The 56,306-nt window shown below is 68.2% G+C and carries 56 protein-coding genes (1 of these 56 cut by a window edge); 26 read left to right on the top strand and 30 right to left on the bottom strand.

Annotated features, from left to right (window positions below; all coding sequences use genetic code 11):
• Positions 1–522, top strand: the 3' portion of a protein-coding gene (locus ACLIVD_RS15870) for an ABC transporter permease (protein ID WP_280783319.1). 318 nt of this gene lie to the left of the window's left edge; 522 of the gene's 840 nt are visible here — the last part of the coding sequence; its start codon lies off the left edge, out of view; it ends in the stop codon at positions 520–522.
• Entirely contained in the window at positions 519–1,178 is a 660-nt protein-coding gene (locus ACLIVD_RS15865) for an SIMPL domain-containing protein (RefSeq protein ID WP_317567526.1), read from the top strand. Before ACLIVD_RS15870 ends, ACLIVD_RS15865 begins: the two co-directional genes overlap by 4 nt.
• Here ACLIVD_RS15865 and ACLIVD_RS15860 read toward each other — a convergent pair.
• The 3 genes from ACLIVD_RS15860 to ACLIVD_RS15850 form a co-directional block, all read right to left on the bottom strand.
• A complete protein-coding gene (locus ACLIVD_RS15860) occupies positions 1,175–1,633 on the bottom strand; it encodes a MarR family winged helix-turn-helix transcriptional regulator (protein ID WP_005240874.1) in 459 nt (152 codons plus the stop codon). The two genes, ACLIVD_RS15865 and ACLIVD_RS15860, sit on opposite strands and share 4 nt — an antisense overlap.
• A 77-nt stretch (positions 1,634–1,710) precedes the next feature.
• Positions 1,711–2,979: a class I SAM-dependent RNA methyltransferase gene (locus ACLIVD_RS15855; RefSeq protein WP_283331903.1), complete on the bottom strand. Its 1,269-nt coding sequence runs from the start codon at positions 2,977–2,979 to the stop codon at positions 1,711–1,713.
• A gap of 13 nt (positions 2,980–2,992) precedes the next feature.
• Positions 2,993–4,987: an APC family permease gene (locus tag ACLIVD_RS15850; protein WP_025432406.1), complete on the bottom strand. Its 1,995-nt coding sequence runs from the start codon at positions 4,985–4,987 to the stop codon at positions 2,993–2,995.
• 162 nt (positions 4,988–5,149) lie between these two features.
• Between ACLIVD_RS15850 and ACLIVD_RS15845 the strand changes: the two genes are divergently transcribed.
• The 3 genes from ACLIVD_RS15845 to ACLIVD_RS15835 are packed head-to-tail and all read left to right on the top strand — an operon-like array spanning position 5,150 to position 6,858.
• Positions 5,150–5,815 (top strand): potassium channel family protein, encoded by a 666-nt coding sequence (locus ACLIVD_RS15845; protein WP_005240869.1) that lies wholly within the window; start codon positions 5,150–5,152, stop codon positions 5,813–5,815.
• A gap of 48 nt (positions 5,816–5,863) precedes the next feature.
• A complete protein-coding gene (locus tag ACLIVD_RS15840; RefSeq protein ID WP_283331904.1) occupies positions 5,864–6,523 on the top strand; it encodes a potassium channel family protein in 660 nt (219 codons plus the stop codon).
• A gap of 35 nt (positions 6,524–6,558) precedes the next feature.
• Positions 6,559–6,858, top strand: coding sequence for a GNAT family N-acetyltransferase (locus ACLIVD_RS15835; RefSeq protein WP_105414639.1), 300 nt, complete (start codon positions 6,559–6,561; stop codon positions 6,856–6,858).
• A gap of 68 nt (positions 6,859–6,926) precedes the next feature.
• Here ACLIVD_RS15835 and ACLIVD_RS15830 read toward each other — a convergent pair whose 3' ends face one another.
• Positions 6,927–7,607: a DUF3159 domain-containing protein gene (locus tag ACLIVD_RS15830; RefSeq protein ID WP_283331905.1), complete on the bottom strand. Its 681-nt coding sequence runs from the start codon at positions 7,605–7,607 to the stop codon at positions 6,927–6,929.
• A gap of 28 nt (positions 7,608–7,635) precedes the next feature.
• Positions 7,636–8,013 carry an OB-fold nucleic acid binding domain-containing protein gene (locus tag ACLIVD_RS15825; protein WP_005240856.1) on the bottom strand — a complete coding sequence of 126 codons (378 nt, stop codon included), beginning with the start codon at positions 8,011–8,013 and terminating at the stop codon, positions 7,636–7,638.
• Positions 8,014–8,149: 136 nt separating this feature from the next.
• Between ACLIVD_RS15825 and ACLIVD_RS15820 the strand changes: the two genes are divergently transcribed.
• Positions 8,150–8,863 (top strand): alpha/beta fold hydrolase, encoded by a 714-nt coding sequence (locus ACLIVD_RS15820; RefSeq protein WP_283331906.1) that lies wholly within the window; start codon positions 8,150–8,152, stop codon positions 8,861–8,863.
• A gap of 24 nt (positions 8,864–8,887) precedes the next feature.
• On the opposite strand, the gene ACLIVD_RS15815 is transcribed toward ACLIVD_RS15820, so the two are convergent.
• Together ACLIVD_RS15815 and dut are read right to left on the bottom strand one after the other, a co-directional pair.
• Positions 8,888–9,748: a DUF3710 domain-containing protein gene (locus ACLIVD_RS15815; protein ID WP_283331907.1), complete on the bottom strand. Its 861-nt coding sequence runs from the start codon at positions 9,746–9,748 to the stop codon at positions 8,888–8,890.
• 2 nt (positions 9,749–9,750) lie between these two features.
• Complete coding sequence (gene dut / locus ACLIVD_RS15810; protein ID WP_283331908.1) at positions 9,751–10,272, bottom strand: dUTP diphosphatase; 522 nt, start codon at positions 10,270–10,272, stop codon at positions 9,751–9,753.
• An 86-nt stretch (positions 10,273–10,358) separates the two neighbouring features.
• Here dut and ACLIVD_RS15805 point away from each other — a divergent pair, with 86 nt between their 5' ends.
• Positions 10,359–10,829 carry a DUF3093 domain-containing protein gene (locus ACLIVD_RS15805; RefSeq protein WP_283331969.1) on the top strand — a complete coding sequence of 157 codons (471 nt, stop codon included), beginning with the start codon at positions 10,359–10,361 and terminating at the stop codon, positions 10,827–10,829.
• 46 nt (positions 10,830–10,875) lie between these two features.
• Here ACLIVD_RS15805 and ACLIVD_RS15800 read toward each other — a convergent pair whose 3' ends face one another.
• Positions 10,876–11,178: a DUF4193 domain-containing protein gene (locus ACLIVD_RS15800; RefSeq protein WP_005240850.1), complete on the bottom strand. Its 303-nt coding sequence runs from the start codon at positions 11,176–11,178 to the stop codon at positions 10,876–10,878.
• 480 nt (positions 11,179–11,658) lie between these two features.
• Between ACLIVD_RS15800 and cei the strand changes: the two genes are divergently transcribed.
• Positions 11,659–12,348 carry an envelope integrity protein Cei gene (gene cei, locus ACLIVD_RS15795; protein ID WP_105414591.1) on the top strand — a complete coding sequence of 230 codons (690 nt, stop codon included), beginning with the start codon at positions 11,659–11,661 and terminating at the stop codon, positions 12,346–12,348.
• A 7-nt stretch (positions 12,349–12,355) separates the two neighbouring features.
• On the opposite strand, the gene ACLIVD_RS15790 is transcribed toward cei, so the two are convergent.
• Positions 12,356–13,258: an inositol monophosphatase family protein gene (locus ACLIVD_RS15790; protein ID WP_283331909.1), complete on the bottom strand. Its 903-nt coding sequence runs from the start codon at positions 13,256–13,258 to the stop codon at positions 12,356–12,358.
• Between the two features lie 156 nt (positions 13,259–13,414).
• On the opposite strand from ACLIVD_RS15790, the gene ppgK reads away from it, so the two are divergent.
• Positions 13,415–14,167: a polyphosphate--glucose phosphotransferase gene (gene ppgK / locus ACLIVD_RS15785; protein WP_283331910.1), complete on the top strand. Its 753-nt coding sequence runs from the start codon at positions 13,415–13,417 to the stop codon at positions 14,165–14,167.
• 121 nt (positions 14,168–14,288) lie between these two features.
• The gene (locus tag ACLIVD_RS15780) at positions 14,289–15,662 is read left to right on the top strand and encodes an RNA polymerase sigma factor (protein WP_105414588.1); all 1,374 of its coding nucleotides are present in this window, start codon (positions 14,289–14,291) and stop codon (positions 15,660–15,662) included.
• Positions 15,663–15,724: 62 nt separating this feature from the next.
• Here the strand turns inward: ACLIVD_RS15780 and ACLIVD_RS15775 are convergent, their stop codons facing one another.
• The 3 genes from ACLIVD_RS15775 to ACLIVD_RS15765 are packed head-to-tail and all read right to left on the bottom strand — an operon-like array spanning position 15,725 to position 17,788.
• Positions 15,725–16,897 (bottom strand): cation:proton antiporter, encoded by a 1,173-nt coding sequence (locus tag ACLIVD_RS15775; protein WP_005261095.1) that lies wholly within the window; start codon positions 16,895–16,897, stop codon positions 15,725–15,727.
• A 7-nt stretch (positions 16,898–16,904) separates the two neighbouring features.
• Entirely contained in the window at positions 16,905–17,387 is a 483-nt protein-coding gene (locus tag ACLIVD_RS15770; protein ID WP_005240833.1) for a cation:proton antiporter regulatory subunit, read from the bottom strand.
• 47 nt (positions 17,388–17,434) lie between these two features.
• On the bottom strand, positions 17,435–17,788 hold the full coding sequence (locus ACLIVD_RS15765; protein ID WP_283331911.1) for a DUF952 domain-containing protein: 354 nt from the start codon (positions 17,786–17,788) through the stop codon (positions 17,435–17,437).
• A 260-nt stretch (positions 17,789–18,048) separates the two neighbouring features.
• Between ACLIVD_RS15765 and ACLIVD_RS15760 the strand changes: the two genes are divergently transcribed.
• The gene (locus ACLIVD_RS15760; protein WP_005240831.1) at positions 18,049–18,243 is read left to right on the top strand and encodes a DUF7455 domain-containing protein; all 195 of its coding nucleotides are present in this window, start codon (positions 18,049–18,051) and stop codon (positions 18,241–18,243) included.
• A 107-nt stretch (positions 18,244–18,350) separates the two neighbouring features.
• Here ACLIVD_RS15760 and ACLIVD_RS15755 read toward each other — a convergent pair whose 3' ends face one another.
• Positions 18,351–20,111, bottom strand: coding sequence for a DEAD/DEAH box helicase (locus ACLIVD_RS15755; protein ID WP_009480072.1), 1,761 nt, complete (start codon positions 20,109–20,111; stop codon positions 18,351–18,353).
• Between the two features lie 255 nt (positions 20,112–20,366).
• On the opposite strand from ACLIVD_RS15755, the gene ACLIVD_RS15750 reads away from it, so the two are divergent.
• Positions 20,367–21,539, top strand: a complete 1,173-nt coding sequence (locus tag ACLIVD_RS15750; RefSeq protein ID WP_283331912.1) for a YihY/virulence factor BrkB family protein — start codon at positions 20,367–20,369, stop codon at positions 21,537–21,539.
• Here ACLIVD_RS15750 and ACLIVD_RS15745 read toward each other — a convergent pair.
• Positions 21,512–21,748, bottom strand: a complete 237-nt coding sequence (locus ACLIVD_RS15745; RefSeq protein ID WP_005240826.1) for a DUF3039 domain-containing protein — start codon at positions 21,746–21,748, stop codon at positions 21,512–21,514. The two genes, ACLIVD_RS15750 and ACLIVD_RS15745, sit on opposite strands and share 28 nt — an antisense overlap.
• Before the next feature lie 77 nt (positions 21,749–21,825).
• On the opposite strand from ACLIVD_RS15745, the gene ACLIVD_RS15740 reads away from it, so the two are divergent.
• The 3 genes from ACLIVD_RS15740 (at position 21,826) to ACLIVD_RS15730 (ending at position 24,832) form a co-directional block, all read left to right on the top strand.
• Positions 21,826–22,185: a DUF3099 domain-containing protein gene (locus ACLIVD_RS15740; RefSeq protein ID WP_009480070.1), complete on the top strand. Its 360-nt coding sequence runs from the start codon at positions 21,826–21,828 to the stop codon at positions 22,183–22,185.
• Positions 22,186–22,215: 30 nt separating this feature from the next.
• Positions 22,216–23,694 (top strand): DUF7782 domain-containing protein, encoded by a 1,479-nt coding sequence (locus ACLIVD_RS15735; protein WP_283331913.1) that lies wholly within the window; start codon positions 22,216–22,218, stop codon positions 23,692–23,694.
• A gap of 166 nt (positions 23,695–23,860) precedes the next feature.
• Positions 23,861–24,832, top strand: coding sequence for a sigma-70 family RNA polymerase sigma factor (locus ACLIVD_RS15730; RefSeq protein ID WP_005261102.1), 972 nt, complete (start codon positions 23,861–23,863; stop codon positions 24,830–24,832).
• 87 nt (positions 24,833–24,919) lie between these two features.
• On the opposite strand, the gene ACLIVD_RS15725 is transcribed toward ACLIVD_RS15730, so the two are convergent.
• Both ACLIVD_RS15725 and ACLIVD_RS15720 read right to left on the bottom strand, forming a co-directional pair.
• On the bottom strand, positions 24,920–27,682 hold the full coding sequence (locus ACLIVD_RS15725) for a bifunctional acetate--CoA ligase family protein/GNAT family N-acetyltransferase (protein ID WP_280783308.1): 2,763 nt from the start codon (positions 27,680–27,682) through the stop codon (positions 24,920–24,922).
• Positions 27,675–28,946, bottom strand: coding sequence for an acetoin utilization protein AcuC (locus ACLIVD_RS15720; protein ID WP_280783307.1), 1,272 nt, complete (start codon positions 28,944–28,946; stop codon positions 27,675–27,677). The genes ACLIVD_RS15725 and ACLIVD_RS15720 overlap by 8 nt, the downstream gene beginning before the upstream one ends.
• A 134-nt stretch (positions 28,947–29,080) precedes the next feature.
• Here ACLIVD_RS15720 and ACLIVD_RS15715 point away from each other — a divergent pair, with 134 nt between their 5' ends.
• Together ACLIVD_RS15715 and galE are read left to right on the top strand one after the other, a co-directional pair.
• Positions 29,081–29,773 carry an iron-dependent transcriptional repressor DtxR gene (locus tag ACLIVD_RS15715; protein WP_005240804.1) on the top strand — a complete coding sequence of 231 codons (693 nt, stop codon included), beginning with the start codon at positions 29,081–29,083 and terminating at the stop codon, positions 29,771–29,773.
• A gap of 3 nt (positions 29,774–29,776) precedes the next feature.
• Positions 29,777–30,769: a UDP-glucose 4-epimerase GalE gene (gene galE, locus ACLIVD_RS15710; RefSeq protein ID WP_005261105.1), complete on the top strand. Its 993-nt coding sequence runs from the start codon at positions 29,777–29,779 to the stop codon at positions 30,767–30,769.
• A gap of 19 nt (positions 30,770–30,788) precedes the next feature.
• Here the strand turns inward: galE and ACLIVD_RS15705 are convergent, their stop codons facing one another.
• The 3 genes from ACLIVD_RS15705 to ACLIVD_RS15695 form a co-directional block, all read right to left on the bottom strand.
• Positions 30,789–31,928, bottom strand: a complete 1,140-nt coding sequence (locus ACLIVD_RS15705; protein WP_283331914.1) for a DUF4192 domain-containing protein — start codon at positions 31,926–31,928, stop codon at positions 30,789–30,791.
• Positions 31,929–32,087: 159 nt separating this feature from the next.
• Complete coding sequence (locus tag ACLIVD_RS15700) at positions 32,088–32,753, bottom strand: DUF5642 family protein (RefSeq protein WP_283331970.1); 666 nt, start codon at positions 32,751–32,753, stop codon at positions 32,088–32,090.
• Positions 32,754–32,895: 142 nt separating this feature from the next.
• Positions 32,896–33,522 carry an MBL fold metallo-hydrolase gene (locus ACLIVD_RS15695; RefSeq protein WP_283331915.1) on the bottom strand — a complete coding sequence of 209 codons (627 nt, stop codon included), beginning with the start codon at positions 33,520–33,522 and terminating at the stop codon, positions 32,896–32,898.
• A 285-nt stretch (positions 33,523–33,807) separates the two neighbouring features.
• Here ACLIVD_RS15695 and ACLIVD_RS15690 point away from each other — a divergent pair, with 285 nt between their 5' ends.
• From ACLIVD_RS15690 to ACLIVD_RS15680, 3 genes are all read left to right on the top strand, one after another.
• The gene (locus tag ACLIVD_RS15690) at positions 33,808–34,776 is read left to right on the top strand and encodes a proteasome assembly chaperone family protein (protein WP_105414577.1); all 969 of its coding nucleotides are present in this window, start codon (positions 33,808–33,810) and stop codon (positions 34,774–34,776) included.
• 144 nt (positions 34,777–34,920) lie between these two features.
• Positions 34,921–35,958 carry an alpha/beta fold hydrolase gene (locus ACLIVD_RS15685; RefSeq protein WP_005240793.1) on the top strand — a complete coding sequence of 346 codons (1,038 nt, stop codon included), beginning with the start codon at positions 34,921–34,923 and terminating at the stop codon, positions 35,956–35,958.
• 40 nt (positions 35,959–35,998) lie between these two features.
• On the top strand, positions 35,999–38,503 hold the full coding sequence (locus ACLIVD_RS15680) for a DEAD/DEAH box helicase (protein ID WP_283331916.1): 2,505 nt from the start codon (positions 35,999–36,001) through the stop codon (positions 38,501–38,503).
• 3 nt (positions 38,504–38,506) lie between these two features.
• Here the strand turns inward: ACLIVD_RS15680 and ACLIVD_RS15675 are convergent, their stop codons facing one another.
• Entirely contained in the window at positions 38,507–38,911 is a 405-nt protein-coding gene (locus tag ACLIVD_RS15675) for a DUF5997 family protein (RefSeq protein ID WP_283331917.1), read from the bottom strand.
• Positions 38,912–38,969: 58 nt separating this feature from the next.
• Between ACLIVD_RS15675 and ACLIVD_RS15670 the strand changes: the two genes are divergently transcribed.
• Entirely contained in the window at positions 38,970–39,719 is a 750-nt protein-coding gene (locus ACLIVD_RS15670) for a LysR family substrate-binding domain-containing protein (protein WP_283331918.1), read from the top strand.
• A gap of 9 nt (positions 39,720–39,728) precedes the next feature.
• Here ACLIVD_RS15670 and ACLIVD_RS15665 read toward each other — a convergent pair whose 3' ends face one another.
• Positions 39,729–40,652, bottom strand: coding sequence for a hydrogen peroxide-inducible genes activator (locus ACLIVD_RS15665; RefSeq protein ID WP_283331919.1), 924 nt, complete (start codon positions 40,650–40,652; stop codon positions 39,729–39,731).
• Between the two features lie 111 nt (positions 40,653–40,763).
• Between ACLIVD_RS15665 and ACLIVD_RS15660 the strand changes: the two genes are divergently transcribed.
• Positions 40,764–41,444, top strand: coding sequence for a PhzF family phenazine biosynthesis protein (locus ACLIVD_RS15660; RefSeq protein ID WP_283331920.1), 681 nt, complete (start codon positions 40,764–40,766; stop codon positions 41,442–41,444).
• Here ACLIVD_RS15660 and ACLIVD_RS15655 read toward each other — a convergent pair.
• Positions 41,430–42,146: a hypothetical protein gene (locus ACLIVD_RS15655; protein ID WP_283331921.1), complete on the bottom strand. Its 717-nt coding sequence runs from the start codon at positions 42,144–42,146 to the stop codon at positions 41,430–41,432. The two genes, ACLIVD_RS15660 and ACLIVD_RS15655, sit on opposite strands and share 15 nt — an antisense overlap.
• An 18-nt stretch (positions 42,147–42,164) precedes the next feature.
• Here ACLIVD_RS15655 and ACLIVD_RS15650 point away from each other — a divergent pair, with 18 nt between their 5' ends.
• Complete coding sequence (locus tag ACLIVD_RS15650) at positions 42,165–42,467, top strand: hypothetical protein (RefSeq protein ID WP_283331922.1); 303 nt, start codon at positions 42,165–42,167, stop codon at positions 42,465–42,467.
• Here the strand turns inward: ACLIVD_RS15650 and ACLIVD_RS15645 are convergent.
• Together ACLIVD_RS15645 and ACLIVD_RS15640 are read right to left on the bottom strand one after the other, a co-directional pair.
• Positions 42,431–43,663, bottom strand: coding sequence for an aminotransferase family protein (locus tag ACLIVD_RS15645; protein ID WP_283331923.1), 1,233 nt, complete (start codon positions 43,661–43,663; stop codon positions 42,431–42,433). The two genes, ACLIVD_RS15650 and ACLIVD_RS15645, sit on opposite strands and share 37 nt — an antisense overlap.
• Positions 43,664–43,726: 63 nt before the next feature.
• Positions 43,727–45,091 carry an MFS transporter gene (locus ACLIVD_RS15640; RefSeq protein ID WP_283331924.1) on the bottom strand — a complete coding sequence of 455 codons (1,365 nt, stop codon included), beginning with the start codon at positions 45,089–45,091 and terminating at the stop codon, positions 43,727–43,729.
• A 156-nt stretch (positions 45,092–45,247) separates the two neighbouring features.
• Here ACLIVD_RS15640 and ACLIVD_RS15635 point away from each other — a divergent pair, with 156 nt between their 5' ends.
• Entirely contained in the window at positions 45,248–45,631 is a 384-nt protein-coding gene (locus tag ACLIVD_RS15635; RefSeq protein ID WP_283331925.1) for a VOC family protein, read from the top strand.
• Here ACLIVD_RS15635 and ACLIVD_RS15630 read toward each other — a convergent pair.
• Together ACLIVD_RS15630 and ACLIVD_RS15625 are read right to left on the bottom strand one after the other, a co-directional pair.
• Positions 45,593–46,672 (bottom strand): alpha/beta fold hydrolase, encoded by a 1,080-nt coding sequence (locus ACLIVD_RS15630; RefSeq protein ID WP_283331926.1) that lies wholly within the window; start codon positions 46,670–46,672, stop codon positions 45,593–45,595. The genes ACLIVD_RS15635 and ACLIVD_RS15630 overlap by 39 nt on opposite strands.
• A 97-nt stretch (positions 46,673–46,769) precedes the next feature.
• Entirely contained in the window at positions 46,770–47,414 is a 645-nt protein-coding gene (locus tag ACLIVD_RS15625) for a Pr6Pr family membrane protein (protein ID WP_283353137.1), read from the bottom strand.
• A gap of 70 nt (positions 47,415–47,484) precedes the next feature.
• Between ACLIVD_RS15625 and hrpA the strand changes: the two genes are divergently transcribed.
• Positions 47,485–51,375, top strand: coding sequence for an ATP-dependent RNA helicase HrpA (gene hrpA / locus ACLIVD_RS15620; RefSeq protein ID WP_491932665.1), 3,891 nt, complete (start codon positions 47,485–47,487; stop codon positions 51,373–51,375).
• A gap of 38 nt (positions 51,376–51,413) precedes the next feature.
• Here hrpA and nrdR read toward each other — a convergent pair whose 3' ends face one another.
• Together nrdR and ACLIVD_RS15610 are read right to left on the bottom strand one after the other, a co-directional pair.
• Positions 51,414–51,878 (bottom strand): transcriptional regulator NrdR, encoded by a 465-nt coding sequence (nrdR, locus tag ACLIVD_RS15615; protein ID WP_015890458.1) that lies wholly within the window; start codon positions 51,876–51,878, stop codon positions 51,414–51,416.
• 180 nt (positions 51,879–52,058) lie between these two features.
• The gene (locus ACLIVD_RS15610) at positions 52,059–52,556 is read right to left on the bottom strand and encodes a LysM peptidoglycan-binding domain-containing protein (RefSeq protein ID WP_283331929.1); all 498 of its coding nucleotides are present in this window, start codon (positions 52,554–52,556) and stop codon (positions 52,059–52,061) included.
• A 291-nt stretch (positions 52,557–52,847) separates the two neighbouring features.
• Between ACLIVD_RS15610 and lexA the strand changes: the two genes are divergently transcribed.
• Positions 52,848–53,579, top strand: coding sequence for a transcriptional repressor LexA (gene lexA / locus ACLIVD_RS15605; protein WP_009480043.1), 732 nt, complete (start codon positions 52,848–52,850; stop codon positions 53,577–53,579).
• Positions 53,580–53,667: 88 nt separating this feature from the next.
• Here the strand turns inward: lexA and ACLIVD_RS15600 are convergent, their stop codons facing one another.
• Both ACLIVD_RS15600 and ACLIVD_RS15595 read right to left on the bottom strand, forming a co-directional pair.
• Entirely contained in the window at positions 53,668–54,810 is a 1,143-nt protein-coding gene (locus ACLIVD_RS15600; protein ID WP_283353135.1) for an acyl-CoA dehydrogenase family protein, read from the bottom strand.
• 111 nt (positions 54,811–54,921) lie between these two features.
• Positions 54,922–56,250, bottom strand: coding sequence for a uracil-xanthine permease family protein (locus tag ACLIVD_RS15595; protein ID WP_065490622.1), 1,329 nt, complete (start codon positions 56,248–56,250; stop codon positions 54,922–54,924).
• Between the last annotated feature and the right edge of the window lie 56 nt (positions 56,251–56,306).

Here is a 56,306-nt window from a genome sequence, read left to right as displayed (position 1 = left end):
AACAAGGACATCGAGAAGGGGGTGTTCGACCGGTTTCGGTCGCTCCCGATCTGGCGTCCGTCTCCACTCGTGGGCGCGTTGCTCGGTGACGTCGTCCGCTACACGATAGCCTCGATCATCGTCCTGCTCCTGGGGCTCGTCCTGGGGTTCCGCCCGGACGGCGGGCTCGTCGGTGTGGTGGCGTCGATCGGCCTGCTGCTGCTGTTCTCGTTCAGCCTGTCCTGGATCTGGACGATGTTCGCGATGCTCATGCGTACCGAGCAGGCGGTCATGGGGGTGTCGATGTTCATCCTGTTCCCGCTGACATTTGCCAGCAACATCTTCGTCGACCCCGCAACGATGCCGGGCTGGCTGCAGGCCTTCGTCGGCGTCAACCCGATCAGCAAGCTGGTGACGTCCATTCGCGGGCTGATGGCCGGGACGGTGGAGATGGCGGATCTCGCCATCGTGTTCGGGTGGTGCGCCGGGTTCGTGGTGATCTTCGGACCCCTGACGATGCGCCTGTACAACCGTAAGTCCTGACGGTGGCGACGGATCACGCCGAGAGATCGGTGACGGTACGCGGATCCGGAATCGTGTCGGCGATTCCGGATCTCGTGCGCGCCACCGTCACCGTGACCGCGACACGTCCCGCGGTGGCCGATGCGTTCGAGGCCGTCGCCCGGTCCACCACGGCGGTCACGGACACCCTGCGCGGGTACGGCGTCTCGGGGCCCGACCTCGCGACCACCGGCCTTTCCGTGCACTCCGAGACCACGTGGACCGAGGGCCGGGGCAGCGAGGTGACCGGCTACACCGCCGCGACGACGCTGCAGATCACCGTCCGCGAGGCCGGGGCGTCCGCGTCGTCGTCGGCGCAGGTGGTGGCCGCCTGCGTCGGCGCGGGTGGCGACGACATCCGGCTCGGCGGACTCGAATTCGACTTCTCCGACCCTGCCGCGCTGACGGCGTCCGCTCGGGACCGGGCCTGGGCCGATGCCCTCGCCAAGGCGGAGCAGTATGCCTCGCTGTCACGTCGTGCACTGGGCGAGGTGCTCGACATCTCGGAAGTCGACACCGGGGACGTGCCGCCGCGGCCGGTCGCGAAGGCGTTCGCGGCGGCCGACTCCCCGATCGCCGTCGAACGCGGCGAGAAGCCGACGCGCGTCGACGTCCGGGTGCGGTGGCGTCTGGTCTAGACCCGCGGGCCCCGCTGCTGGACCGACGCGGCGAACGTGTCGTTGAGCTGAGTCAGCGACGTCACCGCCGCGAGTGCTTGTTCCTGGGACCAGCCTTCGAGCATGCCGCGCAGCCGTTCGGCCCGGCGCTCGGTGGTCTCGCGCAGAATGTCCATCCCGTTCGGCGACACCCGAATGCGGGAGGCACGCTTGTCGTGGGGGTCGGCGGCGCGCGACACGTATCCCGCGTCGACCAGTTCGGAAATCTGCCTGCTCAGCGAGGACTGACTGACGCACAGGTCGGCGGCCAGTTCGTTCTGGCGGCACTCCCCCCGGGCGGCGAGCACGAAGAGCACGCTCGTCAACGCGGGCGGGATCGGGGTCTCGCCGCTCGCGGAGACGACCGCCCGCAACGACCGCCCGAGTGCGAACACCGCATCGACGAGCGCTTGCGCAGTATCTGCCTGTACCGACATCCAGTCCCCGTCCCACACACCCACTACCTGCGGGCCGACTATAACGTTTTGTTGCGTTCGGTAACGATGCGCCGCTGTCAGCGCGTCAGCAACGCGATGCACTCCACGTGATGGGTGAGAGGGAACGCATCGAACGCGCGCAGCTCGTCGACATGATATCCCTGCGCGAGGTACAGACCGATGTCGCGGGCGAACGACGCCGGGTCGCATCCCACGTGCACGACCCGCTCGGCGCCCGCGGCGGCGACCGCGTCGATCACGTCACGCCCGGCACCCGCACGCGGCGGATCGAGCACCACGACCTGCGGCGGGGAGGCGAGCCCGGAGACGGCGCGCTCTACCCGGTCGGAGTGGAACCGCACCTGCGGGAGGTCGGAGAGCGCGGCCTTCCCGTCCGACACGGCCTGGCGTGAGGACTCGACGGAATCCACGTGTCCGGACGGCCCGGCATCGCCGGCGAGGGCGGCGGCGAACACACCCACTCCCCCGTACAGGTCCCATGCGGTCTCGCCCGCGGACATCCCGGCCCATTCGGCGACCACTGCCGAATACGTTTCCGCGGCCCCGCGATGCGCCTGCCAGAACCCGGTGGCGGCCAGCGCCCATTCCCGGTCGCGCACCCGCTCCACCGGGCGACCCGATCCGACGACCACCCGCTCGGAGCGTGGCGCACCGCTGGCGGCGCGGCGAGCCATGGCACCGCGGCGCCCGGGACTCGTGCGGCCGGTCCGCGACACCTTCGGCGGAGCGATCTCGACCACGTGCCGCTCCCCCGCGCCGTCGAGGACGATCTGCACCTCGCTGCCGGGCTTCCAATCGTGCTCGCTCACACCGTCGTAGGCGGCCGACTCGATCTGCGGGCACGCCAGGTCCGTGACGATCCCGGAACTGCGGTGCCGGTGATAGCCGGGGCGGCCGTCCGGGTCGACGGCGAGCCGTACCCGCGTGCGCCAGCCGGTGCCGTCTCCGGTGCCGGGCAGTTCCTCGACGTCCACGTCCCGCTGCACACGTGCGAGCCGCGCCAACTGCTCGGCCACGACCTGCGCCTTCATGTCCCGCTGCACGTGCAGGCTCGCGTGCGAGAAGTCGCAACACCCCGCGCCGCCCGGACCCGACACCGGGCACACCGGGGTGACCCGCTCCGGGGACGCGTCGAGGATCTCGATCGCGTCGGCCCGGCAGTAGGACCCGCCGCGATCCTCGGTGACGAGGGCGATCACCCGCTCGCCGGGCAGTCCGTGCCGCACGAAGACCACGCGGCCCTCATGGCGGGCGACGACGAAACCGCCGTGCCCGGGATTTCCCAGCCGCAGTTCGAAGCGGCGGTCCGACCAGTTCTCACTCAACGCTTCTCGCCCGTCACTTGTCGTCGGGTTCGTAGCCGCGGCGTGACGCCCCGGCCGTGTATTCGATGTTCAGTGTCTTCGCCTTCTCGGACGAGTTCAGTTGCCACGGAACGCTGGTGACCATCACACCTGGCTGGAACAGCAGGCGGCTCTTGAGCCGCAGCGCACTCTGGTTGTGCAGGATCTGCTCCCACCAGTGCCCCACCACGTACTCGGGGATGAACACGGTGACGACGTCCCGCGGCGAATCCTTCCGGACGCGCCGCACGTAGTCGAGCACGGGTTTGGTGATTTCGCGGTACGGCGACTCGATCACCTTGAGCGGCACCGCGATGTCGGTCTTCTCCCACTGGCGCACGAGCGCCCGGGTGTCGGGTTCGTCGACGTTCACCGTGATCGCCTCGAGTGTGTCCGGCCGTGTGGCCCGGGCATAGGCGAGCGCCCGCATCGTCGGCATGTGCAGCTTGGAGACGAGGACGATGGAGTGAGTCCGGCTGGGCAGCACCCCGTCCCATTCCTGTTCCTCGAGCTCCCGCGCGACGCTGTCGTAGTGCTTCCGGATCATCTTCATCACGACGAAGATGGCGACCATGGCCACGATCGCGATCCAGGCGCCTGCCGCGAACTTCGTGATGAGCACGATGATCAGGACGGCGCCGGTCATGGCGAGGCCGATGGAGTTGATCACCCGGGAGCGGTGCATCCGCCGGCGCTGAGCCGGGTCGTTCTCGGTCTTCAGGTGCCGGGTCCAGTGCCGGATCATGCCCGTCTGGCTCAGCACGAACGAGACGAACACGCCGACGATGTACAGCTGGATCAGCTTGGTCACCTCGGCGCCGAACAGGACGACGAACGCGATCGCCGCCCCGGACAGGAACAGGATGCCGTTGCTGAACGCCAGGCGGTCGCCGCGGGTGTGCAGCTGACGGGGCAGGTAGCGATCCTGCGCGAGGATCGAGCCGAGCACGGGGAACCCGTTGAAGGCCGTGTTGGCGGCCAGCACGAGGATCAGAGCCGTCACGATCGCGATGAAATAGAAGCCGATGGGGAAACCGCCGAACACCGTCTCCGCGATCTGCGCGATCAGAGTCTTCTGGTGATACCCGGCGGGGGCGCCGATCAGCTGTTCGGCCGGGCTGTGCGCGTACACGATCCCGATCTTCTGGGCCAGGATGATGATGCCCATCAGCAGCACGATGGCAATCGATCCCAGCAGCAGCAGCGTGGTGGCCGCGTTGCGGGACTTGGGCTTCTGGAAGGCGGGAACACCGTTGCTGATCGCCTCGACACCGGTCAGTGCCGCACAGCCGGAGGAGAAGGCCCGAGCGATCAGGAACGCGAACGCGATCCCGTACAGGTGGGAGTCCTCGGCTTCGAGTTCGAATCCGGACGATTCGGCGCGCAGGTCGTCGCCGAGGACGAAGATCTGGAAGAACCCCCACAGCAGCATCAGGGCCATGCCGGCGATGAACGCGTATGTCGGGATCGCGAAGGCTGCACCGGATTCACGGATGCCACGCAAGTTGATGGCAGTCAGCAGCACGATGGCCGCGACCGCGAACAGCACCTTGTGCTGGGCCACGAACGGCACCGCCGAACCGATGTTGGACGCGGCCGACGAGATGGAGACCGCGACCGTGAGGACGTAGTCCACCAGCAGGGCGCTGCCCACGGTCAGACCCGCGTTGGGACCGAGATTGACGGTCGCGACCTCGTAGTCGCCGCCGCCCGACGGGTAGGCGTGCACGTTCTGCCGGTAACTGGCGACCACCACCGCCATCACGGCGGCGACGGCAAGTCCGATCCAGGGGGTGTACGCGTAGGCGGAGATGCCCGCCACCGATAGTACGAGGAAGATTTCCTCGGGGGCGTAGGCCACCGACGACATCGCATCGGAGGCGAAGACCGGGAGGGCGATCCTCTTGGGAAGCAGCGTGTGCCCGAGCTTGTCGCTCCGGAAGGGTCTGCCTAGCAGTAGCCGCTTTGTGGCGGTCGAGAGCTTTGACACTGCCAAAGCGTAAGCCGTCCGCAGAAAACCTGGACCCTCACCCACCAATGTGTCCGGATTGCGATCTCTGTCTCGGTTGCTCTTCCGCCTGGGCACTGTACGGTTCGATTCGGTACGCACGTACTCGAGACGTGACGTAAGAGCCCATGAACGGAGTACAAGGTGTATGTGGTCATCATGGGATGCGGCCGGGTCGGCTCATCCCTCGCTGGCTCGCTGACCCGGATCGGCCATGAGGTCGCGGTCATCGATCGCGACCCTGCCGCATTCCTACGTCTCGAACCCGACTTCCCCGGACGCACCGTCGTCGGCATGGGATTCGACCGTGACGTGCTGGTCAAGTCCGGTATCGAGCGCGCAGAGGCATTCGCCGCAGTGTCGTCCGGAGACAACTCCAACATCATTTCCGCACGCGTGGCCCGGGAGACGTTCGGCGTGGAGCGCGTCGTCGCCCGGATCTACGACGCCAAGCGTGCCGCCGTGTACGAGCGGCTCGGGATCCCCACTGTCGCCACCGTCCCGTGGTCCACGGACCGCTTCCTGCACACCCTCACCCGCGACAGCCAGACCGCCAAGTGGCGCGATCCGTCCGGAACCGTCGCGGTCACCGAGTTGTCCCTGCACGAGGATTGGATCGGCAGGCCGGTCGCCGAACTCGAGGCGGCGACGAATTCGCGTGTCGCGTTCATCATCCGCTTCGGCACCGGCGTCCTTCCCGACCGCAAGACGGTCTTCCAGGCCGACGACCAGGTGTACATCGCGGCCGTGTCGGGAACGGTGGCCGAGGCCGTCGCGCTCGCGGGCAATCCCCCGCCTTCGGACAACTGAGACGGCAGTGAGAATGTTCACGATCGACCACCCGAACGGAAGCAATCGATGAGAGTCGCAATCGCAGGAGCCGGCGCAGTCGGACGCTCGATCGCGCGCGAACTGGTCCGCAGCGAACACGCCGTCATGCTGATCGAACGCAAGCTCGAGCACGTCGAACAGGAGTCGGTGCCCGAGGCGACCTGGGTCCACGCCGACGCGTGCGAGCTGAGCAGCCTCGAGGCCGCATCCCTCGAAACCTACGAGGTGGTGATCGCGGCCACCGGTGACGACAAGGCCAACCTGGTCCTCAGCCTCCTCGCGAAGACCGAGTTCGGGGTCAGTCGTGTGGTCGCCCGCGTCAACGATCCCCGCAACGAGTGGTTGTTCGACGAGTCCTGGGGAGTCGACGTCGCCGTCTCCACCCCCCGGATGCTCGCCTCGCTGGTGGAGGAGGCGGTGTCGGTCGGCGATCTCGTGCGGCTGATGACATTTCGCCAGGGGCAGGCCAACCTCGTCGAGGTCACGCTGCCCGACAACACCCCGCTCGCCGGGAAGCCCGTCCGCAAGCTGCAATTGCCCCGCGATGCCGCGCTGGTCACCATTCTCCGCGGCGGACGGGTCATCGTGCCGCAGCAGGACGATCCGCTCGAGGGCGGTGACGAACTGCTGTTCGTCGCGTCCGTGGACGTCGAGGACGACCTGCGAGCGGCCGTCGGGCTCTCCTGACCCGGCGGGGACCGATCGACACCCGGGAGGATCCGATGGGTACCACCGCAACACCCGAGAGCATCGTCGTCACCGACAGCCCGCAGCAGAGCCGGTACGAGATCCACGCCGACGATGAACTCGCGGGAATCGAGCAGTACGAAGTCGACGGGGACGTACACGTTTTCGTTCACACCGAGATCTATCCGCAGTACGAGGGACTCGGACTCGCCCGGACGCTCGTGGGTGCGGCCCTGGACGATCTCCGCCGCCGTGGGCTGCGGGTGCGCCCGGTGTGCCCGTATGTCGTGAGGTTCGTGTCGAAGCATCCCGAGTACCAGGACCTCGTGGCCTGATCGGGTCGGCGACTTCGTCTCCGGCACAACCGGTCAGGGCCGACACGGTCCTCGGCGTGGGGCTGCACTCAGGTGCGGCCGGGCTCGTCGCGGGGGCCGCCCGCTTCCGTGTCGTCCGTCGGTTCGCCGGCGTCGTCCGACGGTGCCGGTTCGACGATCCGGTCTGCCCGGCGCACAGCCCAGATCGTCACCAGGAGAGCCAATCCCGCCAACGGCCAGCCCATCGCGATGCGCGCGAACGCGAGCCAGCCCGTCTGGTCCGAATCGTAGAGTTGCGACTGCACGAGGTACCGGGCCGCGAACACCAGCGCCCAGGCTGCGGTGGCCACGTCATAGGCACGTACCGCACCGCGATGGCGCCGCCAGAGGTTGCCGTGGCCGTTGAGGAAACCCCAGATCAGGCCGACGATCGGCCAGCGCACCAGAATCGAGATCAGGAACACCGCCCCGTAGGCGAGGCTCGTGTAGATCCCGAAGAGAAAGTATCCCTTGGCATCGCCCGTGCGGTACGCGATGAACGCGGAGATGCCGACGCCGACGAACCCGGACACCGCGGGCTGGATGGGGCTGCGGCGGACGAGGCGCCAGAGGAGAATCGCGACGGCGACGCCGAGGGCCGCCCAGATAGCCGGACCCAGGCCCCACACACCGTTGACCGGAACGAAAACCAGGATGGGCAGGGTCGAATAGACCAGCCCGCTGAGCCCACCGAGCTGTTCGAGTATGGATTGTTGCTTCGTTTCGGTCACTCAACGAGAGTGCCACACGAGAGGGCCGCTACGATTCGCCGCGCAACTCGTAATACGGGTTGAAGATCACCTTCTGGCCGTCGCGTTCGCCGACACGTCCGCGAACCAGCAGGGTCTTGCCCGGCTCGATGCCCGGAATCCTCCGCCGGCCGATCCACACCAGCTTGATCTGTTCCGTGCCGTCGAAGAACTCGGCTTCGATGCTGGCGTTCCCGGACTTCGGACAGGCTTCGACACTACGGAGCCGCCCCAGCATGGTGACCTCTTCGCCGCGGCTGCAGTCGCAGGCACGTTGTGCGCCGGACGCCTGAGACGTCTCGGCCATTTCCTCGGCGTCCAGCTGCTCGAGGTCCTCGGTGAGCCTGCGAGTCAGCCGACGAAAATATCCTGCCGTGGCGGGTGCCATTGCGCGCTCCTGGAGCATGTGCGACGCGAGATCTTCGCGCCGCTCGTAGGGCTGTGTATTCGCCACTGTAGACCCATTGGTTCCCGGCAACCACACCACCGGAAGAGCGCTGCGACAGACGAGGCAGGATCATCACATGCCCTCTGATAGTCGGCCTTGCGTGGCCGTTGTGCTCCCGGGTACGGGATCCGACGCGGACTTCGTGGCCCGCGCCTTCACCGAGCCTCTGACCTGCCGTGGAGTGCGCACGGCCGCAGTCGAACCCGATCCCCGGCGAGTCGTCGGAAGCTACGTCGACGCGCTCGACGCCGCGGCCGCGCAGCACGGACGCATCCTCGTCGGAGGGGTGTCCATCGGGGCCGCCGTGGCGCTGCAGTGGGCAGGATCACACCCGGATCGCGTCGCCGGCGTCCTCGCGGCGCTGCCCGCGTGGACCGGGACCGCCGCGGACGCTCCCGCCGCCGCCAGCGCCCGGTACACCGCGGCCCGGCTGCGGGCCGACGGCCTCGAACAGGTCACCGCCGAGATGATCGCGTCCAGCCCGCCGTGGCTGGGCCGGGAACTGGCGAAATCGTGGCGATCGCAGTGGCCGCACCTTCCCGCCGCACTGGACGAGGCGTCCGAGTACCACGCCCCCGGCGCGGGCGACCTCGAGCGCATCACGGTGCCGGTGGGGATCGCCGCCGCCACCGACGACGCCGTGCATCCCCTCGAGGTCGCCCGGGAGTGGTCCGAACGACTACCGCACGCGGGCCTCGTCACGGTGACGCTGGACGAGATCGGCGCCGACCCGGCGATTCTCGGCTACGCCAGCCTCGATGCGCTCGATTCGGTCCTGCACACGATCTGAGCGCCACATCTCCGGGACCGGGATTCAGCGACCGAGTTGCTGCATCGCCGAACCCGATTCGCCGCGACGCTGCTGCGGCTGCGCCGGGGCCTCCGCGGGGGGCGCCTGCGGCTCGCCCTGCGGACCCGCCGGAGCCGGCTGCTGCGGCGCGGGCTGCTGCGGAGCAGCACCCTGCTGCTGCGCCAGCTGCTGCTGGTGAGCGGCAGCCAGCTGCTGCGCGAGGGCCTCGGGCAGGACCACCGGCAGCGGTGTCCGCACCGGGTTCGGTTCGTTGCCCCGCTTCACGACCGTGTCGCGCAGGATCGCCCTGGCGGTCGCGACGAGCTCCGAGTCGGCCGTGTTGCCACCGCTCGGTCCCGCGACCACGCAGCGCACCATCCACCGGTAGCCGTCGACGCCGATGAAGCGCAGGTCGGCGTTCGGGGTGACGGCGAAGACCTCGCGTCCCCACGGTCCGCTCTCGACGCTCACCGTCGCGTTGTCGTTGCGCAGCGATTCGGCGAGGTCGCCCGCGACTTCCCGCCACTGGCCCAGCGACTTCGGGGCGGCATACGCCGCCACGGTGATGCGCCCCTGCTGGGTGACGAGATGCACTGCCTGCGGCGAACCGTCGGGCGCCATCTCGACCTGCAACTGGGCGCCCTGCGGCATCGGGACGAGGACCGAACCGAGGTCGAGGCGGGTTCCCACCTCACCGACGGTGAGGTCGGCGCCCGACTCGAGGTCGTCGGCGTCGTACGGACCGCCGTCCACCTCGGTCACGGCGTCGTAGTCGTCCTCGTAGTCCGCCTCCTCGTAATCCGCGTCGGCGTCGCCGGCCTCGGCGTCCTCGAAGAAACCGGGCCGGTCGTCCTCGGCTTCCTTCTTCTTACGACGTCCGAACATGATCAGGCTCCTTCACTGGCATTGCCGACGAGGCTCGCGTGGCCTCCGCTCGACCCATGTCCGTCACTGCCGCGGGTGGTGCCGTCGAGCGACGGGACCTCGACGAACGACACCAGTTCGACCCGCTGGACGAGCAGTTGGGCGATCCGGTCGCCCCGGCGGATCTCGATCGGGGTCTCGAGGTCGTGATTGATCAGGCACACCTTGATCTCGCCGCGGTACCCGGCATCGATGGTGCCGGGGGTGTTGACCACCGACAGACCCGACTTCGCGGCCAGCCCGGATCGGGGGTGGATCAGCCCGACCGTGCCCAGGGGCAGCGCGATCGCGATGCCGGTTCCGACGAGGACACGGCGCCCCGGCTCGATGGTCACGTCGACGGTGCTGCACAGGTCGACACCGGCGTCGCCGTCGTGCGCACGCTGCGGTACCTGAATGTCGGGGTCCAGCCGCTGAAGGGCGACGGGCGGAAGGGCGGGGGTCGCGGCGGGAGAAAGGCCGGGAGATAGGTCGCTCACGTGCACCGAGCCTACTCTCAGACACCGACTATCCTGGTCGGGTGTCACAAACGTCCCGGCCCGAAGTCGCGCCCACCGATAACACCTCGCCCGTGCTGTACTCCGAGCGCCTGTGGGTGCCCGTCTGGTGGTGGGCAGTGGGCTTGTTCGTCGCCGGTCTGCTCGCCGCGGAGGTGCACATGGGTGCGCCGGGCCTGCGCGCGTGGCTGCCGTACGTCCTTCTACTGCCCCTGCCCGTGTGGGGACTCGTCTGGCTCAGCCGTCTCCGCGTCGAGGTCGTCGAGGAACCGGACGGTGTCCACCTGCGGGTCGGACAGGCGCACCTGCCGCTCGATGTCATCTCGCGGGTCGCCGAGGTACCCGGTTCGGCGAAGAGTGCGGCGCTCGGTCGTCAGCTCGACCCCGCCGCCTTCGTGCAACACCGGGTGTGGGTCAAGCCGATGGCACTGATCGTGCTCGACGACCCCGAGGACCCGACCCCCTACTGGTTGATCAGCACACGACGGCCGGCCGAATTGCTGTCCGCCGTCAACCGTGCCCGCCCGCATACGGACGGAGACTGATCGGACGGTGGGCCTCCCACCGTCCGCCTCTCGTACTCGCCGCCGCTCAGGCTGCGCAGTCCCTGCACACCAGTACTCCGCCCGCGTCGCTGGCGAGTCGGCTGCGGTGGTGCACCAGGAAACAGCTCGAACACGTGAACTCGTCGGCCTGCTTCGGCACGACCCGCACCGAGAGCTCTTCACCGGACAGATCCGCGCCGGGCAGTTCGAACGATTCCGCGGTGTCGGACTCGTCCACGTCGACAACAGCCGACTGAGCCTCGTTGCGTCGCGCCTTCAGTTCCTCCAGCGAATCCTCCGAAACCTCGTCGGACTCTGTTCGCCGCGGTGCGTCGTAGTCAGTTGCCATGTCGCCTTCCCCTCATCCTCTTCGGTGTATCCCGGCCCGTGCGGTACGTCGAACCGATTGCTGGTCGACCGTCCACACGAAAACCGCCTCGGCGCAGATCACACCCTGCGGCTGCACAACGCTGCAGCGGATGGGTTCGTGCCCGGAACCAGGCTCCGGAAACATGATCTACGCCTCATTTGTCATCTTCTGCCGACCCTCGTCCTGCACGCTTTGAACGACTGGGGCCGCCAGACAGTAGCCGAAGGAAGTACAAAAGTCGTAACCGAATCGACCGTTCGCGCAAATTGTCTGCTAATCGTCACCAACACCACAGCAAGCTGTGACATTCCACAACGGGGACGGGTTCGGGGTTATGACGTGCCCGGGATCTAAGGTAGGTGCCGAACCTGCGCCACGACGTGTGGCCGGGCCCTGTATCGGTGCGCTGTACGGGTGCAACGTACGAAGCGCAGTTCGTAGGAGAGGTCGAGGCACACTGTGGTTTCACTGATCACCGAAGGCAGCCCGCTCGACGACAAGGGTCGTCCGTTCCGGCGGCGGCGGGCGCTGCCGATCCTCGTGGTGTTCGCGGTCCTCGCCCTGCTCGGGGCCGTCGTGTGGGCCGGCGTCCTCGGCGACGACGAGGATCTGGCCACCACGGTCGACTGCAACCCTCCGCAGCCGGCCGCGCAACCCGTCGACCCCGCCGCCCCGCCGCAGCAGGCGCTGGGCGAAAAGGTCGACGGTTCGACCCTGCGGGACGTGGAGCCTGCCGCGCTGTCCGCCACGAAGGTGCGTGTGTTCAACGCCAACGGCGAGCACGGCCAGGCGGCGCAGGTGGCCGCACAGCTCAGTGACTACGGGTTCGCGAGCGCACCCGACGTCCAGGCGGGCAACGACCCGGTCTACGTCGACCAGAACATGCAGTGCCAGGGTCAGCTGCGGTTCGGTCCCAACGGTGCCGCGGCCGCCAGCGCGCTCTGGCTGGTGGCCCCGTGCGCCGAACTCATCCAGGACACCCGCACCGACGACACGGTCGACCTCGCGCTCGGCACCTACTTCCGCAAGATCTCGCCGAACACGGACGCCGAAGAGGTCCTGCGGTCCCTGAAGGATCCGCCGCCCGGCAGCCAGCCCGCCCCCCTCGACATCGACCTGCTGAAGGCGGCGCGCACCGCCCGCTGCTGACCGGCGGTCACCGTTCCGGGATCGGGGCGTCCACCCCGATCTCGGCGAACAGCGCGTCCAGCGCGTCGGCGATGCCGGGGGCCGCGGCCACCACCACGTCGCCGTCCGCACTCGACGTCTGCGGGGAAGGGATTCGCACGCGGGCCCCCGCCTCGGTCGCGATCAGCGACCCCGCGGCCCAGTCCCACGGGCTCAGCCCGTGTTCGAAATGCGCGTCGACACGGCCGGCCGCGACCATGCACAGATCGAGGGCCGCCGAGCCGATCCGGCGGATGTCCCGCACCCTCGGCAGGATGTCCGCGATGAGGGCGCCCTGCGCCTTGCGCCGCGCTGCGCCGTACCCGAATCCGGTGGCGAGCAACGCCATCGACACGTCGGTGACCGGGTTGCACCGGAGGTCGCTCACCCGCCCGTCCGCGTCGGTGAGGGTGGCCCCGCCGCCGCGTGCCGCCGCGTAGGTCGATCGGGCCGCCACGTCGACCACGGCCCCGGCGACGGACACCCCGTCGATCTGGGCCGCCACGGAGACCGCGTACGCGGGGACGCCGTACAGAAAGTTCACGGTGCCGTCGATCGGATCCACGATCCACCGCACCTCGGCGACGGAATCCTCCTCTCCCCCACCTTCTTCGCCGAGGATCGCGTCGTCGGGGCGAAGCTCCGCGAGCCGGTCGCGGATGACCTGCTCGCTCTCGGTGTCGACCACCGTGACCGGGTCGGTCGGGGTGCTCTTCGAGGCGACGGAATCTCCGGATCCCGCTCGCTTCCCGACGATTCCGAAGACCTCGGGCCGTCGCGCCCGGACGTGGGCGGCGGCTTCCTCGGCCACCGCCACGGCGACCTCGAGCAGTCGCCTGGGGTCGGTGCCGACATGGCCTGGCGCGGACTCTGAACTCTGGGGTGCATGCACCCACCCATCGGAACACACTTTCGCTGCCTCACACCACCGCTGACGGTTCGCGCGGCTGGTGTCATCGCCCACCGAACACGCGTCGACACACTAGTGTGACGAGCAGCAGAAGAGCGCCGGAGAACACGTCGTCGTCGACACGAAGGAGCACACGCCATGACCAAAACGGGGTTCGGTGTCGACGTCGGAGGCAGTGGCGTCAAGGGTGGCGTCGTGGATCTCGAGACGGGCCAGCTGGTCGGGGACCGCATCAAACTCCTCACTCCCCAGCCGTCCACGCCGGAGGCGGTCGCGGAGACCGTCGCCGAGATCATCCGCCAGGCAGAATGGGACGGACCGGTCGGTATCACCCTGCCGAGCGTCGTCACCGGCGGTGTGGCGCGATCCGCCGCCAACATCGACAAGAAGTGGATCGGGACGGACGCCCGCGCGCTGTTCTCCGAGGCACTCGGCGGCCGGCTCGTTACCGTCCTCAACGACGCGGATGCGGCGGGGATAGGGGAGGACGCGCTCGGCGCAGGCAAGGACGCGAAGGGGGTCGTCATCCTCCTCACGTTCGGCACCGGCATCGGCTCGGCGATCCTCCACGACGGCGTCCTGCTTCCCAACACCGAGTTCGGGCACATGGAGGTGGACGGCAAGGAAGCCGAGCACCGGGCGGCGTCCTCGGTCAAGGAGAAGAAGGACCTGTCGTACAAGGAATGGGCCGGCGAAGTGAGCCGCGTCCTCACCCGGTTCGAGAACCTCCTGTGGCCGGATCTGTTCATCGCCGGCGGCGGAATCAGCCGGAAGAACGAGAAGTGGATCCCGCATCTGACCAACAGGACACCCGTCGTACCTGCTGCGCTGCTGAATACGGCGGGCATCGTCGGTGCTGCGCTCGCAGTGGAAACGGGCATCGCTCCGTAACTAATTCGGATGGGTCGTTACAATGGAAGAGCCCGGCTGCGCGCCGGCGAAACCAGTAGACCTCTCCGCCGGATGACCACTCTGGCGTGACGCCGCACGACACCGTCACGAAAGGGCGTACGTGGCAGCCACCGATACACGTCAGACTGCTGATTCGACTTCGGAGTCAGGACCGGAAGCACCAGTCGGAGCGGCAGCCACCGGCACCGCTCCGGCAGCCGAGGAAGCTCCCGCGAAGAAGCCGGCGGCCAAGAAGGCTCCCGCCAAGAAGGCAGCAGCGAAGAAGGCCCCCGCCAAGAAGGCGGCGGCCAAGAAGGCGGGCGGCAAGAAGGCCACGGCCGGTAAGGGTGCGGACGGCGAAGACCTCGACGAAGACTCCGCCGACATGGAGGACATCGACATCACCGAGGGCGATCTCGCCGAGGTCGAGTCCGATGTCGTCGAGGTCGTCGCAGTCGGCGAGGACGAGGAGACCGAGGAGCCGTCCGAGAAGGACAAGGCCTCCGGCGACTTCGTGTGGGACGAGGAGGAGTCCGAAGCGCTCCGCCAGGCCCGCAAGGACGCCGAACTGACCGCGTCCGCCGACTCGGTCCGTGCCTACCTCAAGCAGATCGGCAAGGTCGCCCTCCTCAACGCCGAAGAGGAGGTCGAGCTCGCCAAGCGGATCGAGGCCGGGCTCTACGCGACCCAGATCATGCAGGAACTGTCCGATTCCGGCGAGAAGCTCCCCGCCGCCCAGCGCCGGGACATGAGCTGGATCTGCCGCGACGGAAACCGCGCCAAGAACCACCTCCTCGAGGCGAACCTCCGCCTCGTCGTGTCGCTCGCCAAGCGCTACACCGGCCGCGGCATGGCCTTCCTCGACCTGATCCAGGAAGGCAACCTGGGCCTCATCCGTGCCGTCGAGAAGTTCGACTACACCAAGGGCTACAAGTTCTCGACCTACGCCACGTGGTGGATCCGTCAGGCCATCACCCGCGCGATGGCCGACCAGGCCCGCACCATCCGCATCCCGGTGCACATGGTCGAGGTCATCAACAAGCTCGGCCGCATCCAGCGTGAACTCCTGCAGGACCTGGGCCGTGAGCCCACTCCCGAAGAGCTCGCCAAGGAAATGGACATCACGCCCGAGAAGGTGCTGGAGATCCAGCAGTACGCTCGTGAGCCCATCTCCCTCGACCAGACGATCGGCGACGAGGGCGACAGCCAGCTCGGCGACTTCATCGAGGACTCCGAGGCCGTCGTCGCCGTCGACGCCGTGTCGTTCACCCTTCTGCAGGATCAGCTGCAGTCGGTGCTCGAGACGCTCTCCGAGCGTGAAGCGGGCGTCGTGCGCCTGCGCTTCGGCCTGACCGACGGTCAGCCCCGCACCCTCGACGAGATCGGGCAGGTCTACGGGGTGACGCGTGAGCGCATCCGTCAGATCGAGTCCAAGACCATGTCGAAGCTGCGCCACCCGTCCCGGTCGCAGGTGCTGCGCGACTACCTGGACTGACGAACACACCTCGATGCCCCCGGACTCCGAGCGAGTCCGGGGGCATCGTCGTCTGTGTCTCGCTACGCGCTGGTGCGGACCCGGATCCAGGCCCCTGCCACCGGTTCGACCACCCGTGCCGCCACCGGGCCGATGACGGCCATCAGGAGCACGTACGCGGTGGCGAGTGCCACGAGTTCGCTCTCCACCGCTCCGGCCGACAATGCCAGGCCTGCGATGACGATGGAGAACTCGCCGCGCGCGATCAGCGCGACCCCCGCCCGGGCCCGGCCCAGCCGCCCGACGCCCTGCTGTTTCGCCGCCCAGGCGCCGGTGACCATCTTCGTCAGCGCGGTGACCACGGCGAGCAGGACGGCCCAGCCGAGAACCGGTGGAATCGCCCGGGGGTCGGTGTTGAGTCCGAACACCACGAAGAACATCGCGGCGAACAGATCGCGGAGCGGTTCGAGGACGCGGCTCGCGTTGTGGGCGGTCGTACCGGAGATCGCGATCCCCAGCAGGAACGCCCCCACGGCGGCCGACACCTGCATCGCCGAACTGATCCCCGCGACGAGGAGCGCGGCGCCGAGCAGTTTCAGGAGCAGCGTCTCGCTGTCCGGGCTGTCCAGCAGGGCGGACACGTAGCGGCCGTACCGCAGTGCGATCACGAGGACGACCGAGATAACGACGAGGGAGATGCCCACCGCCTCGAGTCCACCGGCGAAACTGACGCCGGCGAGCAGCGCCGTCAGAATGGGCAGATACACGGCCATCGCGAGGTCCTCGAACACGAGAATCGAGAGCACGACCGGCGTTTCACGGTTACCGAGCCGACCCAGGTCGCTCAGCACCTTCGCGATGATGCCCGACGACGAGATGTAGGTGACGCCGGCCATCACAACCGCGCCGGTGGGTCCCCACCCCAGCATCAGTGCGACGACCGCTCCGGGCGCGGCATTGAGAACGGCGTCCACGACCCCGGCCATCCACGACCGTCGCAGCCCGGTGACGAGTTCCGACGCGGTGTATTCCAGCCCCAGCAGCAGCAGGAGGAGGACCACCCCGATCTCGGCCGCCAAGTGACTGAACTCGCTGATGTCGCCGAGGTTGACGAATCCGCCGCTGCCGAAGCAGAGTCCGCCGAGGAGATAGAACGGGATCGGCGACATGCCGAACTGAGCTGCCAGGCGGCCCAGCAATCCGAGCGCGAAGAACACCGCGCCCAGTTCGATGAGCGCGAGCGTGGTGGTGTTCACGGGAATGTCAGCCGTTGGCCAGGAGCTTGGCCGACGCGTCCAGTCCGTCTGTGGTTCCGACAGCGACCAGGAGGTCGCCCGAGGTGAGCAGGAAGTCGGGCTTCGGTGACGGGTACACCTGACCGGCCCGCATGACCGCGACGATCGAGACCCCGGTGCGGGTGCGCATCGCCGTGTCGCCGAGCGGACGGCCGTCGAACCGGGAGTCCTCCTTGATGTACAGCTGCTTGGTGCGGATTCCGGGCAGGTCCCGGTGCTCCTCCTCCAGCTGCGCCACCAGTTGCGGCGCCCCCAGCAGGTTGCTGAGGACTGCCGCCTCCTCGGTGGTGAGCGGCACCGACGCAGCGCACGCATCGGGATCGTCGGCCTTCGAGACGATCAGATCGGTGCGACCGTCGCGATGGGTGATGACACCGATGCGGCGACCGGCGGCGAGTTCGAAGTCCTTACGCACCCCGATACCCGGTAGTGGCGTCACTTCAACGTTCATGCCTCCACGGTAGACCGATCGGTGTGACCAACCGCGCAAGGCTCGCGTCAGTGCCGGGCCGGGAACGTTCCGTCGGCGTCGGGGCGGTAATCCTCGACCGCGGTGACCGCCGTGACGGGCAGCGTCCCGTACAGGTGTGGGAACAGCATCGACGCCGGATCGGCCGGCACGCCCGGCTCCCACTTCACCGGCGCACCGAGCGCGGCGGGGTCGAGCCTCAGCAGGACGAGGTCCGTACGCCCGGCGAACAACCTGTTGGCGGGCAGATGCACCTGGGCCGGCGTCGAGAGGTGCACGAAACCGTCCGCGGCGAACGTCGCGGGCACTCGACTGCCTTCGCGTTCCGCGGTGCGCCATTCCCCGCGGCTGCAGATGTGGACCAGCTGGTCTTCGGATTTCACACGGTGAGACTAGCGTCACGCCCGAAAACGAATCAGCTGTCAGCGAACTCGGACCGCGCGGTCTGTTCACATCTGCGCTCGTCACGTCCCTGACTGGGCGTTTCCGGGGGGTTTCGTGTGTGATGCAACACTGAGAAACGCCGACGGGAACAACGCGTAAACCCCAAACGTCTGACAGAGTAGATCCACCGCGCCACCCCCGACGCGGCGGACCAAGGCCCCAGGCACTCGGCATCAGTCGAAGCCAGTACGGAGGAGTCATGCCCGGAACACTGACCAGCCCCCCGTTGACCGCAGCCGACCGGTGCGACCGGTGCGGTGCGGGAGCCCGCGTTCGCGCGGTTCTTCCGACCGGAGGAGAGTTGCTCTTCTGCGGTCACCACGCCAACGAGCACGCAGACCGCCTTCGCGAGATGAACGCCACGATCGTGTCCGAAGCCGAAGCTGCAATCTGATACGTCAGCCCGGGTGACCCGTCCCAGGCTCACCTCTTCAGCACAGAGACCGGCGAGTGCGATGCACTCGCCGGTCTCTTCACGTTCGCGTCACCGAGTGACGGCGGTCACCACTGTCGCAGGGTCGAGATCCGCTCGGTGAGCTGCTCGACGGTGGCGATCGCCGTGGGCGGTCCCCCGCAGACGCGGCGCAGTTCGCCGTGGATGGTGCCGTGCGGCTTGCCCGTCCTGTGGTGGTGCATCGCGACGAGACTGTTCAGTTCCCGGCGCAGCTGCGCGAGCTGTCCGGCGGCAGCCACCCGGTCCGCGACCTGGGGCACGGGCGTGTGCACGGGCGCGGGTGCCGGCTCCGCCTTGTCCAGCTGCTCCGACTGACGCTGACGCAGCAGCGCGCGCATCTGATCGGCGTCAAGCAGCCCGGGCAGACCCAGGTAGTCGGCCTCCTCGTCCGAACCCGAGAACGTGGCCGTCCCGAAGGACGAACCGTCGTAGATCACCTGATCGAGCTCAGCGTCCGCGCCGAGCGAGGTGAACGCCTTCTCCTCCTCGCCGAGCTCGTCCTTCTGCTTGTTCGCGTCGGCGAGAAGATCGTCATCGAAGCCGTCCTTCTCCCGGTGCGGCTTGCCGAGCACGTGGTCGCGCTGCGCCTCGAGCTGGCTGGCCAGATCGAGCAGCACCGGAACCGACGGGAGGAACACGCTCGCGGTCTCGCCCTTGCGGCGGGACCGCACGAAACGCCCGATCGCCTGCGCGAAATAGAGCGGGGTGGACGCACTGGTGGCGTACACACCGACGGCCAGGCGGGGAACGTCGACGCCTTCCGACACCATGCGGACGGCGACCATCCACTTCTGGGTGCTCGCCCCGAACTCGGCGATCCGCTTGGACGCCGTCGGGTCGTCGGAGAGCACCACGACCGGGTCTTCCCCGGTGACCGCCTTCAGGGTCTGCGCGTACGCGCGGGCCACGGTCTGGTCGGTGGCGATGACCAGACCTCCGGCGTCGGGCATGCCGCCCGTGCGCAGCTGGCCGAGCCGGGTGTCTGCGGCGTGCAGGACCGCGGGAATCCAGTCGCCCGACGGATCCAGGGCCGTTCGCCACGCCCGGGCCGTCTGTTCCGCGCTGAGCGGCTCACCGAGTCGCGCGGAGAACTCCTCGCCCGCGTTGTTCCTCCAGCGTGCCTCGCCGGAGTACGCGAGAAACACGACGGGCCGGACGACGCCGTCGGCGAGGGCGTCCGAGTACCCGTAGGAGTGATCCGCCTTCGAGCGCATCAGACCCTCGCGATCGGGCTCGTACGTCACGAACGGGATCGCACTGTCGTCGCTGCGGAACGGCGTACCGGTCAGGGCGAGGCGGCGGGTGGCGTCACCGAACGCCTCCCGGATGGCGTCACCCCAGCTCTTCGCGTCACCACCGTGGTGGATCTCGTCGAGGATGACCAGCGTGCGGCGGCTCTCGGTACGGACCCGGTGTTTGAACGGGTGCGAGGCGACCTGCGCGTACGTCACCACGACACCCTGGTAGTCGCTGGACGTCTGCCCGGTCGAGTTCGAGAAGTACGAGTCCAGCGCGATGCCGTTGCGCGCGGCGGACTCGGCCCACTGGTGCTTGAGGTGCTCGGTCGGCGCGACCACGGTCACCTGATCGACGGTGCGATCGCGCAGCAACTCCGACGCGACCCGCAGCGCGAACGTGGTCTTACCGGCGCCCGGCGTCGCGACCGCTAGGAAGTCCTGCGGTCCGGTGGACAGATACTTCGTCAGCGCACGACGCTGCCAGGCACGCAGGGATCCTGCGGGTCTGGCCGGTTCCGTCTGTGCGAGGTAGGCCTCGGTGCCCACGATCTGCGCGGCCTCGGTTTCCACTCTCGGCGCCGACTGGGAGCCCACTGTCTCAGCACTCACGGGCTGCCCTCCGCTGGCATGGCACTGTTTGCTCGCACTCCTCGGTATTCGATCGACATGTCCGGGTCCACACCCGAAGGCGCTGTCCGTCAAGGAGCCTAGCGTCCGGATCCGACGCGAACCGCATTCGCGACATCCGATAGTGACAGATTTGTCGCGACACGAGGACAGCAGCGGTGGGCAACCGGGCGTGTCGTCAGGGATGCTGGAAACATCATGACCGAAACACCCTCGACAACGCCGCAGAGTGGCGGTGACCCACCCCGGTCCGGGTGGCATCCGCTACGTCGCACACTGAGCGTGATCGGTCGCACAGCGAGCAAGGCCTGGGACGATTCCATCTTCGGAAAGGCGGCCACGGCGGCGTTCTGGCAGACGCTGTCGCTGCCCCCGCTCCTGCTGGGGCTCCTCGGAATGCTCGGCTACGTCGGCGGCTGGTTCGGGCCCGACACCGTCGACATCATCCAGTCGAAGATCATCAACTTCAGCGGGACGGTGTTCAGCGACAGCGTCGTCGAACAGATCATCCGCCCGACGGTCGGCGACGTACTCGAACGCGGACGTCCCGAGATCGTGTCACTGAGCTTCCTGCTGTCCCTGTGGGCCGGCTCGTCCGCCATTTCCACGTTCGTGGACTCGATCGTCGAGGCCCACGGCCAGCAGGAGGCGCGGCACCCGGTGTGGCAGCGCGTGTTCGCGTTGCTGCTCTACGTGATGTTCCTGATCCTCGCCGTCTTCACCCTGCCGCTGGTCGCGCTGGGTCCGACGCTCGTCGGCAGGGTGCTCCCGGAGGCGTGGCGCACGATCGGGACGGAGATCGTCGACACGTTCTACTACCCCGGCGTGGGTCTGTTGCTCATCGTCGGCCTGACGACGCTGTACAAGGTGGCGCTCCCCCGGTCGCTGCCCTGGCACCGGCTGCTCGGCGGCGCGCTCGTCGCGGGGGTGTTCTTCCTCGGAGCGAGCACCTGCCTGCGCCGCTACCTCTCCTGGGTGGCCGGAACCGGGTACACATACGGGGCGCTGGCCACGCCGATCGCGTTCCTGCTGTTCACGTTCTTCCTGGGGTTCGCGGTGGTGCTCGGTGCCGAGTTCAACGCCACCGTCCAGGAGTTCTGGCCCGCCCGCGCGACGCGCATCGACCAGATGCGGGATTGGATCGCCGCACAGGCCGAGAGTTCGCCGTCGACGGGTCCGGTGACCAGCCTCACACGTCGCATCGCCACCGGTCCGATCAAGGTCGTCGGCGACCGGGCCCGTCCGGATGAGGCCGAGCCGGAGCCCGGGAACGACGACGAGCCCGACGGCCCGGTACGAGAATCCCCCGAGCCACCGGGTGTGCGACGAGCGCCGGTGAAGCCTCAGTCGCCCTTGCGTAATCCTTCGTAGATCTTCTTGCAGTCGGGGCAGACCGGCGATCCCGGTTTCGCGGACTTCGTCACCGGAAACACTTCGCCGCACAACGCGACGACGTGAGTGCCCATGACGGCGCTCTCCGCGATCTTGTTCTTCTTGACGTAGTGGAAGAATTTGGGAGTGTCGTCATCGGTCGACTCGTCGGTGGTGACGTCGGGCCGTTCCTTGGTTTGAGTGCTCACCCCTCAATAATGCCGCAACCGGCCGACGAACCCACCCCCTGTGTGCATTTGCCGCCCGACAGTGGAACAGTGGAGTCATGGCACGAAGTGCAGGGTTCGGTGGGTCCCACGACGCCGGCTCCCCGAGCAATCCGGTTCTCATCACCGAGGCGGCGCGATCCATCGAGGATCAACATCGCGCCCGTGTCCGCAAGTACCTGCTCATCATGTCCTTCCGGTTCCCCGCGCTGATCTTCGCGGCGGTGGCGTACGGCATCTGGGAGAACCCGTGGATCTCGATGGCGATCATCGGTGTGTCGATCCCGCTGCCGTGGATCGCGGTTCTCATCGCCAACGACCGCCCGCCGCGCAGCAAGGACGAGCCCAGCCGGTACGACCACCGCGAGTCGCCGTCCACCGCCCTGCCCGCGCCGCCGCACCACACGATCGAGGGCTGACGCAGTCGGGCGTGCTGCAACAATGCACGGGTGAACCGTGACGAGCTGCTGTCGATCTGCCCCTCTCTGCGTGAGGCCCTCCGCCGCAACCGGTACGACACGGACACCCTGCTCGATGCGCTGGGCCCCGAGGTCCATGCGGCGTTGAGCCGCAACGAGCCGGTCCCGGTGCGCCGCGCCAGCGCCGGCTGCGGCGAACTCGGCAGCCTGATCCGCCTGTTCCTGCTCACCGACGACTGTCCCGTCGGCGAGGTGGCCGCGGCGCTCTCCCCGCTCCCGGTCGAGGATGCTGTGGCAGCAGGCCTGCTCGAATCCGACGGCGACGTCGTCCGCGCGGCCCTCGACCTCCGTCCGATGGACATCGGCGGGGGCAACCGCTGGGTGCTCTCCGACCTCGACGGCTCCCTCCGCCCCCGCGAGACTCCCGTCGACCATGTCATCGGCGTCGGACACGCGTCGCTGTCGCTGCTGCAGGCCACCCCGACCGCGCCGGTCGGGACACTGCTCGACGTCGGGACCGGCTGCGGCATCCAGGCCCTGCACGGCACGTCCTACGCCGACTCGGTCACGGCCACGGACCTGAATGTCCGTGCCGTCGAACTGGCGGCAGTCACCGCGGCGCTCAACGAGGAGCAGGTGGAACTGCTCGCCGGCTCGTGGTTCGAGCCGGTCGAGGGCCGCACGTTCGATCAGGTGGTGGCAAATCCGCCGTTCGTCGTCAGCCGCGCCCGGGTGGGTCACACCTACCGCGACTCCGGACTCGACCTCGACGGCGCGAGTGAACTGATGATCTCCCGCGTGGCGGACTACCTCGCGCCCGGCGGCACGGCGGCGCTGCTGGCGTCGTGGATCCACGTCGAGGGCGAGGACTGGCGGGCCCGGGTGGCCTCCTGGCTTCCCGCCCACGGGATCGACGCGTGGGTGGTTCAGCGGGATGTCGCGGACCCGGCCCTGTACGTCGGCACCTGGATGCGGGACGGCGGCCTCGACACCCGGGACCCGGCCACCGCGACTATTGCCGAGGACTGGCTGGATCACCTCGCGAGCGCGAACGTCGAGGGGGTCGGCTTCGGGTTCGTCTACCTGCGCCGGACCGACGCACCCACCGATCTGATGGCGGAGGATCTCACCCACGGCTTCAGCGACCCCTTGGGCGCGGAGGCGCTCGCGTACTTCGAGCGGGTGGCGTGGCTGCGCGAGCACGACGTGCTCACCGCACGTTTCCGCGTGGAGGAGAGCACCGCCCTGGAGCGGGTGTTCCTGCCCGGCGACGAGGGATGGACCCAGGTGGTCGCCCGGTTGCACCGCGGGAACGGCCCGGCGTGGCAGCACGAGATCGACGATCTCGTCGCGTCGCTCGTCGCGGGCATGCGCGGTGACGGCCTCGTGCTGGGCGAACTGATCGAGCTTCTCGCCGCCGCCCACGGCGTCGACGCCGAGGACCTCGCGCAGTCGGCCGTGCCACTCGTGCACGCCCTCGTCCGGCACGGACTCGTGCTTCCCGCGTAGCCGTCGGGTTCCCGATCCGTCCCCCTTATACGTGTTCTCAGCAACTTCTCAGGACCGAATCGAGGAACCCGCAGGTCACAGCCTCTTCGCAAATTACCGGCCGGGAACTTTCCCAGGCCTTCGGTGCGTTGATCCATATGAGACACCACCGATGAGGAGGCAAGTCATGACAAGCCCCAGCACCACTACTCGCATTCGCCCCAGCGCTGCCGATCTGGACGCCCAGAGCCCCGCTGCCGACCTGGTCCGCGTCTACCTGAACGGAATCGGCCGCACGGCTCTGCTGACGGCCGCAGACGAGGTAGAACTGTCCAAGCGAATCGAGGCTGGGCTGTACGCCGCGCACATCCTGGAGACCGGGAAGCGACTCTCCCCCGCCAAGAAGCGCGACCTCGCGACGGTCGTCCGTGAAGGACAGTCCGCCCGAGCGCACCTCCTCGAGGCCAACCTGCGGCTCGTCGTCTCGCTCGCGAAGCGGTACACCGGACGCGGAATGCCGCTGCTGGACCTCATCCAGGAGGGCAACCTGGGTCTGATCCGCGCGATGGAGAAGTTCGACTACGCGAAGGGGTTCAAGTTCTCGACGTATGCCACCTGGTGGATTCGTCAGGCGATCACCCGCGGCATGGCCGACCAGAGCCGGACGATCCGGCTCCCAGTGCACCTCGTCGAGCAGGTCAACAAGCTGGCCCGTATCAAGCGTGAGCTGCATCAGCAGCTCGGGCGTGAGGCGACGGACGACGAGCTGGCCGAGGAGTCGGGCATCCCGGCGCACAAGATCGCGGATCTCCTCGACCACAGCCGCGACCCGGTGAGCCTCGACATGCCGGTCGGTAACGACGAGGAAGCTCCCCTGGGCGACTTCATCGAGGATTCCGAGGCCACGTCGGCGGAGAACGCCGTGATCGCGGGTCTCCTGCACAGCGACGTGCGCAGCGTGCTGGCCACCCTCGACGAGCGTGAGCAGCAGGTCATCCGCCTCCGTTACGGTCTGGACGACGGTCAGCCGCGCACTCTCGACCAGATCGGCAAGCTCTTCGGGCTCTCCCGTGAGCGTGTCCGTCAGATCGAGCGCGAAGTGATGGGCAAGCTGCGTCAGGGCGACCGCGCCGAGCGGTTGCGCTCCTACGCCAGCTGACGAGAGTCTCCCACCCGGTATCAGCGCCGGTGCCGGTCGTACGCGACCGGCACCGGCGTTGCGCTGTCTGCGGGACCGGGTGACCGGTCAGCGCAGGCGGCGGGGGCCGAGGTCGGCGACGCTGGGTTCCGGGCCGATCCGCACGCGCGAATCGGTGATCTGCGCGCCTTCGGCCGACGCGAGCACGGGTTCGCAGGCCAGTTCCCGTACCTCCGGGAGGTCGTCGGCGAGGGCGGAGATCCGCTGCACGAGGTCGACGAGAGCCGATTTGTTCACCGGTACCGCACTCCGGTAGCCGGACAGCAGCGGCGCCGCTTTCGGTGCGTCGATCAGTTCCGTTGCGGCGTCTTCGGTGAGGGGCAGCACCCGGTAGGCGCGGTCGCCGAGGAGGTCGGAGATCACGCCGGCAAGTCCGAACGAGATGAGCGAACCGAACGACGGGTCGTCCTGCACGCCCACCACACAGCCGATTCCCTTGGTAGCCATCCGCTGCACGTGGAGTAGCGGTTCACCGGACGCGGCGGCGAGGTCGCGGTAGGCCCAGCGCACCGAATCGGGTCCGACCAGATCGAGGCGGACGCCACCGAGGTCCGGCCGGTGCCGCCACTGCTCCCCCGTCGCCTTCACCGCGACCGGGTATCCCAACTCCTCGGCGGCCTGCACGGCCTCGTCTTCGGTGGTGGCGGAACGGAATTCCACGACGTTCACGCCGTAGCACGCGAGGAGTTGCGATGCCTCGAAGTCCGACAGCCAGCGTCCGGACGACGCCGCGAGCCAGCCGTCGATCATCGCTTTCGCCCGCTCCGGATCGATCCCGTTGGGGCGCACCACTTTCGAGGACGGTTTACTCTTCCACGCCGAGTACCGCCACGCGCGCGCCAGCGCCAGCGCCGCGCGCTCCGGACCGGGATAGGAGGGAACCGAACCGCGTGTCGGGTGCCCGTCCTCACCCCGGACCGCCAGGACGTCGGGCACACCCTCCGCCGCGAGGAACGTCGTGAGGACGGGCTTGTCGGCTTCCCGCACCGCCTCCCGCAGCGCCTGGGCATAGGGTTCGACCGGAACGGCGACCGGCGGGACGAACACGGCGATCACCGAATCGACGTCGAAGGACGTGAGCGCCGTCCGCACGGCCGCCGCGAACTCCTCGGGACCGGCCTGCGGACCGAGGTCGACGGGGTCGCCGACCTGCAGACCCTCACTGCGCGCCGCATCCGCGGCGAGCACACCGAGCGCGGTGGAGTTTCCGACCACGGCGAGCCGGGGGCCCGCGGGCAGCGGCTGATACCCGAACAGCAGCGCACAGTCGAACAGCTGGGAGATCGACCCGACCTGCACCACACCGGCCTGCTCGAAGAGGGCACGGACGATCGAATCGTCCATCTCGCCACCGCTGGCCGCCAATGCGGGCGGGACGGCGTGCCTGCCACTCTTGACCGCGACGATCGGCTTGTTCCGCGCCACCCGGCGCGCGATGCGCGAGAACTTGCGGGGATTGCCGAAGCTCTCCAGATACAGCAGCACCACCTCGGTGGCCGGATCCGAATCCCAGTACTGCAGGAGGTCGTTACCGGAGACGTCGGCGCGGTTGCCCGCGGAGACGAAGGCGGACAATCCGATGCGGCTCCGTGCGGCCTCGTCGAGGATGGCGATGCCGAGTGCGCCGGACTGGCAGAAGAATCCGACGTTACCGGGGCTCGGCAGCACCGGCGCGAGGGTGGCGTTCAACGAGACTTCGCTGTCGTTGTTGGCCACGCCGAGCGCGTTGGGCCCGATCAGCCGCATCCCGTGCGCGCGGGCGGCGTGGACGAGGCGACGTTCGGATTGCCGTCCGTCCATGCCGGTTTCACTGAATCCCGAAGACACGACGACGAGGGCCTTCACCCCCTTGACCAGGCAGTCGTCGAGGACGGCATTGATCGATTCAGCGGGTACCGCGACGACGGCGAGATCCACCTCGTCGGGGATGTCGCGGACCGACGGGTACGCGCGCACACCGTGGACCGAACGGTGCTCGGCGTTGACCGGATACACCGGGCCGGTGAATCCCGCCCGCAGCAGGTTGGTCAGCACGGCGTTGCCGACCTTCGCGCGGTCGGTGGACGCGCCGATCACCGCGACCGACCGTGGACTGAGCACGTTCCGCATGCTGCGCGCCTCGGCGGCCCGCTCGCGGGAATTGCGCACGGACACCATCGCTTCGGTGGGGTCGATCGCGAACTCGAGCTTGAGCACTCCGCCCTCGAAGCTGCGGCTCACCTGATAGCCCGCCTCACGGAAGACCGTCACCATGTTCCGGTTCTCCGCGAGGACCTCGGCGACGAACATGGTCAGGCCGTTCTCCGCGGCCGCCGCGGCGAGATGCTCGAGCAGAATGGGCCCGAGTCCGCGGCCCTGATGCGCGTCCGCGACGACGAACGCCACCTCGGCGGACTTGCCGTCCCCCTCACCGATGAGTCGCTCGTATCGGCCGACGGCGATGATCTCGTCCCCGAGCAGCACCACGAACGCCACCCGGTCGTGGTGATCGACCGTGGTGAAGTGAACGATGTCCCGTTGCGACATGGTCGGGTAGGGGCCGAAATACCGGAGATAGCGGGTGCGTTCGGAGAGCTTCGAGTGGAACGCGACGAGTTTGTCCGCGTCCTCGGGGACGATCGGCCGCAACGCCACTGCCCCGCCGTCCGCCGCGAGCACGTCGGCGACCCAGTGCCGCGGGTAGTTGTGCGCTGCGTCGGGGGTCCCCTTCGCCTCGGTCGTGACCGCCGCCCCGGCGCTACCCGACGTCTCGGCGCTGTTCGACGCCTCGGCGCCGCCGGTGGTCTCGCTGCCGTGCGTCGGCTCAGTCACGGGGATCCTCCGGGTCGAGTCCGAGTAGGGGGAAGCAGGCGCGGCGAGTGGCGATGACGGCCGAGTCGATCCGCGTCAGGGCGCGGTCGATCGACGGGACCCCGGTTTCCGGTGTGCCACCGGGACCGTCCCAGGGCAGGTAGTCGACCTCGCCGCCGTCGCCCATCGTGTCCGGCAGGTCCACGCTGGGCGCGAGCGCGTGCGCGCGTTCCTGCCAGGCCTCGGGTACGGCACGGCCCGTGTCGATCTCGCGGTCGAGCGCCGCGGCGATGAGGTGGGTCCACGCGCGCGGGACCACCCGGACGAGGCCGTAACCGCCGCCGCCGACGGCGAGCCAGCGTCCTTCGGCGTAGCGGTCGGCGAGATCGCGCATGGCGAGGAACGCGGCCCGCTGGCCGTCGACCGTCAGCGCCAGGTCGGCCAGCGGATCTTCGCGGTGGCTGTCGACACCGCACTGACTGATCACGATCTGTGGCCGGAACGACGCGAGGGCGCCCGGCACGACGGCGTGGAAACCGCGCAGCCACAACGCATCGACGGTCCCGGGGAGCACGGGGAGGTTGACGGCGGTGCCCTCCCCCGATCCCTCGCCGACCTCGCTCGACCATCCCGTGTTGGGCCAGAGCGTCGCCGGATGCTGGTGGAGCGAGATCGTGAGGACGCGTGGGTCGTGCGCGAACGCGTGCTGCACCCCGTCACCGTGGTGCGCGTCGACGTCGATGTAGGCGATCCGGTCGAACCCGTGGTCCAGCAGCCAGGAGATCGCAATGGCGACATCGTTGTACACACAGAAGCCGGAGGCCCAGTCGGGCATCGCGTGGTGCATGCCGCCGCCGATGCTCACGGCCCGGCGTGTGCGTCCCGCTGCGATCTCCTGCGCCGCGGCGAGGGAACCGCCCGCGAGGATCGCGCTCGCCTCGTGCATCTGGGGGAAGACCGGATTGTCCTCGGTGCCGAGCCCGTGCGGGGCGTCCGCACCGAGCACGCCCGACGTCGCCGAGTGCCCGGCCTGTTTGACTGCTTCGACGTACGCGGGAGTGTGGATCCGCAACAGATCCGCGTCCGAGGCGGCGGCGGGCCGCAACAGTTCGACGCCCTCCAGAATCCCGAGGCTGCGGGCGAGCGACATGGTCAGCTCGAGCCGGGTGGGATTCATCGGGTGGTCCGCACTCCACCGATAACTGAGATAGTCCGGACTCCACACGACTGCACGGTGCGATACCAGTGCAGCCGAATCCTCCCCGGAACTGAACGACGCGGTCATGAACTCACGCTACTGGTCCCCCGCGGAGGGTGCGAGCAGACCCCGGCACGACCGGCACCGACGCGCTGCGGGGACGGACGGCGCCGGTGGCGGGCAATCACCGGTAGAATCAACCGAGACGAAGGGGTGTGAGTGTGAAGGATCTGGTCGACACCACGGAGATGTACCTCCGGACGATCTATGACTTGGAAGAAGAGGGCGTCGTCCCACTTCGAGCACGTATTGCCGAACGACTCGAGCAGAGCGGTCCGACGGTCAGCCAGACCGTCGCCCGGATGGAGCGTGACGGTCTCCTCCTGGTCGCCGGTGACCGCCACCTGGAACTGACGGAGAAGGGCCGCGAACTCGCGGTGTCGGTGATGCGGAAGCACCGCCTCGCCGAACGACTGCTGGTCGATGTCATCGGCCTCAAATGGGAAGAGGTCCATGCGGAGGCGTGCCGGTGGGAGCACGTCATGAGCGAGGAAGTCGAGCGGCGCCTCGTAGAGGTGCTCAACAACCCCACTACCTCGCCGTACGGCAACCCGATTCCGGGGCTCGCGCTGCTCGGGCTGGACCGCCCGGTGGACGCCCCCGAGACGCTCATCCGGCTCACGGACGTGCCGCCCGGCAAGCCGACCGCTGTCGTCGTCCGGCGTCTCGCTGAGCACGTGCAGTCTGATCCGGACGTCATCGGACAGCTGCGCGAGGCGGGTGTCGTCCCGGACGCGCGCGTCACCGTCGAGACCAAGCCCGGTTCGGTCACCATCACGGTGCCCGGCCACAGCGGGTTCGATCTGTCCGAGGAGATGGCACACGCCGTCCAGGTGAAGCAGGTTCAGGGATAGTCGATGAAACTTCTGGTCACCGGCGGCGCCGGCTATGTCGGCAGCGTCTGCAGCACGGTCCTGCTCGAACGCGGGCACGAGGTCGTCATCATCGACGACCTGTCCACGGGTAACGCCGACGCGGTGCCGCTCGGTGCCGAGTTCGTCGAGGGCGACGTCGCGGAGGTGGTGTCGGACGTGCTCGGCACGAGCGGCACACCCCGCTTCGACGGCGTCCTGCACTTCGCGGCGCAGTCGCTCGTCGGCGAGTCCGTCCAGTACCCGGAGAAGTACTGGCGCGGCAACGTCGTCACCACGCTCGAACTTCTGGAGGCCATGCGGCATTCGGGGACGCGGAAACTCGTGTTCTCGTCGACCGCCGCGACCTACGGCGAGCCCGAGCACTCGCCGATCACGGAGGCCGATCCAACCCGTCCCACCAATCCGTACGGGGCGACGAAACTCGCGATCGACCATGCCATCACGTCGTATTCGGTGGCTCATTCGCTCGCGGCGACCAGCCTGCGGTACTTCAATGTCGCGGGAGCGTACAAGTCGGCCGGCGAGAACCGGGTCGTCGAAACGCATTTGATTCCTCTCGTGCTCCAGGTGGCGCTCGGTCAGCGGGAGAAGATCTCGATCTTCGGAACCGACTGGCCGACTCCGGACGGCACGGCGATCCGCGACTACATCCATGTGCTCGACCTCGCCGAGGCGCACGTGCTGGCACTGGAGTCGTCGATCGAGGGCAGGCACCGCATCTACAATCTCGGCAGCGGTGCGGGTTTCAGTGTGCGCGAAGTCATCTCGGCGTGCGCGCGGGTCACCGGGCTTCCCATCGCGGTCGAGGACGCACCGCGCCGGGCAGGCGATCCCGCCGTGCTGGTGGCGTCGAGTGATCGGGCGATCGCGGAACTCGGATGGCGGCCGGAGCACACCGACCTCGACGAGATCGTCGCCGACGCCTGGGCCTACCTGCAGGAGCTGGGCGACCGGTCGCACGCGGCACGTCGGTGACGCCGGCGCGGTCCGCGATTTAGCGGGGCAGCACGACACCGATCGCTTCGGCTCGCTCGTAACCGACGTCGGCCAGGCCCCGCACCTCGGTCGGCCGGAGTCCTGAGTGCAGTGCACCGTCGAGCAGGGTGGCCAGTACGTGCCCCGGCTCCGAGTCCAGTGCGGCGGCCAGCGCGATGCCGGCGAACGGCCCGTCGCCACGAAGATAAGCGCTGTATCCGAGCAGCGCCGCCGCGTTCGCGCGTTCCGGGTCCGGGAGGTTGCGGGCGAGGAGAATCCACAGTTGCTCCGCGTCGTCGGCGTACGGGCCGACGGCCAGAGCGAGCGCGCTGTCCCGGACGGTGACATTGTCCAGTGCGAGCGCGAGTTCCGCGTACTCCGGCGCGAGGAGCCGCTCCCCGGACGACACCCGCGCGACGTGCGTCAGCACCAGTTCGAGCTCGAGACGGTGACCACGCTCCGGCGTGGCCGACCGTCCAGCCAATTCCCTTCGCAGAAGCGATGATTGACGACCACGTTCGATGAGGGCGGCGATCTGCATCCGTTCGAGCACCGGGCCCACCTCGATCGTGGCTTCCAGTTCCTCGCGCGAAGAGCGGATGGCCCTGCCCTCGACGACCCGCGCGAGCGCGACCCGCGACGACGTCGGATCGGACTGGACTCCGCACCCACCGCCGCCGAGGAGGCTGAACCATTCGCGGCCGGCGGCGATCTCCGCCGTGACGAACACGTCGAGAAGTTCGGCCGACGTGAAGTCGAGGAGTTCCTCGAATTCCTCGACGATCGCGGACAGCTCGTCCAGGGAGATCGAGGCCGGGTCGGTGAAGCGGTCGTCGACGAGCACCAGGAGCACCCCGGTGGCCTGCTCCCTCTCGCAGACGGTGGCGAACTGACCCAATGCCGCGTACATCGGCGGGGTCGGCACGTCGCCGCCGCTGAGGACGAGGTCGTGTCTCATGACGGCTCCGACCGACGGGTTGCGCTCCCCGGACAGGCACACCGCCACGATCGACCGGGCAGGCCGGAATCCGAGCAGTGCGGGCACCGAGGCGAGAAGGTCGCCCGGGGCGGACAGCGTGACGGTGTGCTGGTGCGGGGGCGGTCCCCCGCCGGGATCGTCGGAGAATCCGGAACCGTGCGGGAATGCGGGTGTCGTCATGCACCAGACTCTGACGGGTCGACGCGACGGCGCGGGCGGGCGAACTGGGGAAACACAGAGGGCTGTGGATGGGCCGTCGGTTGTGGACAACCGGGTCGCCGCGCCGCACGGACGCGCCGAGCGACCGAGAAGTCGTCGGACCCCTGTGCTAGGGCGCGCTCAGCTGTTCTGCACCTTCTGCACCGCGGCGGTGAACAACTCGTCGAGCGCGACGGTATCGGCCTTCGCGTCGCCGAACGACATGAAGGTCGCAGACACCCGCACGTCGCCCACCTGCGCGATCAACGTGACCATCGACTGGGTGACCTTGTCGCTCCCGTTACCGGACTTGACAGTCCGCCGGAGCGCGAGGGTGTCGTCGGCCCGGACGGGAGGGGCAGGTGTGACCTCGGTGGTGACGGTGGACTCGGCCCCACTGTCCGTCACGGTGACCTCACCGCACTTCTTCGTCTGCGCCGCCAGTTCGTCGAGGAGCGTATCGGTTCTGGTGAGCTCGACCGAGATCGTCGAACGGCTCGCGTTGTCCGTGCCCACCGCCATGACGGTGCCGGTCGGTCCGTAGTCCTGCGCGGGCGGCGCGCAGTCCGCGGGGTCGACCACCGCGCCCTGCGGTACGCCCGTCAGGTCGGGTGCCGCCATCGACACGGCCTGGGCGGGCAGCACGATCGCCTCGTATCGGGCCGGGAAGTCGGCCGGATCCACCAGAAGCTTCGACAGTCCCTTGCCCGACGGCGACCCCGCCGCGATCGTCGTGCTCGGCTGCGCGTCACCGACGACCGTCGAGGAACATCCGGAGAGAATCGTCACCGCGGCCAGCGAGACCACCGGGACAACCATGGCCGTCCGTACCGCTGTGCGCCGAGACCTCACCGTCGACCTCCCGTGTCGGATGTGTGGTGCTCCCACCCCGGGGAGCCTTTTCCGCCACTCTGCCACGCCGGCGCGCCGACAGCGGGGAGGCTGCGGCTCAGCTGCCGCGGGCGATCCACTCCTCCAGGTGCGGGGATTCGGTCCCGATGGTGGTTCCGTCGCCGTGCCCGGTGCGGACCGTCGTCGACGGCGGCAACGCGAACAAACGGTCGCGGATGGACCCGATGATCGTCGGGAAGTCCGAGTAGGAGCGCCCGGTGGCTCCCGGACCGCCCGAGAACAGGGTGTCGCCACTGAACAACTCCCCCGCCTCCGGCAGAAACAGGCAGCAGGAGCCGGGCGAGTGGCCGGGCGTGTGGAGCACGCGGACGTCGGTCCCGGCCACGGCGATCTGCTGCCCGTCCTCGATCGGCGTGTAGGCGACGGCGGGGTGAGTCTGCCGCCACAACACGTCGTCGGCAGCATGGAGGTAGATCGGGGCGTCCAGCGCCGTGGACAGTTCGGGCGCCACGGTGACGTGGTCGTTGTGGCCGTGTGTGCAGACGATGGCCCTCACGTGCCTGCCGCCGACAGCCTCGACGATCGGGGCGGCGGTGTGGGCGGCGTCGATCACCACCACCTCGGTGTCGTCGCCGACGATCCACACATTGTTGTCGACGTCCCAGGTGCCCCCGTCGAGACTGAAGGTGCCGGAGGTGACCACCCGGTCGATGCGCACGCTCACGACGCGACCGCCGATCGTCGAACCCGGTCCGCACATCTTCGTACCCGTGCCGACATCGCGCACCTCCAGGATCTCGTCCGTCTGGGACCGTGCCGTTCCTCACATTGCCACAGACCGTGCGCGGGATCTCGCTGTGGGCGAACACCGGAACGCCGCAGGCGGGAATTATCGGTCGCCCACGCCGTGTTCCCCCAGAGCAGGACCTCCGAGAGCAAAGTCCGACGTATCGATGCCGGAGACGATAGGGGACACTGGAGGCCAGGCACGAAGGAGAAGAGGTCTGTAATGGACGAACAGTCGAAGATGTACGAGCTGGAGTTCCCGGCACCGCAGCTGTCCTCCGCGGACGGCCAGGGACCTGTACTGATCCACGGACTCGAGGGCTTCTCCGACGCAGGCCACGCCGTCAAACTCGCCACGACGCATCTCCGGGAGAGCCTGGAGAGCGAGCTGGTCGCCTCCTTCGCGGTCGACGAACTCGTCGATTACCGCTCACGGCGGCCCACCATGACGTTCAAGGCCGATCACTTCTCGGACTACGACCAGCCCGAGCTGAACCTGTATGCGCTGAAGGACACGGCGGGCACCCCGTTCCTGCTGCTGGCCGGCATGGAGCCCGACCTGCGCTGGGAGCGGTTCACCACGGCGGTCCGCCTGCTGGCCGAGCAGCTCGGTGTGCGCCGGACCGTGGGCATCAATGCCATTCCGATGGCCATCCCGCACACCCGCCCGCTCGGGGTGACCGCGCATTCCACCAACAAGGACCTGATCAAGGATCACCAGCGCTGGTCCGGCGAACTGCAGGTTCCCGGCAGCGCGTCCTCGCTGATCGAGTTGCGGATGGCGCAGCACGGGCACGAGTCGGTCGGGTTCTCGGTTCACGTCCCCCATTACCTGGCTCAGACGGACTATCCGGGCGCCGCCGAGACCCTCCTCGAGAATGTGAGTGACGTCACCGACCTGGACCTGCCGCTGGCCGCGCTCGGCGAGGCCGCCGCACGCGTCCGCGAACAGGTCGACGAGCACATCGCGGGTAACGAGGAGGTACAAACCGTCGTCCACGCCCTGGAACGCCAGTACGATGCGTACGTAACGGCTCAAGAACAGCAGTCCACGCTCCTGGCCAGCGAAGAAGACCTGCCGAGTGGTGACGAACTCGGTGCAGAATTCGAGCGTTTCCTCGCCGAACAGGCCCTGCAGGACGGCGAGGGCGGCGACTCCGACGAGGAGGGGGGATCACCGGGCGGGGCGTGACCGAGGAGCTGTTGTGCGGTCGCCACGCGGACACTGTGCGACCGCACGGTCCAGTTGTTCGGCCGAGAGCGGTGCAATAGCGTCGAGATGAAGCGGATGATTGAGCTGTCAACATTCGGGAGTGCACCTAGTTCAGGAGGCGACATGAGCGACACTCGCATTCGTAAGCTCAGGCCCGTTCCGAACGCCGAAACCCGCATGATGTTCCGCACGATCCACGGCTACCGCCGCGCGTTCCGCATGGCAGGCGAGGGTCCCGCACTTCTGCTGATCCACGGCATCGGCGACAACTCGTCCACCTGGACCGAAATTATCCCGCACCTCGCCAAAAACTACACCGTCATCGCCCCCGATCTGCTGGGCCACGGACGCTCCGACAAGCCGCGGGCCGATTACTCGGTCGCGGCGTACGCCAACGGCATGCGCGACCTGCTCTCCACCCTGGGCATCGACAAGGTCACCGTCGTCGGCCACTCCCTCGGCGGCGGTGTCGCGATGCAGTTCTCCTACCAGTTCCCGCAGATGGTCGACCGGCTCGTCCTGGTCTCGGCCGGCGGCGTCACCAAGGACGTTCACCCGCTGCTCCGGCTCGCGTCGGTTCCGGTGGTCAACGAGGCGCTGAAACTGCTGCGCATTCCCGGCGCCATGCCCACCGTGCGTCTGGTGGGCAACGTGTTGAGCCAGCTGAACGGAACGCGGTTGCGTCCCGGTGCGATGCTGCACGACACACCCGACCTGGTACGTGTGCTCGCGGAGCTGTACGACCCCACCGCCTACGAGGCGTATCTGCGCACCCTGCGCGCGGTCGTCGACTGGCGCGGCCAGGTCGTCACCATGCTCGACCGATGTTATCTGACCGAGAACCTCCCGGTGCAGCTCATCTGGGGCGATCAGGACGCCGTCATCCCGGTGAGCCACGCCCACCTCGCACACGCGGCGATGCCCGGATCACACCTCGAGATCTTCCGCGGCGCAGGCCATTTCCCGTTCCGCGACGACCCGATGCGGTTCCTGCGCACCATCGAGAAGTTCCTGTCCGTCACTCATCCCCTGCAGTTCGACGAAGCGAAGTGGCGGCAGATGCTCGTCACCGGCGTCGGTGAGAGCACCATCACCGGCAGCGCGTCCACCCGGATGGCGGTTCTGGACGCGATGGGATCGGACGAACGCAGCGCAACGTAGGCCCGGCAGCGGCGCACCGCGTTCCGGCTAGCCTGTAGCAGTGCTTCTCTCCGACCTGCTCCCCGAGAACGCGGATTCCGATTCCGTTTTCGACGCCTTCACCTCCTGGACCGAAGAACGGGGTCTGACGCTCTACCCCGCCCAGGAAGAATCCGTGATGGAGCTGGTGTCCGGGGCCAACGTGATCCTGGCGACGCCCACCGGATCCGGCAAGTCGATGGTGGCGGTCGGCGCCCACTTCTACGCCATGGCCACCGGCAAGCGCACCTTCTACACGGCCCCGATCAAAGCCCTTGTCAGCGAAAAGTTCTTCGCTCTGTGCGAGGTATTCGGCGCGGAGAACGTCGGCATGATGACCGGCGACGCCGCCGTCAACTCACGGGCGCCGATCATCTGCGCGACCGCCGAGATCGTCGCGAACCTCGCACTGCGCGAGGGCCCCGACTCCGACATCGGTCAGGTCGTGATGGACGAGTTCCACTTCTACTCCGAGCCCGACCGGGGCTGGGCGTGGCAGGTCCCCCTGGTCGAACTCCCCCACGCCCAGTTTCTGCTCATGTCGGCCACCCTCGGTGAGGTCGACTTCTTCTCGTCCGACCTCACCCGCCGGACCGGCCGGCCCACCACCGTGGTGGCGGGCACCGAGCGTCCCGTTCCCCTCATGTTCTCGTACGCCACGACACCCGTGAGCGAGACGATCGAGGAACTGGTGACCACCAATCAGGCCCCGGTCTACGTGGTCCACTTCACCCAGGCCGCCGCCCTGGAACGCGCGCAAGCCCTGACCAGCGTCAACTTTTGTTCGCGCGAGGAGAAGGACGCCATCGCCGAAGCGCTCGGCGGCTTCCGGTTCACCACCGGATTCGGCAAGACCCTCTCGCGCCTCGTCCGGCACGGTATCGGCGTCCACCACGCGGGCATGCTGCCGAAGTACCGCCGCCTCATCGAGAAGCTGGCACAGGACGGTCTGCTGAAGGTCATCTGCGGCACCGACACGCTCGGTGTAGGAATCAACGTGCCCATCCGCACCGTGCTCCTCACGGGGCTGACCAAGTTCGACGGCACCCGCACGCGGCACCTCCGTGCCCGCGAGTTCCACCAGATCGCGGGACGCGCGGGACGCGCCGGCTACGACACCCTGGGCACCGTGGTCGTGCAGGCCCCCGAACACGAGGTCGAGAATCTGCGTGCACTCGCCAAGGCGGGAGACGACCCGAAGAAGCGCCGGAAGGTGCAGCGCAAGAAGGCGCCGGACGGCTTCGTGTCGTGGAGCGAGGCCACGTTCGATCGCCTCGTCGCCGCGTCACCCGAACCGCTTGTCTCCCGGTTCTCCGTGTCGAACTCCATGCTGCTCAACGTGATCGCGCGACCGGGCAACTGCTTCGAATCCATGCGGCACCTCCTCGAGGACAACCACGAGTCGCGGCCCGCACAGCGCAAGCACATCCTCAAGGCGTTGTCGTTGTACCGCGGGCTGATCGACGCCGGGGTGGTGCAGAGACTCGACGAACCCGACGCCGACGGCCGCATGGCCCGGCTGACGATGGAACTCCAGCGGGACTTCGCGCTCAATCAGCCACTGTCCCCGTTCGCCCTGGCCGCCCTCGAACTCCTCGACGTCGAATCCGATTCCTATGCACTGGATGTGGTGTCGGTGATCGAGTCGACCCTCGACGACCCGCGGCAGGTCCTCATGGCGCAGCAGCACTTCGCCCGCGGTGAGGCGGTCGCGCAGATGAAGGCCGACGGGATCGAGTACGAGGAACGCATGGAACTGCTCGAGGAGGTCACCTGGCCCAAGCCTCTCGCAGACCTGCTGTTCCCAGCGTTCGAGATGTATCGCGGTGGGCACCCGTGGATCACGGAGTTCGCGCTGTCGCCCAAGTCGGTCGTGCGCGACATGGTCGAGCGGGCGATGACGTTCGCCGAAATGGTCAGCCACTACGGTCTGGCCCGTTCGGAGGGGCTCGTACTGCGGTATCTCGCGGACGCGTATCGAGCCCTGCGCCAGACCGTTCCGACCGAGGCCCGGACGGAGGAGCTGGACGACCTCATCGAGTGGCTGGGCGAGCTGATCCGCCAGGTCGATTCCAGCCTGCTCGACGAATGGGAATCCCTCACCGACCCCGGCGCCGAGGGAGACGACCAGCAGGTCGCGTTCGGCGCCGATGTGCCGCGCCCGATCTCGGCGAATACGCGAGCATTCCGGGTGATGGTGCGCAACGCCATGTTCCGGCGTATCGAACTCGCGTCGCGGCGGCGGTGGGCCGAACTGGAGGGACTCGACGACGGCATCGACGCCGACGAGTGGGAGGACCAGCTCCAGCCGTACTTCGACGAATACGACTCCCTCGGCACCGGCCCCTCGGCACGCGGCCCCCAGCTGTTCCAGGTGGAGACCGCGCCCGAGCTGTGGCGGGTGCGGCAGGTCCTCGAGGACCCGCAGGGCGATCACGGGTGGGCGTTGACGGCGGTCGTCGACCTTCCCGAGTCCGACGCGGCCGGCGAAGTGATCTTCGACGAGCTCAGCATCGTCGAGGGGTAGCGGTCAGGAACGCGGCCTGCGGGGCTGATCCCGCCGCGCCGCGTTCTTCTCCTTGATGCGGACGGTCTCCTTGCGGACCTCGGCCTGGGTGGCGCGTTCCTGCTGCAGCCATTCGGGACGATCCGCCATGAGCGCGTCGATCTGCTCGGTGGTGAGCGCCTCGGTGACGCCGCCCCGGGCGAGGCCCGCGATGGACACCCCCAGCTTCGCCGCGACCACCGGCCGCGGGTGCGGGCCGCTGCGGCGCAGCTCGAGCAGCCACTCCGGCGGGTCGCTCTGCAGTGCACTCAGCTCGTCGCGGGAGACGAGACCCTCCTGGAACTCCGCGGGGGTGGCCTCGAGGTACACACCCAGCTTCTTCGCCGCGGTGGCGGGCTTCATAGTCTGGGGGCTCTTGTGCGACGTCATGGTGTCAAGAGTAACGAGCGTGTGCGGTGCCGTTGACCAAGGCCGGTAGCCTGACGGGGTGACAGACGCGGATGCATCCCCTTCGTTCCGGCTCGCGTATGTCCCGGGCGTGACCCCCACCAAGTGGGTGCGGATCTGGAACGAACGGCTGCCCGACGTCCCGCTCACCCTCGTGCCGGTGGCGGCCGCGGACGCACCCGACCAGTTGCGCGGCGGCGGCGCGGACGTGGGCCTGGTGCGGCTGCCGATCGACCGGACCGGTCTCAGCGCCATCCCCCTGTATACCGAGATCCCCGTGGTCGTGGCACCGAAGGACCACGTGGTGGCGGCGGTGGACGAGGTGTCGATCGCGGATCTGGCCGACGAGATCGTGCTGCACCCGCTCGATGACATCCTCGTCTGGGACAGCGTGCCGGGACTGCCCGCCCAGGACCGCCCGGCCACGACGGCCGACGCGATCGAACTGGTCGCCGCCGGGATCGGGCTGCTCGTCGTCCCGCAGTCGCTCGCCCGGCTCCACCACCGCAAGGACCTCGTCTACCGGACGGTGTCGGACGGCCCGGAGTCACGGATCGCGCTGTCGTGGCCCGAGGACGAGACCACCGAACTGGTGGAGGAGTTCATCGGCATCGTCCGGGGCCGGACCGTCAACAGCTCCCGGGGCCGCACCCCGACGCCGGCTCAGCCGAAGAAGAAGCGTCCTGCCGCGGCGACGGCACGCCAGAAACCGGCCGCGGGTGCCAGGACGTCCCGGTCGGGCTCCGGAACGAAGGGCGGCAAGAAGGGCAAACCGCGACGGCGGTCGTAGCTCCGACCGTCAGGCGGGCGCGGCGACCGACGCCGTCTTCGTGAGCAGGGCGGCGAGTTGCCCGTAGCCGTCCGCACGGGCACTGGACGAGCGGAACACGAGGCCGATCGTGCGGCCGGGCGCCGGAGCCGCGAAGCGGGCGGTCGCGAGCGGTCCCCGTCCGGTCTCCACCTGAACGGCGGATTCCGGCACCAGGGTCACGCCGAGTCCGCCGGCGACGCACTGCACCACCGTCGACAGCGACGTGGCGCGGGTGTCGCCCGCCACCGGGTGCGCGTCGACCGAGCGGCACAGATCGAGGGTCTGATCGCGTAGGCAGTGCCCCTCGTCGAGCAGCAGGAGGGGAAGCGCGTCCAGCATCTGCGGCGAGACGTCGGTGCGCCCCGCCAGCGCGTGCCCCTCCGGGACGACCATCACGAAATCTTCTGTGTACAAAGGAATATCGACGAGACCGCTGACACCACTCGGCAACGCCAGCACCGCGACGTCGAGCGCACCCACACGCAACGCCTCCAGGAGTCGCGCCGTCTGGTCCTCGATGACCTGAGGCTCGAGGGCGGGCATCTCCTCGCGCAGCGCCGGCAACAGGGCAGGCAGCACGTAGGGGGCCACGGTGGGGATCAGCCCGATACGCAGCGGTCCGGCCAACCGGTCGCCGACACCCGCGGCCGTCGCGACGAAACCGTCCGCGGCCTCGAGGATGACCTTGGCCTGACCGAGGAGCCGCTCCCCCGCCATGGTGACGAGAACGCGTCGGGTGCTGCGCTCGATGAGCTGCACCCCGAGCCCGTTCTCCAGGGCGGCGAGCGACTGCGAAAGTGTGGGTTGACTCACACTCAAACGCGCTGCCGCCGTACCGAAATGGCGGTACTCCGCGACTGCCACGAACGCACGCAGCTGCGACAGCGTGGGTTGATAACTCTGATCAGCCATACCTATCAGTCTAGCGTCGTCCATCGCCCCTGCCTCTTGACCCGGGGCAGGTGGCGACCCCTCCCACCGTCGAGGCACTTCCTCGAGGTCGACGAGCGATAAGGTGCGTCAATGCCCATCCACGTAGACGTCGTCCGGGTGTTCACCGACGACAAAGGACGCCACGGCAATCCGCTCGGCATCGTCGACTCCTCGGCCGTCCCGCCCGAGGACCGGCAGTCGGTCGCCGCCGCACTCGGATACAGCGAGACGATCTTCGTCGACGTGCCCGGACCCGGCGACGAGCACGCGCGCGCCCAGATCTTCACCCCCACCAGCGAACTGCCCTTCGCCGGACACCCCACGGTCGGACTGTCCTGGTGGCTGCACGAGCGCGGCGCCGCGGTCACCACACTCGACGTGCCCGCGGGCCCGGTCGCCACCCGCCGTTCCGGCGCCTTCACCTGGGTGCGGGCCCGGCCGGAGTGGGCGCCCGAGTTCTCGCTGTACCCCATGAACAGCGTGCGCGAGGTTCAGTCTGCGGACCCGAAGAAGTTCGGTGCCGGACACCACTATCTGTGGGCCTGGACGGACAAGGTCGAGCACTCGATCCGGTCACGAATGTTCGCCCCGGACATGGGCATCACCGAGGACGAGGCCACCGGAGCCGCGGCCGTCCGGATCACAGCGCACCTCCGGCACGCCCTCCTGATCACCCAGGGCAAGGGATCCGAACTGCGCACCACCTACGATCCCGCGGGCTGGATCGAGGTCGGCGGACGAGTCCACCCCGAGAAGTCACGCACCCTCTGACGACGGCCGCCGACCTCGCCCCGCGGTGAGGTCGGCTTCGCTCAGAGTCACCTCGATCTCCCGGCCCAGCGTCACGCCGGGAGCGAGGGGAAGCCTGTCGCCGCTCCAGAACTTGCCGGGGTCGTACCAGTTGGTGCGCCTGCGCCCACTGATCAGTCCCATCTCCTCGTACGTCTGCGCAACCACCTCGGCGCAATAGGCACTTTCGAGGCCGCCCGACTTCTCCTGCCGGCGCCCCGTCCCGGGCAGGCGCCCGCCGAACCACCGTGACGCGAGTTTCGCGGTGGACGGGAACGGGGTTCCGTCGAGCCGTGCGATCGTCCGCAGCAACGCGTCCTCCTGCTGCGACGTCGCGGGCTCGGCGAGCTGACGCAGCCATCCCCGCTGCCCGTACCGCGCACCCCACACCTGGACCGCGGCGCGCAGGTCGTGGAGTTGCACACCGCGCTGAAAGCGTCCCGTCCACATGTCCTGCAGCGAATGTCCCAGCTCGGCGTGCCACATCAGCGGCGGCAGGTCCTCGAGGACCACCGACATCCCGACGTGGTTGACCGGACTGTTCGTCAGCGTCTGAATGGCCCGGTCGGCCGGAGACTCTCCGCGGAAGATCCAGATGTCGCCGGTGCGCGTGACCTCGACAGCGGTGTCGAGGTCGATGGTGGAGCCGTGTCGTCGTGCGTCCGTGTGCCGTGGCGCGTCCATGGACCCTAGCCTAGAAGGATGCGACCGCGCGGCAGGCAATGGTGGAAACTACTCGGACTCGCGGGTGCGGTGGGTGTCGCCGCGACCGGGGTCGTCGCTGTGCGCGCGGATCGGCACCGCAAGGCGTACACGCCCGACGAGGTCCGGGCGCGTCTCCACGAGCGCTACACCCGCGCGTACGCGGTGCACGACGGGCAGAAGGAGATCGACCTGACCCCGCCCACCTGGCGGGACCGGGTCACCGGTGCCCTGCGCCGCCTCCGCAGGCGGGGCACCGGGACCGATCAGCCCAGGGCCCGGCGGATTCCGTCCGCGAGCTGAGCGACCTGCCCGTCCGTCATCACGAACGCCGGCGAGATCTGCATGGCACCCTGACCGGCCGCGCGCCCCGAGATCCCGTGTTCGCGCAACGTGTTCACGAACGGGAGCGCTTCCGCCGGATCGGCCAGCTGCACCGCCGCGACCGCACCGAGACCGCTGCGTACTTCCTCGACGCGCGGATGATCGGCGAGAGGCGCGAGGTGCTCGTGCAGTGACGACTCGAGCCGCTTCGACTCCGCCAGCAGATTCTCGCGCTCGATGATGTCGAGGTTGGCGAGTGCCGCCGCGGCGGCACCCGCATGCCCACCGTAGGTGTAGCCGTGCCGCCACCAGACCCCGCCGGCGAAGAACGGCTCGGCCACGCGCGGGGCGATGAACACCGCACCCATCGGGACGTACCCGGAGGTGAGGCCCTTCGCCGTAGTCATCATGTCGGGCTGCAGGTCGAATCGCGTCGACGCGAACCACTCGCCGCCGATGCGGCCGAATCCCGTGACCACTTCGTCGACGACGAACAGGATGTCGTGCTCGCGGCAGATGTCGCGGACCTCCGCGAGATAGCCCTCCGGCGGCAGGTATACGCCGCCCGCGCCGATGACGGGCTCGCAGAAGAACGCGGCGATCGTGTCGGCGCCGATCTTCTCGATCAGTTCGAGCAGGCTCTTGGCGTCGTTCCAGGCGACCGTGGCGGCGTCGGCCATCAACTCGCCGTAGCCCTCGCGGTTGGCGGGGATTCCCGCCAGCGCGGTGCCCGCCACATGCATCCCGTGATAGGCCTTCTGGCGGCCGACCACGATCGTCTTGGACGGCTTGCCCATCTCGTGCCAGTAGCGGCGGGCGAGCTTGGCCGCCGTGTCCACGGAATCCGAACCACCGGACGTGAGGAAGATCTTGCTGCCGGGCACCGGCGCAATGGTCGCGAGACGATCGGCCAGGGCCGCGGTCGTCTCGGGGACGAAGTCACCGAAGTTCGAGAAATGGGCCACGGTCCGCAACTGCTGCGCGACGGCGTCCGCGATCTCCGCACGGCCGTGCCCCACGTTGGTGAACCACAGACCTGCTGTCGCATCCAGGTATCGGTTGCCGCGATCGTCCCAGATGTAGGCGCCCTCGCCGCGGGACACCACGAAGGCGCCCTTCTGTTCCACCGCGCCCATGTCCGCGAATCCGTGCCACAGTGCCGACGCCATGCTCATCCCTTCGTGAAACCCCGCCCGAAGGCGACTATGCCACGACGCCCCACAGAGGATCGTGCCGCGTCACTTCTCCGCCAGGGCGGTGGGGTGTGGCTCGGTGTCGACTCCCGGAATCCCGCGACCGCGGATGGACGCGCCCGCCGTCTCGGCCACGAAGTACAGCGCGACGAGGCCGATCGCGCACGCGGCCATCATGTAGAACGCCGGCATGAGTGTGTTGCCGGTCCATTCGATGAGCAGTTCGTTGACCGCGGGGGCGGTGCCGCCGAACAGAGACGTCGACACGTTGTAGGCGATGGCGAAACCCGCGAACCGCACATGGGTCGGAAACATCGCCGGGAACGTCGCCGAAATCGTGGACAGCTGCAGGACGTACAGCAACCCGAGTACCGCGAACGCGAGGATCGCCCATCCGAAACCCTGACGCATCAGCAGGTACATCGGGACGGCGAGCACGATCAATCCCACGAGCGAGCCGTACCACAACGGTTTGCGGCCGACCCGGTCCGACAACCCGCCGGCGAACGGAATGACTGCCATCATCACGAGCTGCCCGACGATGAACAGGGACAGCGACGCGGTGGACGTCAGACCGATCTGTGTCTCCAGATATGTCGGCATGTAACTGAGCAGGGTGTAATTGGTGACGTTCAACGCGATGACGAGGCCTCCGAGCAGCAGCAACGGCTTCCAGTACTCGGTCACCAGATCCTTGAACTCGTGGGTCGGCGTCGACTCCACCTCGCCCTCCGCGTCCAGTTCCCGGAACACGGGGGTCTCCTCGAGCTTGGTCCGCAGGTAGAGGCCGATCAGACCCATCGGTCCGGCGATCAGGAACGGGATACGCCAGCCCCAGGTGGACATGAACGGATCGCTGGAGAACAACTCCACCGCCAGGACCACGATCGCACCCAGCGCATACCCGCCGAGCGTGCCGAACTCGAGGAAACTTCCGCAGAAACCGCGCCTGCGGTCCGGCGAGTACTCGGCCATGAACGTTGCCGCGCCGCCGTATTCGCCGCCCGTCGAGAAGCCCTGGATCATGCGCAGCAGCACCAGCAGCAGGGGCGCCCAGAAACCGATGACGTCGTATCCCGGCACGAGGCCCACGCAGAACGTCGCACCCGCCATCAGGATGATCGTCAGTGCCAGAACCTGGCGGCGTCCGAGCCGGTCACCCAGCGGACCCCACACGAGGCCGCCGAGCGGTCGCACGACGAACGACACCGCGAACACGAGCAGGGCGTACAGGGTGGCCGAACCGGTGTCGCCTGGAAAGAACGCTGCCGAGATGTACGACACGGTGAACGCGTAGACACCGTAGTCGAACCATTCGGTGGCGTTACCCATCGCCGACGCCGCGATCGCGCGACGGAGAACACCTGGTGGGAGGGTTTCCTGCTCGGCTGACGAACTCGCAGATGCCATGTGATCCCGTCTCCTCGGGCCGGTTTCGCGTTCACCCATTGTGGCCCGAGTGGCACGTGTTGTCGCGCGTTTGCCGGTTACAGACACGCCACGGAGGCGCGCCCGAGCCGTTCCCGCGACAGTGTGCGACCAGCGTCGCGCGGGTATCCGCAGCCCATGACCAGCCGAATCATCGCCATCGCCGTCGACTGTCGTGACGCGGAAACACTGTCACGATTCTGGTGCGACGCCCTGGGCTATCCGTCGACCCGCCGATGGAAGGACTCGTACGGGCTCGAGTACGTCGAAGCGAACGCACCGGGGTCCCCGTCACTGGTGTTCCAGCCCGTCGACGACCCGAAGTCCGAGAAAAACCGCCTGCACCTCGACATCGCGCCGTCGTCCGGTACCCGCGACGAGGAGGTCCGGCGGCTCCTCTCGCTCGGCGCACGCCGGCTGAGCGACGACCCGAACGTTCCCTGGGTGGTCCTCGCAGACCCCGAGGGCAACGAATTCTGCGTGCTACCGGAACGTGGGGCCGACGACGGGACGACCACGTAGCCCTCGCCACCAGGCGGCGGGCCCGCCGTGGGCGACCCAGTGCCGTGCGTGGTCCACGTAATCCGTCGCCACCCGGACCCACTCACTCCAGGCACTCGGCGTGGGCAGGGTTTCGACCGAACGGGTCAGGAGACGATCGATCGCGTCCGAGACGAGTTCTGCGCGCTCCAACTGCACCATGTGCCCCGCACCGGGGACCTTCACCAGTTCCGCGTCGGGCAGATGCCCGGCGATCGCCTTCGAGTACCGGAAGGGGGTCAGGAGGTCGCGATCGCCGCACACCACCAGCGTCTCGATGGGTGCGAGCAACGGCACCGCCGCCGTCTCGTCGTGATTCTTGAACGACGGCAGGAAGTCGACGAGGGTCTTGAGGGACGTGTCGTTGATCATCTGCTCGGAGTGCCACATGATCGCCGGGCTGATGCTGCGGTCACCGAACGACGCCGACCTCAGGATCGGCGCCAGCACCCTCTTGCTCGCGCCGCGACCGCTCTGGACGACCCGGGGCAGGTGCCGGGCCGCGGTGCTGAATCCGGCAACCACCGGCGTGTTGAGGGTCCGCGCGAGCCCCACGTCACCCAGCTTCTCCGCCGCGGTGGCGATCAGGCCCACCCCGACGACGCGGGACCCGATCAGATCGGGATGCTGCCCGACGTACGACAGGACCGCCATACCGCCCATCGAATGGCCTACCAGCACGATCGGCCCCTCCGGCACGAGCGCACGGATCACGGCGTCGACGTCCTGTGCGAGATGCGGAATGGTGCAGGTGGCGCGCCGCGGCACCCCGGAGTCGCCGTGCCCCCGCAGGTCGAAGAACACCATGCGAATCGTCGAGCCCCACGCCTCCTCAAGCTGAACCCGCTGGAAGTGCCAGCCGGTCATCCGGTTGCAGAAGCCGTGGACGAACACCACCGTCAAGGGGGCGAACGCCGGACCCACCTCGCGCACCGCGAGGGGCACACCGTCGTCGGCGGCGACGACACTGCCGCGGTCGCGGCCGAGCAGGTCGAAGTTCTCGCCTGCGAACTCGTCGAACATAGTCTCCCAGCCGTTGCCGAAGTCACGGATGATCGCGCGGACGCCTGTCGTGTGGAGGATAGCGCGGTGCGCGAATCGTCTGCGCGCAGCTTCGCCGCTACCGGTCCTCGCCGTACCGCCGGCGCGCACCGAGACGTCCCACCGCGTTCACGGCGAGCGCCATCAACGCCATTGCCAGCAACAACACGACCGCCGTGACGGCGAGCTGGAGGTACCCCTGCTGTCGGGGGTCCAGGAACGGATACGGGTACCAGTCGACGATCGGACCCCGGATCAGGGAATAGGCGCCATACACGGCCGGAAAGACCAGCCAGCCGAGGCTCTGCGCCTCGGAGATCCGCACCCGGGACGGGGCCACCACCCAGTCGAGCAGCAGCACGAGCGGCAGCAGACGGTGCAGGGCCGTGTTGATCCAGGCGTCCTGCAGCATGACGTCGATGTTCGCCAGCAGCACCGCGTACACAATTCCGGTGATGACCATGTACAGCGTGGTCGCGCCGCGGAACAGCTGCCAGCCCCGCGACTGCGGATCCCGGATCGCGCCGACGAGCAGGACGACGGCGGCGAGGATGTTGCTCTCGATGGTGAAGTAGCTGAGGTAGTTGGCCAGGGAGAAGTCGTCGCTGCCGGCGCTGCGGAGGGGAATCCACAGCAACGCGATCAGACCGTAGACGGCGAAGACCGCCCGCAGAACCCGAACGATCCTCTGACCTCGCAGGTCCGTGACGACGGCAGCGCCCATCCGCCGATATTCGCACACGGGCGGGCGCGGCACAGGGTGATCAACCGGGTTGGCTAGGCTGGGGTCCAGCATGTCCACCACAGCACCCAGCCGGCGGGAACTGAAAAACAGCCTCGGCGAACTCACTCTGCGCGACGAACACCGGCTCCGCCGGCGACTCGACCGTGCGCGCACACCCGACGCACTCGCGTCCCTGTCCGACGAGATCGCCGCCGCGCGCGGACGCATCGCACGAAGACTCGACAGCGTCCCTGTCATCGACTACCCCGACGCGCTACCCGTCAGCCAGCGCCGCGACGACATCGCGAAGGCGATCGCCGAGAACCAGGTCGTCATCGTCGCCGGCGAGACGGGCTCGGGCAAGACGACGCAGATCCCGAAAATCTGCCTCGAACTCGGCCGCGGCGTCCGCGGCCTCATCGGACACACCCAGCCCCGCCGTCTCGCGGCGCGGACGGTTGCCGAACGCATCGCCGAGGAACTCCGCAGCGAACTCGGTGAGACCGTCGGCTACACCGTGCGATTCACCGACCAGGTGTCGGACGGCACGCTGGTGAAACTGATGACCGACGGAATCCTGCTCGCCGAGATCCAGCGCGACCGGATGCTGCGCCGGTACGACACGCTCATCATCGACGAGGCCCACGAACGCAGCCTCAACATCGACTTCATCCTCGGATACCTGCGACAGCTACTCCCCCGCCGGCCCGATCTGAAAGTGATCATCACCTCGGCCACCATCGATCCGGAACGCTTCGCGCAGCACTTCGCCACCGACGACGGGGTGCCCGCACCGATCGTCGAGGTGTCCGGACGCACCTTCCCCGTCGAGATGCGTTACCGCCCACTCACCGTGGAAGTGGGCGACCAGACCTTCGACCGCGACCCCGTCGACGCGGTGTGCGAGGCGGTCGAGGAATTGTCCGGCGAGGGCGACGGCGACATCCTGGTCTTCCTCTCTGGCGAACGGGAGATCCGCGACACCGCCGACGCGCTCCGCGACCGCAGACTGCGCGGCACCGAGATCGTGCCCCTGTACGCCCGGCTGTCGGCGGCCGAACAGCACAAGGTGTTCACGCCCCACACCGGGCGGAGGGTCGTGCTGTCGACGAACGTCGCGGAAACCTCCCTCACCGTGCCCGGCATCCGGTACGTCGTGGACCCGGGAACCGCCCGCATCTCCCGCTACTCGGTGCGCACCAAGGTGCAGCGCCTCCCCATCGAACCGATCTCGCAAGCGTCCGCCCGCCAGCGTTCCGGGCGTTGCGGCCGTGTGGCCGAGGGCATCTGCATCCGCCTCTACTCGGAAGAGGACTTCGAGGCGCGGCCCGCGTTCACCGAACCGGAGATCCTGCGCACCAACCTCGCGTCCGTCATCCTGCAGATGACGGCGCTCGGCCTCGGCGACATCGCCGCGTTCCCGTTCGTCCAGCCACCCGACCCACGGGCCGTCCGCGACGGCATCGGCCTGCTCGAGGAACTCGGGGCGATCGAACGGAAAGCCCAGAACGAGCAACCCGTCCTCACCGCGGTCGGACGCGAACTCGCGCAGATCCCCGTCGATCCGCGCATGGCCCGGATGCTCGTCGAGGCACACCGGAACGGCTGCCTGTCCGAGGTGCTGGTCATCGTCTCGGCCCTCTCGATCCAGGACGTGCGGGAACGTCCCGCCGAATTCCAGCAGGCAGCGGACGAGAAGCACGCCCGGTTCACCGTGGAGAACTCCGACTTCCTCGCCTTCCTCGAACTGTGGAAATACCTGCGCGAGCAGCGGAACGACTTGTCGTCCAACCAGTTCCGCAAGATGTGCCGAAACGAGTTCCTGCACTGGCTGCGCATCCGCGAATGGCAGGACCTGCACGGCCAGCTCCGGCAGATCACCCGTGGGCTGGGCTGGGACACCACCGATACCCCGGCCGGCGAGGCGGCGATCCACCAGTCCCTCCTCGCGGGACTGCTGTCGCACATCGGACTCCGCGAGGGTGACAAGCGAGACTTCCTCGGGGCCCGCGGAAGCCGATTCGCGGTCTTCCCCGGCTCGAGCCTGTTCAAGAAGCCCCCGCGATGGGTCATGGCCGCCGAACTGGTCGAGACGTCCCGGCTGTGGGCACGCATGTCGGCCAGGATCGAACCCGAGTGGGCGGAGAATCTGGCGCCGCACCTCGTGAAACGCACCTTCTCCGAGCCGCACTGGTCGTCGAAGCGCGGCGCCGCCATGGCCTACGAACGCGTGACGCTGTACGGGATCCCGCTCGTCGCCCGGCGTGCGGTCACCTACAGCACCATCGACCCCGAGACGTCCCGGGACCTGTTCATCCGCCACGCTCTGGTGCAGGGCGAGTGGCAGACGCAGCACAAGTTCTTCCACGCCAACCGCGCACTCCTCGAAGACGTCGAGGAACTCGAGAACCGCGCCCGCAGGCGCGACATCCTCGTGGACGACGACACCCTCTACGACTTCTACGACCAGCGTGTCGGCCCGGAAGCGGTCTCCGCCCGGCATTTCGACTCCTGGTGGAAGGTCGCCCGCCGCAAGAACCCCGACCTGCTCACGTTCACCCAGGCGACGGTCGTCAACGCCGAGTCCGCAGCAGTACTCGGCGGCGAGTACCCCGACGCCTGGCGTCAGGGCGACATGCAGTTCCCCCTCACGTACCAGTTCGAGCCCGGCACCGAGGACGACGGCGTCACCGCCCGCATCCCGATCGCGCTGCTGGCGGGCCTGCGCCCGGTCGGCTTCGACTGGCTGGTCCCCGGCATGCGCGTCGAACTGGTCACCGCCCTGATCAAGACGCTCCCGAAGACCCTTCGCCGACAAGTGGTTCCGGCACCGGACTTCGCGGCCGCCGCGCTTTCCGCCGTGAAACCCCGCTCCGAACCGCTCACCACGGCGATGGCCCGCGAGTTGTCGCGGCTCGGCGCCTGTCGCATCGATCCCAAGGACTTCGACGTCACCGCGCTCCCCGACCATCTGCGCATGACGTTCGCTGCCGTGGACGAGAAAGGTGCCGTCCTCGGCCGGGACAAGGATCTCGTGTCGCTGCGCAAGTCGCTCGCTCCCCGCGTCCAGGTGGAGGTGGCGAAGGCGGCGTCGAATTCGGAGCGGCCGCCCGCACTCACGTGGACCCCTGCCACCCTCGGTTCGCTCGAGGCCACCGTGACACGCGAACTGGGCGGCCAGAAGGTCACCGGCTACCCCGCCCTGGTCCCGGAGGGTGACGGTGTCGCCGTCCGCGTGCTCAGCACCGCGGCGGCGCAAAGATCCGCAATGCGCGCCGGAACGCGCCGGCTGCTGCTCGCCGCCGTTCCCACCCAGGCGAAGACGGTCACATCGGGCCTGAGCAACGCACAGCGACTTGCGCTCGGGCAGAACCCCGACGGCAGCCTCGACGCCCTGATCGACGACTGCCGCAACGCCGCCGCGAACCAGTTGATCGCCGCACACGGCACGCCGGTGCGCACCCCGCAGGAGTTCGATGCCCTCGTGGCGACGGCGCGCGCCGAGATGGCCCGGAACGTGGCGGTGCTCCTACGACTGGTGTCGCCGGTGCTCGAAGCCGACCATCGGCTCGCCGTCGTGCTGGAACGCGCGACCGGTGAGGCCGCCGACGACGTGCGCGAACAGCGGCAGTCGCTGCTGTTTCCCGGATTCGTCGCCGACATCGGTGCCACTCGCCTCCGTGAACTGCCCCGCTACCTCGCCGCCGCGGCGGCACGTCTCGAAGCTCTTCCCGGGAGCGCACCGCGCGACCAGAAGGGGATGGACGTCCTCGACCGGGTGTACGCCGGATACGAACGCATGCTTGCGGGCCTGCCGGAAGAACGACAGCACACACCCGAAGTCGACGCCATCCACTGGATGATCGAGGAACTGCGCGTCAGCCTGTTCGCTCAAACACTCGGGACACCGATCCCCGTGTCGGAGAAGCGCGTGATCAGTGCCATGGAGAAGGTGCGCTGACGCGCAAGGCCATGGAGAAGGTGCGGTGACGCCTCGGCTCAGGCGTCGTCTCGGGATTCGCGGTGTTCGCGTAGCTCTTTGATCTCGCGGGCGAAGTCCTCGGCGGAGCTGAAAGACCGGTACACGGACGCGAAGCGCAGGTACGCCACCTCGTCGAGATCACGAAGCGGACCGAGAATGGCGAGGCCGACCTCGTTGCTCGGGATCTCCGCAGAACCCGACGCCCGGACCGCGTCCTCGACCTGCTGGGCAAGAAGATTCAGGGCGTCGTTGTCTACCTGCCGGCCCTGGCAGGCGCGGCGCACTCCCCGTACCACCTTCTCCCGGCTGAACGGTTCGGTGACACCACTGCGCTTGACCACCGACAGCACGGCCGTCTCGACGGTGGTGAATCGGCGACCACACTCGGGGCACGAGCGGCGGCGACGGATGGCCTGTCCTTCGTCGGCTTCTCGCGAATCGACCACACGTGAATCGGGGTGCCGGCAGAACGGGCAGTGCATGGCGATTCCTTCGTCGTAGCCGTCGTGGCCGCAACTGTTCGCCTCCCCCGATGGCGAACCGACGAAAACGGATTCACGCAGCGGATGCACGATCTCGACGCGACCACACGAAGTGGTGGGACTGACAGCATCCGAGACTACTCGGCCGCCCTGGGGGACAGACATGCAGAGCCACCCCCGTCACCGGGTAGAGGACGACGGGACGATCAGACTCTGGCCCGGGTGGAGCGCCGAATTGGACATGGCGTTCAGCTCCATGATCCGCTCGACCACCTGTGCCACCGGCAATTCCGGGGAGATCCGCGCCGCGAGCGCTGCCAGGCTCTCCCCCTGCTGCACCTGCACGACCTCCGTGGCCGCCGAATTGCTCACACCGTCGGTCGTGGCCAGCTGAGCCACCCCGACGAGCCCGCACAACACACCCGCCGTGATCACGACACTCGCGAGCACCATCCGCCAGCCGACGTCGTTTGCCCCGCGCGCGTGATCGGCACGGGAGACACCGGTGTGGGTGGGCCGGTACGCGACGGCGCCGGACGACGGGCGCCGCAGCTCGCCGTCGGTGCGCCGGCGGCGCGGCTCGGTCCGGTACGACCGTGCGGCCCCGGACCGGACGACACCCCGTTCCAGGGCCTGCCGGTTCAGCACTGCCTGCCGATGGAGAACTGCGTTGCTCATCGGTACCTCCGCTGCTCGTATCCGTTGTCAGATCCGTTGTCGTCAGATCCGTTGTCGTATCCGCTACCGACCCGGTCGGTGTCTGATCGCTCCGGTCGTTCGATCACGCGTTCGAAAGAACACATGTTCGATTTCTACCACGGCACTCCGACAATGTCTCTACTTCTCGCGACACGTGTCGAACAGATGTTTGAAACTCCGAGGAAAGCGGGATAGATTCGTGTCACGCGGCACAGCAGTCACATGCGACCCATACCGAGAAGATCCACATACAGACGGAGGCACCTCGCCATGAAGGACGACAGCTCGACCGACGGTTCGACTCCACGTGTGAGCGGTGGCTCCGCCGCCGGGTTGACCGACCGGCAGCGCCGTGTCCTCGAGGTGATTCGCACGTCCGTCAACGAGCGCGGATATCCGCCGAGCATCCGCGAGATCGGCGACGCCGTGGGGCTCACCTCCACGTCGTCCGTCGCTCATCAACTGCGCACGCTGGAGCGGAAGGGCTTCCTCCGCCGGGATCCCAATCGTCCCCGCGCCGTGGACGTGCGCGGCCTCGACGAGGTGGCGGCGGGAGCCGCGGCGAACGCGAGCGCCGCAGTCGGGTTGGCCGCGGTCAAGTCCGGCGCCGACGGCGCACCCCTGCCGGAACCCACGTTCGTCCCGGTCCTCGGCCGGATCGCGGCCGGTGGCCCGATCCTCGCCGAGGAAGCAGTCGAGGACGTGTTCCCGCTCCCCCGCGAACTGGTGGGCCAGGGCTCACTGTTCCTGCTCAAGGTCGTCGGCGAATCGATGATCGATGCCGCGATCTGCGACGGCGACTGGGTAGTGGTCCGTCAGCAGAACGTGGCGGAGAACGGAGACATCGTGGCAGCGATGATCGACGGCGAAGCAACCGTCAAGACGTTCAAACGCACCGAGAACGAGGTGTGGCTGATGCCGCACAATCCGCTGTTCGATCCGATCCCCGGCAACGACGCGGTCATTCTGGGCAAGGTCGTCACGGTCATGCGCAAGATCTAGTCACCGCCGCGCGGAGACACGAGGAGGCCCCACGGCGATTGCCGTGGGGCCTTCTCGCATCCACCCCGGATACGCAGGTCGCGCCTCGTCAGAGATTGAGGCCGCGACCGATGATTTCCTTCATGATCTCGGTGGTACCGCCGTAGATGGTCTGGACACGAGAATCCATGTAGGCCTTGGCAATCGGGTACTCCTTCATGTATCCGTAGCCGCCGTGCAGCTGCAGGCACCGGTCGATCAGCCGGACCTGCGCCTCGGTGGTCCACCACTTGGCCATCGCCGCTTCCTGCACCGACAGCTTCTCGTCGTTGAGCAGTTCGATGAACTTGTCGACGAGCACTCGGACGGCCGTTGCCTCGGTGGCGAGTTCGGCGAGCACGAAGCGGGTGTTCTGGAAGCTGCCGATCGACTTGCCGAACGCCTTCCGGTCGCGGCAGTACTGGATCGTCATGTCGAGTGCCGATTCCATTGCGGCCGCGGCCACCACGGCGATCGACAGCCGCTCCTGGGGAAGGTTCTTCATCAGGTAGAGGAAGCCCATCCCCTCCTCACCGAGGAGGTTGGCGGCGGGAACGCGGACGTCGGCGAAGCTGAGCTCCGCGGTGTCCTGCGCCTTCATCCCGATCTTGTCGAGATTGCGGCCGCGTTCGAAGCCCGGCATGTCCCGTTCGACGACCAGGAGGCTGAATCCCTGCGCCCCCTTGTCGGGATCGGTACACGCGACGACGATCACGAGGTCGGCGTTGATGCCGTTGGTGATGAACGTCTTGGAACCGTTGAGGACCCAGTCGTCGCCGTCGCGCACGGCGCGCGTCTTGATGCCCTGCAGGTCGCTGCCGGTGCCCGGTTCGGTCATCGCGATGGCGGTGATCAGCTCGCCCGACGCGAAGCCGGGCAGCCAACGCTGCTTCTGCTCCGCGTTGCTCAGTTCGAGCAGGTACGGCGCGACGACGTCATTGTGCAAGGTGAAGCCGATGCCGCTGTACCCGCCGCGGGTGGTCTCCTCGGTGATTATCGCGTTGTACCGGAAGTCGCGCACGCCGCCGCCGCCGAATTCCTCCGGTACGGCCATGCCGAGGAAGCCCTGCTTGCCGGCCTCGACCCACAGGCTGCGGTCGACGATGTTCTGCTCTTCCCACTTGGCGTGGTTCGGCTCGGCGTGCTGTGCGAGAAACTTGCGGTACGACTCCCGGAACAGTTCGTGCTCCGGTTCGAACAGGGTGCGCTCCACGCCGACTCCTCGTATCAACTATCTGGGTACGTCTCGTTCGACGGTAGAGGCGAGGAACACCGTGGTGAATGACCCAGGTGATCGGGATTCGTGACCCATCCGGTCACCGTGTCAGGGCTTGCGGAACCGCGCGAGCGAGCGCATCACCGGGTAGGCGACGAGGATGCCGACCGAACCCCACGCGATGCCACCGAGTTCCACGGATCCGATCGTCAGCGTCAGGTCGCCGATGCCGGCGACGAGCGCCGCAGCGACCACGGTGAGGTTCACGGGGTCGGTGAAGTCCACCTCGGCGTCCATCCAGATGCGCACACCGAGGACGCCGATCAGTCCGTACAGCACGAGGGTGGCGCCGCCGATGACACCGTTCGGCACCGTGAACACGAGGGCACCGAACTTCGGTGAGAACGCGAGAACCACGGCGGTGGCGGCCGCGACCCAGTAGGCGGCGGTGGAGTACACCCGCGTCGCGGCCATGACTCCGATGTTCTCGGCGTACGTGGTGGTTCCGGAGCCGCCGCCGAATCCGGCGAGGGTGGTGGCCAATCCGTCCGCAACGAGGGCGTCGCCGGCGACGTCGTCGAGCGACCGACCCGTCATGGCCGACACCGCCTTGACGTGGCCGACGTTCTCGGCGATCAGGACGATGACCACCGGCAGGGTCAGCGCGATCACGGACCATTCGAACGTCGGTCCCCGCAGTTCGGGCACGCCGAACCAGGCCGCCTCCCGCAGCGCCGTCACCCGCTCCTCGGCGAGCCCGCCGATCACGGCGGCGAACACCCAGCCGACGACGACCCCGACGAGAATGCCGAGACGGCCCAGCAGTCCCGGACCGAGCACGGTCACGAGCAGGATCGCCAGCAGGGTCACCCCGGCGATCAGCGGTTGCGATTCGAACGAATCCACCGCGGTGGGTGCGAGATTGAGCCCGATCAACGCGACCACGGCGCCGGTGACGACCGGGGGCATGACGGCGTCGATGACTCGCGATCCGGCCAGCTTCACTGCGATGCCCACCACGAGCAGCAACAGACCCGCGGCGGCAACACCGCCGAGTTGCGCGGCGGGACCCGAACTCTGCGACGCCGTCAGCGGCGCGATGAACGCGAACGACGATCCGAGATAGCTGGGGATGCGGCCACGGGTGATGAGCAGGAACAGGGCCGTCCCGATACCCGAGAACAGCAGTGTCGTCGTGACCGGGAACCCGGTGATGGTCGGCACCAGGAGGGTGGCGCCGAACATCGCGATGACGTGCTGCATCCCGATTCCGACCGTGCGCGGCCAGGTGAGACGCTCGCCGGGAGCGACCACCTCGCCCTCACCGATCCGCCTGCCGTCACCGTGCAGCGTCCACCCGAACGCCCGTGTGGGGGTGGACGGGCCGGCTGAGCCGCCGGCCGGACCGTCGGGGGCGTCGGTTTCTCTTTTCGTCACAGTTCGCCAATAGTAGGCACGATCTGGGAGTTTCGCGCCTTCGGGACCGGATCCCG

This window comes from Rhodococcus sp. G6(2025) (assembly GCF_058628105.1).
Note: the sequence above shows the minus strand (reverse complement) of the source record. Positions and strands in the feature narration are given on the sequence as shown.

What these genes read in the sequence shown, in the direction of transcription:
- ACLIVD_RS15860 (WP_005240874.1), bottom strand. Translation starts at nt 1,633, where the DNA reads ATGTCGGTACAGGCAGATACTGCGCAAGCGCTCGTCGATGCGGTGTTC.
- ACLIVD_RS15840 (WP_283331904.1), top strand. Translation starts at nt 5,864, where the DNA reads ATGAGAGTCGCAATCGCAGGAGCCGGCGCAGTCGGACGCTCGATCGCG.
- ACLIVD_RS15835 (WP_105414639.1), top strand. Translation starts at nt 6,559, where the DNA reads ATGGGTACCACCGCAACACCCGAGAGCATCGTCGTCACCGACAGCCCG.
- ACLIVD_RS15825 (WP_005240856.1), bottom strand. Translation starts at nt 8,013, where the DNA reads ATGGCACCCGCCACGGCAGGATATTTTCGTCGGCTGACTCGCAGGCTC.
- ACLIVD_RS15820 (WP_283331906.1), top strand. Translation starts at nt 8,150, where the DNA reads ATGCCCTCTGATAGTCGGCCTTGCGTGGCCGTTGTGCTCCCGGGTACG.
- ACLIVD_RS15815 (WP_283331907.1), bottom strand. Translation starts at nt 9,748, where the DNA reads ATGTTCGGACGTCGTAAGAAGAAGGAAGCCGAGGACGACCGGCCCGGT.
- ACLIVD_RS15800 (WP_005240850.1), bottom strand. Translation starts at nt 11,178, where the DNA reads ATGGCAACTGACTACGACGCACCGCGGCGAACAGAGTCCGACGAGGTT.
- ppgK (WP_283331910.1), top strand. Translation starts at nt 13,415, where the DNA reads ATGACCAAAACGGGGTTCGGTGTCGACGTCGGAGGCAGTGGCGTCAAG.
- ACLIVD_RS15770 (WP_005240833.1), bottom strand. Translation starts at nt 17,387, where the DNA reads ATGAACGTTGAAGTGACGCCACTACCGGGTATCGGGGTGCGTAAGGAC.
- ACLIVD_RS15760 (WP_005240831.1), top strand. Translation starts at nt 18,049, where the DNA reads ATGCCCGGAACACTGACCAGCCCCCCGTTGACCGCAGCCGACCGGTGC.
- ACLIVD_RS15750 (WP_283331912.1), top strand. Translation starts at nt 20,367, where the DNA reads ATGACCGAAACACCCTCGACAACGCCGCAGAGTGGCGGTGACCCACCC.
- ACLIVD_RS15740 (WP_009480070.1), top strand. Translation starts at nt 21,826, where the DNA reads ATGGCACGAAGTGCAGGGTTCGGTGGGTCCCACGACGCCGGCTCCCCG.
- ACLIVD_RS15730 (WP_005261102.1), top strand. Translation starts at nt 23,861, where the DNA reads ATGACAAGCCCCAGCACCACTACTCGCATTCGCCCCAGCGCTGCCGAT.
- ACLIVD_RS15720 (WP_280783307.1), bottom strand. Translation starts at nt 28,946, where the DNA reads ATGACCGCGTCGTTCAGTTCCGGGGAGGATTCGGCTGCACTGGTATCG.
- galE (WP_005261105.1), top strand. Translation starts at nt 29,777, where the DNA reads ATGAAACTTCTGGTCACCGGCGGCGCCGGCTATGTCGGCAGCGTCTGC.
- ACLIVD_RS15705 (WP_283331914.1), bottom strand. Translation starts at nt 31,928, where the DNA reads ATGACGACACCCGCATTCCCGCACGGTTCCGGATTCTCCGACGATCCC.
- ACLIVD_RS15690 (WP_105414577.1), top strand. Translation starts at nt 33,808, where the DNA reads ATGGACGAACAGTCGAAGATGTACGAGCTGGAGTTCCCGGCACCGCAG.
- ACLIVD_RS15685 (WP_005240793.1), top strand. Translation starts at nt 34,921, where the DNA reads ATGAGCGACACTCGCATTCGTAAGCTCAGGCCCGTTCCGAACGCCGAA.
- ACLIVD_RS15675 (WP_283331917.1), bottom strand. Translation starts at nt 38,911, where the DNA reads ATGACGTCGCACAAGAGCCCCCAGACTATGAAGCCCGCCACCGCGGCG.
- ACLIVD_RS15665 (WP_283331919.1), bottom strand. Translation starts at nt 40,652, where the DNA reads ATGGCTGATCAGAGTTATCAACCCACGCTGTCGCAGCTGCGTGCGTTC.
- ACLIVD_RS15660 (WP_283331920.1), top strand. Translation starts at nt 40,764, where the DNA reads ATGCCCATCCACGTAGACGTCGTCCGGGTGTTCACCGACGACAAAGGA.
- ACLIVD_RS15655 (WP_283331921.1), bottom strand. Translation starts at nt 42,146, where the DNA reads ATGGACGCGCCACGGCACACGGACGCACGACGACACGGCTCCACCATC.
- ACLIVD_RS15650 (WP_283331922.1), top strand. Translation starts at nt 42,165, where the DNA reads ATGCGACCGCGCGGCAGGCAATGGTGGAAACTACTCGGACTCGCGGGT.
- ACLIVD_RS15645 (WP_283331923.1), bottom strand. Translation starts at nt 43,663, where the DNA reads ATGAGCATGGCGTCGGCACTGTGGCACGGATTCGCGGACATGGGCGCG.
- ACLIVD_RS15640 (WP_283331924.1), bottom strand. Translation starts at nt 45,091, where the DNA reads ATGGCATCTGCGAGTTCGTCAGCCGAGCAGGAAACCCTCCCACCAGGT.
- ACLIVD_RS15635 (WP_283331925.1), top strand. Translation starts at nt 45,248, where the DNA reads ATGACCAGCCGAATCATCGCCATCGCCGTCGACTGTCGTGACGCGGAA.
- ACLIVD_RS15630 (WP_283331926.1), bottom strand. Translation starts at nt 46,672, where the DNA reads ATGTTCGACGAGTTCGCAGGCGAGAACTTCGACCTGCTCGGCCGCGAC.
- ACLIVD_RS15625 (WP_283353137.1), bottom strand. Translation starts at nt 47,414, where the DNA reads ATGGGCGCTGCCGTCGTCACGGACCTGCGAGGTCAGAGGATCGTTCGG.
- hrpA (WP_491932665.1), top strand. Translation starts at nt 47,485, where the DNA reads ATGTCCACCACAGCACCCAGCCGGCGGGAACTGAAAAACAGCCTCGGC.
- nrdR (WP_015890458.1), bottom strand. Translation starts at nt 51,878, where the DNA reads ATGCACTGCCCGTTCTGCCGGCACCCCGATTCACGTGTGGTCGATTCG.
- ACLIVD_RS15610 (WP_283331929.1), bottom strand. Translation starts at nt 52,556, where the DNA reads ATGAGCAACGCAGTTCTCCATCGGCAGGCAGTGCTGAACCGGCAGGCC.
- lexA (WP_009480043.1), top strand. Translation starts at nt 52,848, where the DNA reads ATGAAGGACGACAGCTCGACCGACGGTTCGACTCCACGTGTGAGCGGT.